The 50845-nt window shown below is 61.4% G+C and carries 49 protein-coding genes, 1 pseudogene and 1 riboswitch (1 of these 51 running past the window's edge); of the genes and pseudogenes, 12 read left to right on the top strand and 38 right to left on the bottom strand.

The features are described 5' to 3' along the window. Window positions 1-93: 93 nt before the first annotated feature. From FHT84_RS28980 to FHT84_RS28970, 3 genes are read right to left on the bottom strand one after another with little or no spacing between them, the layout of a single operon-like run. Window positions 94-720 (bottom strand): hypothetical protein, encoded by a 627-nt coding sequence (locus FHT84_RS28980; protein ID WP_183765526.1) that lies wholly within the window; start codon window positions 718-720, stop codon window positions 94-96. A gap of 34 nt (window positions 721-754) precedes the next feature. Beyond that, entirely contained in the window at window positions 755-1495 is a 741-nt protein-coding gene (locus FHT84_RS28975; RefSeq protein WP_183765523.1) for a CbtA family protein, read from the bottom strand. A 12-nt stretch (window positions 1496-1507) separates the two neighbouring features. Then, a complete protein-coding gene (locus FHT84_RS28970) occupies window positions 1508-1717 on the bottom strand; it encodes a CbtB-domain containing protein (protein WP_113250873.1) in 210 nt (69 codons plus the stop codon). A 58-nt stretch (window positions 1718-1775) separates the two neighbouring features. Continuing rightward, a riboswitch (cobalamin riboswitch) is annotated at window positions 1776-1850 on the bottom strand. Window positions 1851-1961: 111 nt separating this feature from the next. On the opposite strand from FHT84_RS28970, the gene FHT84_RS28965 reads away from it, so the two are divergent. Next, on the top strand, window positions 1962-2528 hold the full coding sequence (locus FHT84_RS28965) for a histidine phosphatase family protein (protein WP_112341795.1): 567 nt from the start codon (window positions 1962-1964) through the stop codon (window positions 2526-2528). Between the two features lie 62 nt (window positions 2529-2590). On the opposite strand, the gene FHT84_RS28960 is transcribed toward FHT84_RS28965, so the two are convergent. From FHT84_RS28960 to cyoA, 5 genes are all read right to left on the bottom strand, one after another. Continuing rightward, window positions 2591-3355 carry an SURF1 family protein gene (locus FHT84_RS28960; RefSeq protein ID WP_183765520.1) on the bottom strand — a complete coding sequence of 255 codons (765 nt, stop codon included), beginning with the start codon at window positions 3353-3355 and terminating at the stop codon, window positions 2591-2593. Between the two features lie 188 nt (window positions 3356-3543). After that, entirely contained in the window at window positions 3544-3948 is a 405-nt protein-coding gene (gene cyoD / locus FHT84_RS28955; RefSeq protein ID WP_112341797.1) for a cytochrome o ubiquinol oxidase subunit IV, read from the bottom strand. After that, complete coding sequence (cyoC, locus tag FHT84_RS28950) at window positions 3945-4574, bottom strand: cytochrome o ubiquinol oxidase subunit III (protein ID WP_113250875.1); 630 nt, start codon at window positions 4572-4574, stop codon at window positions 3945-3947. Before cyoC ends, cyoD begins: the two co-directional genes overlap by 4 nt. A 4-nt stretch (window positions 4575-4578) precedes the next feature. Next, window positions 4579-6582, bottom strand: coding sequence for a cytochrome o ubiquinol oxidase subunit I (gene cyoB, locus FHT84_RS28945; RefSeq protein WP_113250876.1), 2004 nt, complete (start codon window positions 6580-6582; stop codon window positions 4579-4581). A gap of 47 nt (window positions 6583-6629) precedes the next feature. Next, the gene (cyoA, locus tag FHT84_RS28940) at window positions 6630-7748 is read right to left on the bottom strand and encodes a ubiquinol oxidase subunit II (RefSeq protein WP_183765517.1); all 1119 of its coding nucleotides are present in this window, start codon (window positions 7746-7748) and stop codon (window positions 6630-6632) included. A 392-nt stretch (window positions 7749-8140) separates the two neighbouring features. Here cyoA and FHT84_RS28935 point away from each other — a divergent pair, with 392 nt between their 5' ends. Continuing rightward, a complete protein-coding gene (locus FHT84_RS28935; protein WP_112341802.1) occupies window positions 8141-9478 on the top strand; it encodes an MFS transporter in 1338 nt (445 codons plus the stop codon). A gap of 57 nt (window positions 9479-9535) precedes the next feature. Here the strand turns inward: FHT84_RS28935 and FHT84_RS28930 are convergent, their stop codons facing one another. Beyond that, window positions 9536-10240 carry an LrgB family protein gene (locus FHT84_RS28930; RefSeq protein ID WP_113250878.1) on the bottom strand — a complete coding sequence of 235 codons (705 nt, stop codon included), beginning with the start codon at window positions 10238-10240 and terminating at the stop codon, window positions 9536-9538. After that, window positions 10227-10634, bottom strand: a complete 408-nt coding sequence (locus FHT84_RS28925; protein ID WP_112341804.1) for a CidA/LrgA family protein — start codon at window positions 10632-10634, stop codon at window positions 10227-10229. The genes FHT84_RS28930 and FHT84_RS28925 overlap by 14 nt, the downstream gene beginning before the upstream one ends. A gap of 98 nt (window positions 10635-10732) precedes the next feature. Here FHT84_RS28925 and FHT84_RS28920 point away from each other — a divergent pair, with 98 nt between their 5' ends. The 5 genes from FHT84_RS28920 (at window position 10733) to FHT84_RS28900 (ending at window position 16790) form a co-directional block, all read left to right on the top strand. After that, complete coding sequence (locus FHT84_RS28920; protein WP_112341805.1) at window positions 10733-11617, top strand: LysR family transcriptional regulator; 885 nt, start codon at window positions 10733-10735, stop codon at window positions 11615-11617. A 119-nt stretch (window positions 11618-11736) separates the two neighbouring features. Then, a complete protein-coding gene (locus FHT84_RS28915; protein WP_112341896.1) occupies window positions 11737-12753 on the top strand; it encodes an iron ABC transporter substrate-binding protein in 1017 nt (338 codons plus the stop codon). A 217-nt stretch (window positions 12754-12970) separates the two neighbouring features. After that, window positions 12971-14524, top strand: a complete 1554-nt coding sequence (locus tag FHT84_RS28910; RefSeq protein WP_210260532.1) for an iron ABC transporter permease — start codon at window positions 12971-12973, stop codon at window positions 14522-14524. Continuing rightward, entirely contained in the window at window positions 14521-15582 is a 1062-nt protein-coding gene (locus FHT84_RS28905; protein WP_113250879.1) for an ABC transporter ATP-binding protein, read from the top strand. The genes FHT84_RS28910 and FHT84_RS28905 overlap by 4 nt, the downstream gene beginning before the upstream one ends. A 26-nt stretch (window positions 15583-15608) precedes the next feature. Beyond that, window positions 15609-16790: a M20 aminoacylase family protein gene (locus FHT84_RS28900; protein ID WP_112341808.1), complete on the top strand. Its 1182-nt coding sequence runs from the start codon at window positions 15609-15611 to the stop codon at window positions 16788-16790. Window positions 16791-16897: 107 nt separating this feature from the next. On the opposite strand, the gene FHT84_RS28895 is transcribed toward FHT84_RS28900, so the two are convergent. The 3 genes from FHT84_RS28895 to FHT84_RS28885 form a co-directional block, all read right to left on the bottom strand. Beyond that, window positions 16898-18682: an adenine deaminase gene (locus FHT84_RS28895; RefSeq protein ID WP_183765514.1), complete on the bottom strand. Its 1785-nt coding sequence runs from the start codon at window positions 18680-18682 to the stop codon at window positions 16898-16900. Then, window positions 18679-19602 (bottom strand): nucleoside hydrolase, encoded by a 924-nt coding sequence (locus FHT84_RS28890; RefSeq protein ID WP_113250881.1) that lies wholly within the window; start codon window positions 19600-19602, stop codon window positions 18679-18681. Before FHT84_RS28890 ends, FHT84_RS28895 begins: the two co-directional genes overlap by 4 nt. Before the next feature lie 132 nt (window positions 19603-19734). Then, on the bottom strand, window positions 19735-21123 hold the full coding sequence (locus FHT84_RS28885; protein ID WP_113250882.1) for a M20/M25/M40 family metallo-hydrolase: 1389 nt from the start codon (window positions 21121-21123) through the stop codon (window positions 19735-19737). A gap of 197 nt (window positions 21124-21320) precedes the next feature. Between FHT84_RS28885 and FHT84_RS28880 the strand changes: the two genes are divergently transcribed. Continuing rightward, window positions 21321-23663: an EAL domain-containing protein gene (locus FHT84_RS28880; RefSeq protein ID WP_112341812.1), complete on the top strand. Its 2343-nt coding sequence runs from the start codon at window positions 21321-21323 to the stop codon at window positions 23661-23663. An 89-nt stretch (window positions 23664-23752) separates the two neighbouring features. Here the strand turns inward: FHT84_RS28880 and FHT84_RS28875 are convergent, their stop codons facing one another. Then, the gene (locus tag FHT84_RS28875; protein ID WP_112341813.1) at window positions 23753-24169 is read right to left on the bottom strand and encodes a MarR family transcriptional regulator; all 417 of its coding nucleotides are present in this window, start codon (window positions 24167-24169) and stop codon (window positions 23753-23755) included. 439 nt (window positions 24170-24608) lie between these two features. Here FHT84_RS28875 and polA point away from each other — a divergent pair, with 439 nt between their 5' ends. After that, the gene (polA, locus tag FHT84_RS28870) at window positions 24609-27611 is read left to right on the top strand and encodes a DNA polymerase I (RefSeq protein WP_113250883.1); all 3003 of its coding nucleotides are present in this window, start codon (window positions 24609-24611) and stop codon (window positions 27609-27611) included. A gap of 237 nt (window positions 27612-27848) precedes the next feature. Here polA and phnN read toward each other — a convergent pair whose 3' ends face one another. From phnN to phnG, 15 genes are all read right to left on the bottom strand, one after another. Further along, window positions 27849-28454, bottom strand: coding sequence for a phosphonate metabolism protein/1,5-bisphosphokinase (PRPP-forming) PhnN (gene phnN, locus FHT84_RS28865; RefSeq protein ID WP_112341815.1), 606 nt, complete (start codon window positions 28452-28454; stop codon window positions 27849-27851). Next, window positions 28451-29590: an alpha-D-ribose 1-methylphosphonate 5-triphosphate diphosphatase gene (locus FHT84_RS28860; RefSeq protein WP_183765511.1), complete on the bottom strand. Its 1140-nt coding sequence runs from the start codon at window positions 29588-29590 to the stop codon at window positions 28451-28453. Before FHT84_RS28860 ends, phnN begins: the two co-directional genes overlap by 4 nt. Window positions 29591-29605: 15 nt before the next feature. Next, window positions 29606-30292, bottom strand: coding sequence for a DUF1045 domain-containing protein (locus tag FHT84_RS28855; RefSeq protein ID WP_113250885.1), 687 nt, complete (start codon window positions 30290-30292; stop codon window positions 29606-29608). Between the two features lie 188 nt (window positions 30293-30480). After that, on the bottom strand, window positions 30481-31827 hold the full coding sequence (gene phnE / locus FHT84_RS28850; protein WP_183765508.1) for a phosphonate ABC transporter, permease protein PhnE: 1347 nt from the start codon (window positions 31825-31827) through the stop codon (window positions 30481-30483). Window positions 31828-31835: 8 nt separating this feature from the next. Beyond that, window positions 31836-32816 carry a phosphonate ABC transporter, permease protein PhnE gene (gene phnE / locus FHT84_RS28845; protein ID WP_113250887.1) on the bottom strand — a complete coding sequence of 327 codons (981 nt, stop codon included), beginning with the start codon at window positions 32814-32816 and terminating at the stop codon, window positions 31836-31838. Window positions 32817-32899: 83 nt separating this feature from the next. Next, the gene (gene phnD, locus FHT84_RS28840; protein WP_112341820.1) at window positions 32900-33811 is read right to left on the bottom strand and encodes a phosphonate ABC transporter substrate-binding protein; all 912 of its coding nucleotides are present in this window, start codon (window positions 33809-33811) and stop codon (window positions 32900-32902) included. Between the two features lie 95 nt (window positions 33812-33906). Then, window positions 33907-34761 carry a phosphonate ABC transporter ATP-binding protein gene (gene phnC / locus FHT84_RS28835; protein WP_113250889.1) on the bottom strand — a complete coding sequence of 285 codons (855 nt, stop codon included), beginning with the start codon at window positions 34759-34761 and terminating at the stop codon, window positions 33907-33909. A gap of 223 nt (window positions 34762-34984) precedes the next feature. Further along, complete coding sequence (locus tag FHT84_RS28830) at window positions 34985-35539, bottom strand: pyridoxamine 5'-phosphate oxidase family protein (RefSeq protein ID WP_112341822.1); 555 nt, start codon at window positions 35537-35539, stop codon at window positions 34985-34987. A gap of 93 nt (window positions 35540-35632) precedes the next feature. Continuing rightward, the gene (locus tag FHT84_RS28825) at window positions 35633-36250 is read right to left on the bottom strand and encodes a DapH/DapD/GlmU-related protein (RefSeq protein WP_183765505.1); all 618 of its coding nucleotides are present in this window, start codon (window positions 36248-36250) and stop codon (window positions 35633-35635) included. Beyond that, window positions 36247-36954, bottom strand: a complete 708-nt coding sequence (gene phnL, locus FHT84_RS28820; RefSeq protein WP_113250892.1) for a phosphonate C-P lyase system protein PhnL — start codon at window positions 36952-36954, stop codon at window positions 36247-36249. Before phnL ends, FHT84_RS28825 begins: the two co-directional genes overlap by 4 nt. Before the next feature lie 9 nt (window positions 36955-36963). Then, complete coding sequence (gene phnK, locus FHT84_RS28815) at window positions 36964-37740, bottom strand: phosphonate C-P lyase system protein PhnK (RefSeq protein WP_015338361.1); 777 nt, start codon at window positions 37738-37740, stop codon at window positions 36964-36966. Then, complete coding sequence (locus FHT84_RS28810) at window positions 37737-38633, bottom strand: alpha-D-ribose 1-methylphosphonate 5-phosphate C-P-lyase PhnJ (RefSeq protein ID WP_112341825.1); 897 nt, start codon at window positions 38631-38633, stop codon at window positions 37737-37739. Before FHT84_RS28810 ends, phnK begins: the two co-directional genes overlap by 4 nt. After that, window positions 38630-39739 carry a carbon-phosphorus lyase complex subunit PhnI gene (locus FHT84_RS28805; RefSeq protein WP_183765502.1) on the bottom strand — a complete coding sequence of 370 codons (1110 nt, stop codon included), beginning with the start codon at window positions 39737-39739 and terminating at the stop codon, window positions 38630-38632. Before FHT84_RS28805 ends, FHT84_RS28810 begins: the two co-directional genes overlap by 4 nt. A gap of 3 nt (window positions 39740-39742) precedes the next feature. Further along, a complete protein-coding gene (gene phnH, locus FHT84_RS28800) occupies window positions 39743-40369 on the bottom strand; it encodes a phosphonate C-P lyase system protein PhnH (protein ID WP_183765499.1) in 627 nt (208 codons plus the stop codon). Beyond that, window positions 40369-40845: a phosphonate C-P lyase system protein PhnG gene (gene phnG / locus FHT84_RS28795; RefSeq protein ID WP_112341828.1), complete on the bottom strand. Its 477-nt coding sequence runs from the start codon at window positions 40843-40845 to the stop codon at window positions 40369-40371. The genes phnH and phnG overlap by 1 nt, the downstream gene beginning before the upstream one ends. A 101-nt stretch (window positions 40846-40946) precedes the next feature. Between phnG and phnF the strand changes: the two genes are divergently transcribed. After that, window positions 40947-41681, top strand: coding sequence for a phosphonate metabolism transcriptional regulator PhnF (gene phnF, locus FHT84_RS28790; protein ID WP_183765496.1), 735 nt, complete (start codon window positions 40947-40949; stop codon window positions 41679-41681). Between the two features lie 7 nt (window positions 41682-41688). Here phnF and FHT84_RS31590 read toward each other — a convergent pair. The 9 genes and pseudogenes from FHT84_RS31590 to FHT84_RS28745 form a co-directional block, all read right to left on the bottom strand. Further along, window positions 41689-41805 (bottom strand): annotated as a pseudogene (locus FHT84_RS31590) (hypothetical protein); the annotation flags it as partial. A gap of 176 nt (window positions 41806-41981) precedes the next feature. Beyond that, entirely contained in the window at window positions 41982-42272 is a 291-nt protein-coding gene (locus tag FHT84_RS28780) for a hypothetical protein (protein WP_112341830.1), read from the bottom strand. A 99-nt stretch (window positions 42273-42371) separates the two neighbouring features. Then, window positions 42372-43007, bottom strand: coding sequence for a 2,3-bisphosphoglycerate-dependent phosphoglycerate mutase (locus FHT84_RS28775; RefSeq protein WP_112341831.1), 636 nt, complete (start codon window positions 43005-43007; stop codon window positions 42372-42374). 121 nt (window positions 43008-43128) lie between these two features. Beyond that, window positions 43129-43953 carry a 4-hydroxy-tetrahydrodipicolinate reductase gene (gene dapB / locus FHT84_RS28770; protein WP_112341832.1) on the bottom strand — a complete coding sequence of 275 codons (825 nt, stop codon included), beginning with the start codon at window positions 43951-43953 and terminating at the stop codon, window positions 43129-43131. Between the two features lie 14 nt (window positions 43954-43967). Continuing rightward, a complete protein-coding gene (locus FHT84_RS28765) occupies window positions 43968-45761 on the bottom strand; it encodes an ABC transporter ATP-binding protein (protein ID WP_112341833.1) in 1794 nt (597 codons plus the stop codon). Window positions 45762-45971: 210 nt separating this feature from the next. After that, on the bottom strand, window positions 45972-46994 hold the full coding sequence (locus FHT84_RS28760) for a glucokinase (protein ID WP_183765493.1): 1023 nt from the start codon (window positions 46992-46994) through the stop codon (window positions 45972-45974). 33 nt (window positions 46995-47027) lie between these two features. Then, complete coding sequence (locus tag FHT84_RS28755; RefSeq protein ID WP_112341834.1) at window positions 47028-47408, bottom strand: methylglyoxal synthase; 381 nt, start codon at window positions 47406-47408, stop codon at window positions 47028-47030. 99 nt (window positions 47409-47507) lie between these two features. Further along, entirely contained in the window at window positions 47508-48566 is a 1059-nt protein-coding gene (mepA, locus tag FHT84_RS28750; RefSeq protein WP_183765489.1) for a penicillin-insensitive murein endopeptidase, read from the bottom strand. Between the two features lie 157 nt (window positions 48567-48723). After that, a complete protein-coding gene (locus tag FHT84_RS28745) occupies window positions 48724-49293 on the bottom strand; it encodes an isochorismatase family protein (protein ID WP_183765485.1) in 570 nt (189 codons plus the stop codon). Window positions 49294-49329: 36 nt separating this feature from the next. On the opposite strand from FHT84_RS28745, the gene FHT84_RS28740 reads away from it, so the two are divergent. Beyond that, the gene (locus FHT84_RS28740; protein WP_183765482.1) at window positions 49330-49965 is read left to right on the top strand and encodes a TetR/AcrR family transcriptional regulator; all 636 of its coding nucleotides are present in this window, start codon (window positions 49330-49332) and stop codon (window positions 49963-49965) included. Window positions 49966-50073: 108 nt separating this feature from the next. Continuing rightward, on the top strand, window positions 50074-50845 hold the beginning of the coding sequence (locus FHT84_RS28735) for an extracellular solute-binding protein (RefSeq protein WP_183765479.1). 1067 nt of this gene lie beyond the right edge of the window; 772 of the gene's 1839 nt are visible here — the first part of the coding sequence; it begins with the start codon at window positions 50074-50076; its stop codon lies off the right edge, out of view.

Raw genomic sequence — 50845 nt, 5'->3', positions numbered from 1 at the left:
CCTCTTCAATCGTAGCTACTAAGCGCTAACAATACCGCTTCTAGCGGTTCAAGCGCAGCGTTTCAAACCTCCACCTCTGGTGGAGGTCATGACTTATGGATACGGCTGAGGTCGCAATGCCCGTGCCGTGAGCCATAATGCTACGATAACGACGAGCACTGCGGCCACGATGGTCGCAAGGCTCCTGGCGTGCAGGATGATATCGGCGGGCTTCGGGCGGATGAGATCGGCCGTATTGAAGCTCTCGCCGCTGAATTTGCATAAGGTGAGCGAGAGATTGTTGCGCACCAGCGCCGTGTCGATATCCGAGACGATGTCGCCGACCGCTGCCTTTTCGTCCTTCATCGTGCGCATCTGGAGCAGCACCGCCTTCCCCGCTGCAAGATAGGCATGCGAACATTCGTTGAACGGGCTTTCTTCGTCGCTGACGCTGCCAGGCATCATGCCCCAGAGACAATAGGCCCGCTGGATCTGTGCGAAATTCAAGAGGCGCCGGAAGGTTTCGTCGGTGTCGGATGCGCTTTCGGCAAGCGAGATGATCCGCCCGTAATAGGGCGCGATCACAGCCATCTCACCATGGCTGAGGCTAGGTATCGGGATGCCGGCCTGGCGTCCGGAGGAGCCGCCACCATGCGCGGCGGCTGCAAGCGGCCAAGCCGAAATTATGAGACAAACAATTGCAAGCAGGGCGCCGTTTGAACGCCGGTGTTTCCCGCGCATGTTGTTATGCGCGGGATGCGAGCTACGTATAAGGCTAAGTCCGGCGCAGGGACGCATTGCGATAGCGCGGCTGCGGCAGCTGGTGTTCCGCCCAGGCTCCGAAGGCGAGCCCGAGTGTCGTCCAAAGGATGGCATGCATGCCGAGCGAAGTGATGCGGAAGCGCCAGAGCACGACGGCCGAGAATTGCTCGGGCACTTCGTTGATGGGAGGAAGCAGGTATTGGATCAGCGCAATGAAGACGATGTAGCCGATGCCGGCAATAATCACTCCGTTCCAGGAACCATATCGCGCCGCCAGCCGGCGACCGAAGCCCACGGCGATGATCATGCCGACGACGGAGGCGACGATCATGATGAAGAACAGCTCGGTTCTCGCGCCGATCGTATCGGGATTGCCGACCGCCGGCGGGTTCGCCGGATACTTGATGTCGGGCACGAGCGAAATCGTCACGAACGCGGCGAGCGCAAGCAGTGCTGCCGTGCCACGCGCGCCGAGAGGGCTGACGCGACCGTAGACGAAGGAAAAGACCAGCGCGAACAATCCGCCGATCGCCGTCGAAAAGATTACCGCGCCGATGAGAAGACCAGGACCAGCCTGTGTGGCGCGGCTGACGATTTCGGGCTCCGGCGCTTCGCCGGCGGCTTGGGCAGCCTTTTCCTCAAAGCCGATGGCCCAATCGACCAACGGTTCACCAAAGGTATGGGCAAAGGCAAAAACGAGAATACCGGCAAGAGCCCCGACGATCATGCCGCGGAGCAAAAGACGTCCAACCATGTGCTTGACCCCTTAGTGGCAGGGGAAGCCGAGAAGGTGACGGGCATCATGCACGAATTCATGTACATACGTGCCCGAGAAGAGCGAAGTCGCGCCTTCTTCCGCGCCGATGAAATAGATCGCAAGCAGCATCAGCAGGCCGGCAAAAATGGCCCAGGGCAGGATCTGGCCGAGCGGAATCGGCTGCGGAATTGCGGATGCGGCAAAAGTGGTGTCGGACATTGTATTTCCCTCTTTAAGAAAAGCGCGTTCCATTTGCGGAAGGGTTCTTGCGGGAAGGGTCTGGCTCTCGGAGATGGAACTTGTCCGCCTTCGATTACAGTGGCGCGACCGCGCCGGGATTACACCGGCTTCCACACCCGCAAGTGCAAGTTTATATCTATTTGCAAAGATGGTTGTCAATCAAGCGCCACCGCGATGTGAAATCGCGACAAGAGCGCGTCAGGGGATGGAGTTGGGGAGTCTCATGAAAACGCGTTTGAGTTGGATTTGCCATGGGGCGACGCAGGCCAATCGGAATGGCTGCTTTCCCGATGATGAACCGTTGGAGGTCAAGGCCACACAGCAGGCTCAGTCACTGTCCTTCGGCCTTGGTGCGATCGATCGAGTCTGGACGAGCCCGGCCTTGCGTGCTCGCCAGACAGCCAGCGTCCTCGGTCTCGACGCCATTCCGGACGTCGCCTTGCGCGAATGCGATTATGGCGACTGGCGCGGGCAGTCGCTTGCCGAATTGCATGAAAAGGATGCGGAATCTCTGACGTTGTGGATGGCGGACCCATCGGTTGCGCCGCATGGAGGCGAATCCCTGTCGGCGGTCATGAGGCGTGTCGGCGAATGGATGGGAAATCATATCGAGGATGCCGGCCATATCGTCGTCGTCACCCATGCGAGCGTCATCCGCGCTGCCGTTCAGCATGTGCTGCAGGCACCGGCAGCCGCATTCTGGGCAGTCGACGTCGAGCCGTTCGGCGTCGTCGAAATGACCAGCGACGGTCATCGCTGGCAGCTTCGCTTTCCGAAGATGGCGGCATAGAGGAATTCCCGCAAAGTGCGAAGCGGGCCTAATTCTGTTGAAAAACGAAAGTGCTCTGGCGATCAGCGGGTCGCCTTTGCCCGCCGCCGTTCGACATGGATGAGATAGGCGGCCATGCCGAAGGTCATCACGGCCAGTCCATACCAGGTGATGGCATAGACGAGATGGCTGTTATGGAAGGTGATCTGTGTCAGCCCTCCTACGGGCAGCCCGCCTGGATTTTTTGCATCGTCGGCATCGATGAAATAAGGCGCCACGTTCTCTAGGCCGCGGGCCTTTGCGATCGCAGTTACATCGCGTGAATACCAGCGCTCCTCCGCCGGCATGTTCGAACGAAGCAGCGTGCCCTTGGGCTCGTTTATCCGCAGCAGGCCGGTAATGGTGGTTTCACTCTCGATCTGGCCCTCGGGGCGCGTAACCGGACTGCGCTTCTCGGTCGGCACGAAGCCGCGATTGACGATGATGGTCGTGCCGTCGGCGAGCTTCAGCGGCGTCAAGATCCAATAGCCGGGACCGAGCGTGGTCGAGGCATAGACCTGCGCTTCCTTGTCATTGAGGAAAATGCCGCTCGCCTGGACGTGCCTGTATTCGGAGTTTTCGGCGTTGATACCAGCCCATTGCGCCGAACCGGGCGCCTGAACCGGCGGCGCATGCACGCGCGCATCGACCCTGGCGATCAGATCCAGCTTCCAGTGCAGCCGCTTCACCTGCCAGGTGCCGAGACCGATGAGGAGGCCGGTCAGAAGCAGAAGCAGCGATACCCAGACGACCAGCGTCAGCGTCGAGCGCGGTTTGCCCTGAGATGTGCTCGAGGAAATATCGGTCATGGCGCTGGTCTCCGGGGAGGCGCTGCCGCATGATGTCGAGCGGTTCAATTCTCTTCGCTGAAGATCATGCGCGGTCGGGAAGATTTGGCTGCGGCTCCTGGCATTTCAGGCATGCATCGGGCAGCATCCGGCGGAATTTTCGCGCCGGGAAGAGGGCGGGCCCTCGCTTGAAGGCCCGCCGCTTGGTCTTAAGGCATGTTGCGCATCATCTCGGGCGACATGGGCATCATGTTCGCGTTGAGGTGATGCATGACCCAGAGCGAGCCGGAAAGGGCGATGATGACGATCACGATCGTAAAGATCAGCGCCATCATGTTCCAGCCGCCTTCCGAGCGGGTGTTCATGTGCAGGAAGTAGATCATGTGCACGACGATCTGGATCGCGCCGAGGATCATGACGATCGCGCCGGTGACGGCCGGGTCGGGGATGACCTTGGCCATGACCAGCCAGAAGGGAATGGCGGTCAGGATGACGGAGAGGATGAACCCCGTCATGTAGCTCTTGAAGGTGCCGTGTGCCGCCTCGTGGCCGCCATGATGATCGTGGCCGTGGGCGTCGGCGGAATGATGCGAATGGTCTGCGTTCGAGCTCATCCGAGAACTCCCATGAGATAGACGAGGGAAAACACGCCGATCCAGACGACGTCGAGGAAGTGCCAGAACATCGAAAGGCACATCAGGCGGCGCTTGTTTTCCGTGATCAGGCCGTAGCGGCCAACCTGCACCATCAGCGTGATCAGCCAGACGATACCGGTGGTGACGTGCAGACCGTGCGTGCCGACCAGCGTGAAGAAGGCCGACAGGAAGGCGCTGCGCTGCGGGCCGGCACCGTCGAGGATCAGGTGATAGAACTCATAGAGTTCGAAGAAGATGAAGAGGGCGCCGAAGATGCCGGTGATCGTCAGCCAGATCAGCGTGCCCGACTTGTTGTCCTTCTCCATTGCCAGCATAGCGAAGCCATAGGTGATGGAGGAGAAGAGCAGCATCGCCGTGTTGAGGGCGACGAGCGGCAGCTCGAATAGATCGGCCGGCGACGGGCCGGCCGCATAGCTGTGGCCGAGCACGGCGAAGGTGGCGAAGAGGACTGCGAAGATCAGGCAGTCGCTCATGATGTAGATCCAGAAGCCCAGCATGGTGCTGCCTTCCGGATGATGCTCCTCCTTCAGATAGAAGGCGGGTGTTTCGCCGTCCATGGGAGCTTGTGCGGAGTGGGTCGTCATAGTCTTACACCTGTCCTGCGAGCTGCTTCGTACGCTCGTTCTCGGTCTTAACGACCTCGTCGGCGGGGATGTGGTAGTCGCGCTTGTAGTTGAAGGTATGGCCGATCGTGATGACGATCATCGCGACGAAGGTGATGGCTGCAAGCCACCACATGTACCAGATCATACCGAATGCGAAACCGATCGAGAGAACGCCGAGAATGATGCCGGTGCCGGTGTTCTTCGGCATGTGGATCGGAATGAAGCCTTCGGTCGGCCTGACGTAGCCGCGGTTCTTCATGTCCCACCACGCGTCGTGATCGTAGACGATCGGCGTGAAGGCGAAGTTGTAGGCCGGCGGCGGCGACGAAGTGGACCATTCCAGTGTGCGGCCGCCCCAGGGGTCGCCGGTATGGTCGCGAAGCTCTTCGCGCTTCATGAAGCTGACGGCGAGCTGGATGAGGAAGCAGGCGATGCCGATGGCGATGAGGCCGGCGCCGAAAGCGGCGATGATGAACCAGATCTGCAGCGACGGATCGTCGAACTGGCTGACGCGGCGCGTCACGCCCATCAGGCCGAGGATGTAGAGCGGCATGAAGGCGAACCAGAAGCCGATCTGCCAGAACCAGAAGCTCATCTTGCCCCAGAAAGGATCGAGCTTGAAGCCGAAGGCCTTCGGGAACCAATAGTTGACGCCCGCGAACATGCCGAAGAGCACGCCGCCGATGATCACGTTATGGAAGTGGGCGATCAGGAACAGCGAGTTGTGCAGCACGAAGTCGGCCGGCGGAACGGCGAGCATGACGCCGGTCATGCCACCGATGGTGAAGGTCACCATGAAGCCGACAGTCCACAGCATCGGCGGCTCGTAGCGGATACGACCGTGATACATTGTGAACAGCCAGTTGAAAAGCTTCGCACCCGTCGGGATCGAAATGATCATCGTCGTGATGCCGAAGAAGGAGTTGACGCTGGCGCCCGAGCCCATCGTGAAGAAGTGGTGCAGCCAGACGAGGTAGGAGAGGATCATGATCACGCAGGTGGCGTAAACCATCGAGGCGTAGCCGAAGAGGCGCTTGCCGCAGAAGGTGGCGACGACTTCCGAGAAGACGCCGAAGGCCGGCAGGATCAGGATGTAGACTTCCGGGTGGCCCCAAATCCAGATGAGGTTGACATACATCATCGGATTGCCGCCGAGGTCGTTCGTGAAGAAATTCGTGCCGGCGTAGCGATCGAGGGTCAGCAGGGCGAGCGTGGCGGTCAGGATCGGGAAGGACGCAACGATCAGGATGTTGGTGCAGAGCGAGGTCCAGGTGAAGACGGGCATTTTCATGAAGGTCATGCCCGGCGCGCGCATCTTGACGATGGTGGCGATCAGGTTGATGCCCGAAAGCGTCGTTCCGATACCCGCGACCTGCAGGCCCCAGATATAATAGTCGACGCCGACGTCAGGACTATAGGCGATGCCGGACAGCGGCGGATAGGCCAACCAGCCGGTCTTGGCGAATTCGCCGATGAAGAGCGAAATCATGATGACGATCGCGCCCGCCGTTGTCATCCAGAACGAGAAGTTGTTGAGGAACGGGAAGGAGACGTCGCGGGCGCCGATCTGCAGCGGCACGACGAGGTTCATCAAGCCGGTGACGAAGGGCATCGCCACGAAGAAGATCATGATCACGCCGTGGGCAGTGAAGATCTGGTCGTAGTGATGCGGCGGCAGGTAACCCTCGGATCCGTTGAAGGCGATCGCCTGCTGCAGTCGCATCAGCAGCGCGTCGGAAAAGCCGCGCAGCAGCATGATCAGCGCCAGCACGACATACATGATGCCGATCTTCTTGTGGTCGATGCTGGTGAACCATTCCTTCCAGAGATAGCCCCAGAGGCGGAAATAAGTCAGCAGGCCGAGAAGGGCGATACCGCCGATGGCGACGCCGATGAAGGTCACGACGAGGATCGGTTCGTGATACGGGATCGAGTCGAGCGTCAGCCGACCGAAGATGAATTTATAGAGGTCCGGGTTGGAAAACATGGATTGCCTCTGTCCCTTATGAATGTCTTGTTATTGAGCGCACCGGATCAGTGACCCTGATGCTGCGCCGAACCGGTCGACGAATCGGAAGAGGAGCCGTTGCCCATATCCATGCCCGGCATGGAGTTGTCTCCATGCTGCATGGTGTGGCCGGCGCCGCCGTCGGCCTTGACTGGCGTGACCTCGGTCGAGGCGCCATCGCGATTGTCGTAGATCAGGCGCTCGCGGTTTTCGTGGCTTTCCTTGCCGCCGCCGCCCTTGGCGTCGATATGCATCATCTCGCTCATGCACATTTTGCTCGGATCGGCGCACATGTTGAGGATGGCGTTGTAGAGACCATCGTCGACGGCGTTGAAGTACTGCACCGGGTTGCGCTCGCTCGGCTTGGCAAGCGTCAGGTATTCCTGGCGGCCGAGCGCCGTCCCCTGGCTCTGGGCCTTCTGGACCCATTGGTCGAAACCGGCCTGATCCAAACCGTGGAACTTGAAGCGCATGTTCGAGAAGCCGGCGCCGCTGTAGTTGGCGGACAGGCCCTGGAATTCGCCGGGATGATTGATGACGGCATGCAGCTTCGTCTCCATGCCCGGCATGGCGTAGATTTGGCCCGCCAGTGCCGGAATGAAGAAGGAGTTCATGACGGCCGAAGCCGTGATCTTGAAGTTGATGGGCCGGTCGACCGGAGCCGCCATCTCATTGACGGTCGCAATGCCGTATTCCGGATAGAAGAACAGCCATTTCCAGTCGAGCGCGACCACTTCCACCGTCAGCGGCTTGACATCGGCGCTGAGCGGCTTGTCGGCGGCAATGCGATCGAGCGGACGGTAGGGGTCGAGCTGGTGCGTGCTGATCCAGGTCACCGCGCCGAGCGCGATGATGATGGCAAGCGGAGCGGACCAGATGACCAGCTCCAGACGTGTCGAATGATGCCAATCCGGCTCGTAGGTCGCTTCGTTGTTTGACTGGCGGTATCTCCAGGCGAAGAACAGCGTCAGGAAGATCACCGGGATGATGATGATCAGCATCAGCACGACCGAGACGATGATGAGGTCTCGCTGCTGCATGGCGATATCGCCGGAGGGAGCCATCACCACCAGATTGCAGCCTGACAGCAGCAAAAACAAAGGAATGATGGATAAACGGCTGAGAATCTTCGATAGTCTTGGCACGTCTTAAAGCTCTTTTTGTTTCGACCCTACCGCGACTAAAGGACGGCGGTCATGAACGATATGAGGTGTTTCGTCGCACCGCAGCAAGCTCGGGTGCGTTGCGGTATGGAATGCTGTCCCACCTATCCGCAAAACCCTGAGAAATCCAGAAGGTTTCCGCGAGGCTCTTCGCTTTTGTCGCCGCCAATATACCCGGATCGGAACAAATGGCTATCGCCGCCGGTTTCTGCTTAGACGGAATAGGGCGGCAAAAGCGGAAAAGAACCCGATTTGATCGCTAATTTGCGAATTATTTCATGCTCGATACTTGATATGTTCGCAGGTTTGATCGACATTTTCATTACGCGCGAGTTCGTGGAGGAATTCGCGCTCGGAGAGGGAGGCTCCCGCGCATGGTCAGCGTTACGCATGAATCATTGAATCCCACATCTTCAACGCTTGAGAGCGATGCCCGCAGCATGCATGCGGGCGGCACCGTCGCTCCCGGCAATATCGCCATAGGCGTGATCATCGGTCGCACGTCCGAGTTCTTCGATTTCTTCGTCTATGCCATCGCATCAGTCCTGGTCTTCCCGAAGCTGATCTTCCCCTTCGCCGATCCGCTGCATGGCACGCTCCTTTCCTTCCTGGTTTTCTCACTCGCTTTCATCGCCCGTCCGATCGGTTCGTTCATCTTCATGGCGATCGACCGCACCTACGGTCGTGGCGTGAAGCTGACGATCGCGCTGTTCCTGCTTGGCGGCTCGACGGCGGCGATGAGCTTCCTGCCCGGCTATTCAGAAGTCGGCGTCTATGCGATCATCCTGCTTGCCATTTTCCGCATCGGCCAGGGCCTTGCGCTTGGCGGTGCATGGGACGGCTTGGCTTCGCTGCTGGCGCTCAACGCACCGACGAACCATCGCGGCTGGTATGCGATGATCCCGCAGCTCGGCGCCCCAATCGGCTTCATGCTGGCAAGCGCTCTGTTTGCCTATTTCGTCACGAGCCTCACGACGGCGGACTTCCTCGATTGGGGCTGGCGCTATCCCTTCTTCTGCGCCTTCGCCGTCAACGTCGTCGCACTCTTCGCCCGCTTGCGTCTGGTCGCCACCGAGGAGTTCGGCACGCTCTTGGAGCGTCATGAGCTCGAGCCGGTGAAGATGACGGAACTGCTGCGCGTGCATGGTCGCGACGTCCTGATCGGCGCCTTCGTGCCGCTGGCAAGCTTTGCGACCTTCCATCTGGTTACGGTCTTCCCGCTCGGCTGGGTCACCCTCTACAGCGAGCAGACCCCGGGTTCGTTCCTGCTGGTGGAGTTCCTCGGCGCGATCTGCGGCATTCTCGCCATCATCTGTTCCGGCATGCTCGCCGACCGGATCGGTCGCCGCAACCAGCTCGCTATCGGTGCCGTGCTGATCGCCTGCTTCGCTTTCGTCGCGCCATGGCTGCTCGATGGCGGGATCACGGGCCGTCACATCTACGTGGTTCTCGGCTTCACGTTGCTCGGTCTCTCCTTCGGCCAGGCAGCCGGCGCCAGTGCTTCCCGTTTCAGCCAGAACTACCGCTACAGCGGCTCGGCCCTCGTGTCGGATCTGTCCTGGCTGATCGGTGCCGGCTTCGCACCTTTCGTGGCGCTTGCCCTCTCCAGCCAGTTCGGCTTGGTCTATACGAGCCTGTATCTGCTGTCGGGTGTCGTCTGCACGCTGGTCGCGATCTTCTTCAGCAAGACGCTGGAGACGCGCGACAACTAGGTCAGATTCGCGAAATGAAACAAGGCTGCGGCATAAAAGTGCCGCAGCCTTTTTCGTTCAGGCTGAATGCAGGAGCCACGCGATCAGCGGTGCCGCCAGCACGTTCGTCAATCCCACCAGCACCATGACGAGACCGGCGATCGATCCTTCCTCGCGCCCGATCTCATGCGCCTTGGCGACACCGATGCCATGTGCCCCCATGCCGTAAAGTGCACCGCGGGCCATGCCGGACTTCAGCGGCAGCAGCTTCAGCAGTGCCTGGCCGGCGACGGCGCCGAACAGGCCGGTGATGACGACGAAGATGGCTGTCAGGTTGGGGACGCCGCCGATATCGCCTGAAACCACCATGGCGAACGGCGTGCTGATCGAGCGCGGCATCAGGCTGAGCCGCAGGTTCGCATCGAGGCCGAGAAGGCTTGCAAACCCCCAAGCCGAAACCATGGCCGTGGCACTGCCGACGATCACGCCGAACAGCAGGACTGGCCAATAGCGCTTGATGAGACCGCGCTGTTCGTAGATCGGTACGGCGAACGCGACGGTCGCAGGCCCGAGCAGGGCCAGCAGCCAACCGCTGTCATGCATATAATCCTGATAGTTCGCATGCAGCATGAGCGCGGTCGCAATCAAAGCCGCCGGTGCCGCCACCAGCGGTGACAGCCAGAGCGAAGGTCGACGCCGATAGAGCATCTTGGAAAGATAATAAAGTCCGATCGTCGCCAGCGGCCAGAACAGGCCGGCTGCCAGACTTTCAATGCTGGGCATGGCTGGGTGCTCCCTGGCGCATCATCAGCCGGTAGCCGAAATCGATCGCTATCGCGGTGACACCCATGACGATGATGGTGCCGGCGAAGATCACCGCAAGCACTTTAAGCCCGATGATGCCGATGAATTCGCCATGATCGAGCAAGGCCAGCACCGCCGGCACGAAGAACAACAGCATTTCGGCGAGAAACCACTCCGCGCCACGCTTCATACTCGCCAGTTTCACCTTGCCGCTCGCAAACAGTACCAGCACCAGCAGCATGCCGACGATGGCGCCGGGTATCGGCAGATGTGCCAGGCGGACGATGGCTTCGCCCGCTTGCCAGAAGGCAAGCAGCAGCAGGATCTGAGCGAGGCAGCTCAATTTCGGATGGTTCTTTGGGTCGATACGCATAGAAAGCTCGGGAAAATCTGTCGGCCCGACAATAGGCGTTTCTGCCCTATGAAGAAAATGAATTGATTTCATAAAATCCAGTCCTATAAGGAATAGTAATGGAACTTCGAACGCTAAAAGCCTTCGTCGAAGTGGTGCGCCAGGGCGGCTTTTCGGAAGCCGCCAAGGTGGTGTTCACAACGCAATCGGCCGTCAGCAAGGCCGTGCGCCAGCTGGAGGACGAGCTTGGCCTGCCGCTGCTGAACCGCATCGGCCATCGCACGACAATGACGGATGCTGGCGAGGTGGTTTATCGTCGGGCAATTGCGATCCTTGCCGGGCGCGACGATCTGCTGGCGGAATTGTCGGAGCTTCGTGGGCTCTCGCGCGGCGCCCTCCGGCTTGGTCTGCCGCCGATCGGCAATGATGCACTATTTGCGCCGGTCTTCGCCGTCTTCCGCAATCGTTATCCGGGCATAGAGATCAGGCTGGTAGAACAAGGCGCCAAGCGGCTGGAAGAAATGGTACTGGCCGATGAGGTCGATCTCGGAGCCTCGCTGCTGCCGATGCCCGATGTCTTCGAGTGGCAGACCGTGCGCTGCGAGCCGATGCATGTCCTCCTACCGTCGGCACATCCGCTCGCCGGGCAGCAAACGGTGCCGCTGGCGGGGCTCAAGGACAACCCCTTCCTCCTCTTCGAAACCGGCTTCGCGCTGAACGGCATCATTCTCGACGCCTGCCGCGCGGCCGGCTTTGCGCCTGACATCGCCGCGCGCTCGAGCCAGATCAATTTCATCATCGAACTGGTTGCTGCGGGCCTCGGTGTAGGCTTCCTTCCGCGGCTGATCGCTGAACAGCGCCAGCGTTCGGGCATCGCCCATGCGCTCGTCGTCGAACCGGGCATGGAGTGGAACATGGCCTGGATCTGGCGGCGCGGCGGATATCTGTCGCATGCCGGCCGTGCCTGGCTCGACCTCGCTGCTGAGATAGCGGCGAAATCTTGACTCTATTCTCAAACTTTTGTGATAAGCGGGAACGACCGTAAACTTGAAATAAACGGTCAGGAAAAATATAGGCTATTCCAATGCCGCTTCAGGCGGTGACTTTCAAGCGAGAGGACTTAATGACTTTTTCCTTTACTCATCTCACCAGTGCGCTGGCGCTGGCCGCAGGCCTTGCGGTTGCCCCGATGATGGCGAATGCCGCCGATTCCGAAGGCATCGTCGTCTACAATGCCCAGCATGAGACGCTGACGCAGGCCTGGGCTGATGGCTTCACCAAGGAAACGGGCATCAAGGTAACGATCCGCAACGGTAGCGACATGCAGTTCGCAAACCAGATCGTCCAGGAAGGCGCGGCTTCGCCTGCCGACGTCTATCTGACGGAAAATTCTCCGGGCATGGCGTTGGTCGATGCCAACAAGCTTTTTGCCCCGGTCAATGCCGATACGCTGGCGCAGGTGCCGGACACCTTCAAGGCCGCCGACGGCAATTGGATCGGCGTTGCCGCCCGTTCCACCGTCTTTGCCTATGACAAGACCAAGCTGAAAGAAGCCGATCTGCCGAAGTCGATGCTCGATCTCGCCGATCCCAAGTGGAAGGGCCGCTGGGGCGCTTCCCCGGCCGGTGCCGATTTCCAGGCGATCGTCAGCGCGCTGCTTGAGCTGAAGGGCGAGGACGCGACCCGCGCCTGGCTGAAGGCGATGAAGGAAAATGCCAGCTTCTACAAGGGCAACAGCGTCGCCATGAAGGCCGTCAATGCCGGCGAGGTCGAAGGCGCTGTGATCTATCACTATTACTGGTTCGGCGATCAGGCCAAGACCGGCGAAAACAGCAAGAATGTCTCGCTGCACTATTTCAAGAACCAGGATCCGGGTGCCTTCGTCAGCATTTCCGGTGGCGGCGTTCTCGCTTCCAGCCAGCATCAGAAGGAAGCCCAGGCATTCCTGAAGTGGATCACCGGCAAGGGCGGTCAGGCCGTCCTGCGCGATGGCAACTCCTATGAATATGCCGTCGGCAACGGCGAGGCTTCCAATCCGAAGCTCGTTCCACTCTCCGACCTGCAGGCACCGAAAGTCGAGCCTTCGAAGCTGAACAGCAAGAAGGTTACCGACCTGATGACGGAAGCAGGGCTTATCTAAGGCAAAGCCCTTGCCGCGGCGCCTTTAGGGCGCTTTCGGGCGGGCGTGGCTCTTGCATCACTATCCTGTGCCCTGCTAGGGGCATACGACATACGAATGGTCTCAAGGCCGATCGATCGGGCAACCGCCGCAAGCGGCGGTTGCCTTCCTATTTCAGGGCGTGAAAGGCAGCTCGGATTTGCTGCAGAAAAACACATATGCCGGCGAAGCTGCCGCCATGCGAATGCCCCAATTGACGGCCGCTCCCCGCGGGCGCGTTCGGCATGCCTCCGTCGTCGCCCTTGCCTCCATTGTTGCGCTTCTCAGTCTGGTACCGCTTGGCTTCATCATCTGGATCACGATCGACACCGGCTGGGCCGAAGTCATTGCCCTGATCTTCCGCAATCGTGTCGGCGAACTGCTCGTCAACACCGTCCTGCTTGAAGTCTGCACCATTCCGCTTTCCATCCTGCTGGCGGTCACGCTCGCCTGGCTGACGGAGCGCACCGATATCCCCGGCGCCCGCCTCTGGTCCTGGCTGGCGGCCGCACCGCTTGCCGTCCCCGCTTTCGTGCACAGCTACGCCTGGGTCAGTCTCGTGCCCGGCATGCGCGGGCTCTGGAGCGGCGTGCTGGTATCGGTGCTCGCCTATTTTCCCTTTCTCTACCTGCCGGTCGCGGCAGCGCTACGCCGGCTCGATCCGGCGATCGAGGATGCTGCCGCCTCACTTGGCCTCGGCCCCTGGCGTGTCTTCTTCCGGGCGATCCTGCCGCAGCTTCGCCTCGCCATCTGCGGCGGCTCGCTGCTGATCGGCCTGCATCTCCTGGCGGAATACGGTCTCTACGTGATGATCCGCTTCGACACGTTTTCGACAGCCATCGTCGATCAGTTCCAGTCGGCCTATAACAGCCCGGCCGCCAATATGCTCGGCGGCGTCCTCGTTATTTGCTGCCTTCTGCTGCTCGGCATCGAGGTATTGGTGCGCGGCAACGAGCGTTATGCGCGCATCGGTTCGGGTGCCGCCCGACCTGCCGACCGCCGCCGTCTCGGCTGGTTCGTCGTTCCCGCGGTCGCGCTGCCCGTCGTCACCGCCGCGTTGACGCTCGGTGTTCCCTTCGTCACCCTGGCGCGCTGGCTTTATCTTGGCGGTATAGATATCTGGCGGATCGAAACGGTCGGCTCCGCCCTGCTGCAGACCATTCTTCTCGCGATCGCCGGCGGCCTGCTCGCCACCATTGCGGCAACCCCCATGGCCTGGCTGTCGGTGCGTGCGCCGGGCCGGCTGCAGCGCATTCTCGAAGCATGCCACTATTATGTCGGCTCGCTGCCGGGCGTCGTCGTCGCCCTGGCCCTGGTGTCGATCACCGTGCGGCTAATCCTGCCGCTCTACCAGACCTTTGCGACGCTGCTGCTCGCCTATGTGCTGTTGTTCCTGCCGCGCGCCATGGTTGGCCTGCGTGCCAGCATCGCTCAGGCACCCGTCGAACTCGAACGTGCCGCCATGGCGCTCGGCCGCACGCCTGCGCAGGCCGTGCGGCAGATCACCATGCGTTTGGCGGCCCCCGGCTTTGCCGCCAGCGTCGCGCTTGTCGCGCTCGGTATCACCAACGAGCTGACGGCGACGCTGATGCTCTCTCCCAACGGCACGGAAACGCTGGCAACCAAATTCTGGTCGCTGACCAGCGAGATCGATTATGTTTCCGCAGCGCCCTACGCCTTCATGATGGTCGTCCTGTCGCTGCCGCTCACCCTCCTTCTTTATGTGCAATCCAAGCGGACGGCCGGACAATGACCTTTCTGGCGATCAAGAATATCAGCAAGCATTATGGCCCCGTGCATGCGCTTGATAATATCGACCTTACGGTCGCCGCTGGCAGCCGCACGGCGATCGTCGGCCCGTCCGGTTCGGGAAAGACGACGCTGCTGCGCATCATCGCCGGCTTCGAGGTCCCCGATGCGGGGCAGGTGGTGCTGGAAGGCGAAACCCTGGCGGATGGGGAGGCGATCGTGCCCGCACATCGCCGCGGCATAGGCATCGTCTCGCAGGATGGCGCCCTGTTTCCGCATCTCAGCGTATCGGAGAATATCGGCTTTGGCATGGAGCGCGGCGCGCGCGACCGTGAGCAACGCATAAACGCCCTTATCGACATGGTCGAGCTCGACCGCGGTATGCTTGATCGCCGCCCGCATCAGCTTTCGGGGGGCCAGCAGCAGCGCGTCGCACTTGCGCGGGCACTCGGGCGCAAGCCGAAGCTGATGCTGCTCGACGAGCCTTTTTCCGCTCTCGATACCGGCCTGCGCGAGAACATGCGAAAGGCGGTCGCTCGCGTGCTGCAGATTGCCGGCATCACCGCGGTTCTAGTGACGCATGATCAGGCGGAAGCCCTGTCCTTCGCGGATCAGGTCGCCGTCCTGCGCGAGGGCAGGCTCATACAGGCTGGGACGCCGCAGGCGCTCTATCTCAGCCCCAGGGATCGCGAGACCGCGCTCTTCCTCGGCGATGCCCTCGTGCTGCCGGCCGATCTCGACAATGGATCAGCCAAATGTGTTCTCGGGCACATACCGGTCGACGCCGGAAGCCAGCAGGGACGCACCGATATCATGCTGCGGCCCGAGCAATTGCGCCTGACCGCCCTTGATGACGCCGGTGCCAATGCAGCATGCATCGGCAAGGTGACTGAAGTCGAATTCGGCGGTGCCGTCTGCGTCGTGACGGTCGTCTTGTCTAATGCCAACGGTTCGGAGACATTGAATATCAAGAGCTCCGGCGTCGGCCTGCCCGAGATCGACAGCATGGTTTCGGTGACCGTCATCGGAAAGGCGCACGTCTTCAGCAAGCTCGGTGCCTGAGCATCATTTAAGCCGAAGGAATTTCCATGTCTTTTCCCGATGAGATCGAGCCGGATCTTCCTTTCCTCACCTCGCTTCGCCGCAACCTTCATGCCCATCCGGAGCTCGGTTTCGAGGAGGAGCGCACCAGCGGCATCGTTGCCACCCTGCTAGAAGAGGCCGGGCTGACAGTGCATCGTGGCCTCGGCAAAACCGGGGTTGTGGGAACGCTGCAGGTCGGCAACGGCACCCGCCGCATCGGACTTCGTGCCGATATGGATGCGCTCGCCATGCCGGAAAAGGCCAATCGCCCCTACAAATCCACCATTCCGGGCAAGATGCATGCCTGTGGACATGACGGCCATACGACGATGCTGCTCGGTGCCGCCCGACACCTTGCCGCCAAGCGCGGCTTTTCCGGCACGGTGCATTTCATCTTTCAGCCGGCGGAAGAAGGTCGCGGCGGCGCCAAGCGCATGGTGGAAGATGGTCTTTTCGAGCTGTTTCCCTGCGATGCCGTCTACGGGCTGCACAATATGCCCGGTCTCGCGGTCGATGAGATGGCCGTTGTGGAAGGGCCGCAGCTTGCCTCGTCGGACAGCTGGCGCATCACCTTCCGCGGCACCGGCACCCATGGCGCCAAGCCACATCTCGGCAAGGACCCGATCACCGCGGCAGCGACCTTCCTGTCTTCGCTGCAGACCATCGTCGGGCGCGTCGTCGATCCGCTGCAGCCGGCCGTCGTCAGCGCCTGCTCGCTGCAGGCAGGCGATCCCAAGGCGCTGAACGTCATCCCCGACATCGTCGAGATCGGCGGCACCGCGCGTGCCTATACGCCTGAGGTCCGCGATCAGCTTGAGGAGGAGATCGGACGTTTGGCGCATGGGACGGCCGCAATGTTCGGGATCGCCGTCGACTATCAGTTCGAGCGCCGCATTCCACCCGTCGTTAATGATGCCGATGCCACGGCGCGGGCGCTGAAGGCCGCGACGACAATCTTTGGCGAGAAGGTGCTGACCCGCTTCCCGCCTTCGACTGCCGGCGATGATTTTGCCTTTTTCGGCCAGAAGGCTCCCGGCTGCTACGTCTGGCTCGGCAACGGCCCGGCCGTCGACGGAGCTTTGCACCATAACACCGGCTATGACTTCAACGACGCTGCGATCGCCTCGGGCGTGGCCTTCTGGACGACACTGGTCGAGCAGGAGTTGGGGGGAGGCGAGCGGACTTAATCTTGGTTGAGACCGCGAGTTTGCCGCAGCTTCGATACCCCTTTGTCACGATAGTGACAGTAGGGGCGCACCATCCACGAACGCGCAGCCGATCGCAGGTGAAGAACTTACACCTCCCCAAGCACCGGCGTCTCCAACACCCTACCGATCGTAACATCGGCAATGCCGCGATCCGTCTGGTGCGGGCCGGCATTGCAGGCAAGCGTTGCGCCGAAGCAGGCCTTGAAGACGAGGTAGGGCGGGTTCCAGTCGACGATGGTATCGATCGCCTCACGGACGGCGCGGAAGGCATTGGCGGCTTCTGCGAGCGGCGCATCGCTGACCAGCCCGGAGAGCGGCAGCGGCAGCAGCGCCTCGATCCTGCCGTCGCGTGCCACCGCAAGTCCGCCGCCGGCCTTAATGACAGCGTTGGCGGCAATCGCCATATCGTCTGCATTGCCGCCGAAAACCGTCAGGTTGTGGCTGTCATGAGAAACCGTGGTGCAGAAGGCGCCGCGCCATTCGCCCCAGCCCGTCAGGAAGCCGACGCGCGGCCGGCCGTCCGCCTTGTCATGACGATGGGCGACGGCAATCATCGCCGTTCCCGCCGGCGGCACGACAAAGCCGTTTTCCACATCGGCTTGCGTTTCGCCCCATTGCGTGAAGCGCGGCCGATCTATGGTCGCAAGCCGGACGCGGTCGCCCGTCGCCGCCACACGGAAATCGTTGTCGCTGAACGATCTCAGCTTGATCGAGTTGCGGAGCGGTGCGGCATCGGCCAGTTCGATCGGACCGATCATCCGGCCGGCCTCGGCGACTGCCGCACCATTGACGATCACATGCCGCGCCTTGAAGCTCGACAAATCTTCGAAAAGCACGATGTCGGCGCGTCGTCCAGCCGCGATCAGGCCCAGATCGCTGCGCCCCAGCCGCATGGCTGCATTGAGGGTCGCTGCCCGCAAGGCCCATTCGGGCTTCAGTCCGTAGCGCACGAGGCGGCGCACCACATCATCGAGACCGCCGCCGTCATGAAGCTCGTCTGGAAAGACGTCGTCGGTGCAGAGCGTCACGGTCTGTGGCAGGAAGCCGAGATCGTTGATGACGTCGACGAATTGCGGCAGCAGATGGTCGTGCGAGCCGCGCAGCTCGATGGCAAGGCCCGCCGAAAGTTTTGCCAAAAGATCGGCGCCGGACGTCAGCTCATGGTCGGAGGAGATGCCGGCAGCCATGAAGGCGTTGAGATCGGCACCCTCGAGCCCGCGGGCATGGCCGCAAACCATCTTGCCCGAAAGCAATCCGGCATTGACGATACCGGTGGCGCGCGGATCGCCGTCGATGACGCCGCGCATGGTCATGACCTCGGCCACGCCGCCGATATCGGGCCATGTCAGCATCTCGGCCATTACTGCCGCGTCGAAATCGGCGCCTGCGATCTCCAGGCCCGGTGCGGAAGGCACACAGGACGGCGCCAGCGGTATCACGCGCAGCGGCAGTTGCCGTGTGGCCTCGATCGCCCAGCGCACGCCATCGAGGCCGTGGACGTTGCCGAACTCATGCGGATCCCAGACGATGGTCGTCACCCCGCGCGGCAGGACGGCTTCGGCATAGATCGCAGGCGCCACCATCGAGCTTTCGATATGCATATGCGTGTCGATCAGGCCGGGCGAAAGGAAGCAGCCCTCGGCATCGACCGTCCGCGTCGCGTCGGTACGGGTGCCGGGCGCATGCACGCTTGCGATCAATGGGCCGACGATGCCGATATCGGCGGCGCGGATCTGCCCGGTCACCATGTCGACAAGGCGGCCGCCGGCAATCAGTAGATCGAAGGCTTGATCGCCGCGTGCTGCGGCGACCGCGCGTAAACGCAGCTCCGGAACATTCAGGTCCGCCGGTTCGTCGCCATCCCTGTTCATCGGCCGGCCTCCCGAAGCAGCGCGTCGAATATGATTCCGCGTGCCTGCTCCGCATCGATTTCGGCGGCGAAATGGGCGTTGAACTCGGCATGCGAGGCGCGCATTTCGATGACGGTACGTCCGCGCGTATGCTGCCCGTATAGTTCCACGTCGATCCGGGCGTGCCGAAGCGTTGCGATCCCTGGTTCGACGAAGATGGCCGCTGCCGTCGGATCGTAGATCGCCATCGCCGGTCTGCCGCGGCTGATGGCGATGTTGACGTAGCCTTCCAGCAAATCGGCGAGCAGCTGCGCCTTTTCGCCGGCGATCTCGCGGATGCGGGCGACATCTTTGGGTGAAGCCAGCACCTTCCGGCAGATATCGAGATCAATCATGCGCAACGGCAGGGCATGCGCCAACACGATGGCGAGCGCTTCAGGGTCGGCAAAGGCGTTGAATTCCGCCGATGCCGTGTGGTTGCCGGATGTGACGCCGCCGCCCATCCAGGTCACCTCGTCGATGCGGGCGGCGAGATCCGGCCGTGCCAGTGCCAAGGCGGCGACATTGGTAAGCGGCCCGAGCGCCAGGATGCGCTTCGGCACGTCGCCGTCGGCCAGCCAGTTGCAGAGCGCCGTAAAAGCGTCGCTTGCCGGAAGCGCATCGGCTGGCGGCAGGCTTCGGCCTGTGCTGGGAATGCCGGTCTGGCCGAGAATGCCTTGCGCCGTTTCCAGCCTGCAGAGCACGGGCAGCTCGCGGCCGGTATGGATTGGAAAGGTCCAGTTGAAGACCGCGGCCGCGCTCGCCGCATTGGCCCGGACATGGGACAGGGGCGCGTTGCCGCTGACAAGCGAAACGCCGTCGATGACGAGATCCGAATGTGCCACCACCAGGATAGCGGCGATGTCATCGAACCCCATGTCGGTATCGATCCAGATTCCCATGTCCTATCTCATTGATCTCGGCCGGAAGACGCGAGGGCAGCCTCACCGCTCGGTCCGGCTGACGGCATGCCGTGCCGTCGAGGCGGGAACAGTGCGGGACGCGCGGAGAAGGCTGCGCGTCCCGCAAATTGCTTAGCCGGCGAGTGCGTCGAGGATGCGGATCCAGGAACGAATGCCCTTGTGATAGGAGCGCAGCTCGTATTTCTCGTTCGGTGAATGGATGCGGTCGTCGGAGAGGCCGAAACCGACGAGCAGCGACTCCATGCCAAGCATCCTCTGGAAGTCGCCGACGATCGGGATCGAGCCGCCTTCGCCGACAACGATGGCGGGGTTCGGCCACTCGTTGGAAAGTGCCATCTTCGCCTTGCTCAGTACGGGCGAGTCGTAGGAAAGCTGAATAGCCGGCGAGCCGCCGTGTTCATGGAATTCCACCGAGCAATCCCCAGGAACTTTCGAGCGCACATAGGCGCGGAAGCTCTCGCGGATCGCCGCCGGGTTCTGCCGGCCGACGAGACGGAAGGAGACCTTCGCCGATGCCTTGGCGGCGATCACGGTCTTGAAGCCGGCGCCGGTGTAGCCGCCGGTGATGCCGTTGACTTCCGCGGTCGGCCGCGCCCAGATCAGCTCCATCACCGAACGGCCCTTTTCGCCCGAGGGAATGGATAGGCCGACCTCGCCGAGGAATTTTTCCGTAGTCATCCCGAGCGTTTCCCAGGAGGCCTTGATATTGGCAGGCGTTTCCTCGACGCCGTCATAGAAGCCGTCGAGCGTTACGCGCCCGGTCTCGTCATGCAGGCCGGCGAGAATATCGGAGAGGATGTGGATCGGATTGGCAGCGGCACCGCCGAACATGCCCGAATGCAGGTCGCGGTCGGCAGCGTTGATGATGATCTCGTCGCCGACGAGGCCGCGCAGGCTGGCTGAAATCGACGGCGTTTCACCATCCCACATGCCGGTATCGCAGACGAGGGCAAAATCCGCCTTCAGCTCGGCGGCATTGGCCTCGAGGAACGGCTTGAGCGAGGGCGAGCCGGATTCCTCCTCGCCTTCGAAGAGGATGGTGATGCGCACCGGAAGCGCGCCCCTGGTTTCCTTATAGGCGCGCACCGCCTCCACGAAGGTCATCAGCTGCCCCTTGTCGTCGGACGTGCCGCGGCCGACCAGAACCTTGCGGTCGTTGCCCAGGTCTTTGATTGCGGGGGCGAAGGGATCGCTTTCCCAAAGCTCGATCGGATCGACTGGCTGCACGTCGTAGTGGCCGTAGAAGAGCACATGCGGCGCATCGGCACTGCCGGCATCGTGATGGGCGACCACCATTGGATGGCCGGGCGTGTCGCGCACGGAGGCTGTAAAGCCGAGCGAGTTCAGATAGGCGACCAGCCATTCCGCCGCCTTACGGCATTCCGCCTTATAGTCCGGATCCGTCGAAATGGACTTGATGCGCAGCAGTTCGAAGAGATTGTCGAGGCTGGAGGGGAGGTTCTGATCGGCGCGATCGAGAACGGGCGATAGATCGGTCATATCCGACTCCTTACATGAGATTTGGAGGGACGATAGACCAAAGCCCGGTTGGTTTCGAGGCGTTAAAATTGAAAATTTACCGCAGCTTGCCGGTTTGGGTTGAGCTCGATCTTATGTGATTAGTTGCGTATGTAGTTTACAAGTTTTTTAGAGTATTAGAAATAACGTGATCCAGAAGAATATTCTGGAGACGTGTAATGTTTTCAGTGATTGCATGCATTCGTGACGATCATGACTTCAGGCTCATTCTCGTTGCGGCAGTCATTTGCCTCATCGGCAGTCTTGCCACCATGCTTCTGTTCTCCCGTGCGCAGGAATGCCAGTCGCATCAGCGTCGCTATTGGATAGCCGCTGCAGCCTTTGCCAGCGGTATCGGCATCTGGGCGACGCATTTCATCGCCATGCTCGCCTATCAGAGCAGCCTTCCCATCTACTATGGTCTTTCGCTGACCGTGCTTTCGGTGGTTCTTGCCATCATAGGCTCCTGGCTTGCTGTTGCCATCGCCTTCGAGTGGGATAACGGCGTTTCCTTTGCTGTCGGTGGCATCCTGATGGCGTTTGGAATTGGCGCCATGCACTTCAGCGGCATGCAGGCCATCGAGGCCTCGGCAGAGCTTTCCTATGACTTGCAGCGCGTCGTCATTTCCATCGCCGTCGGTGCCGTCTTCTCCTCGCTGGCCTTCCTCGCATTTCGCAGCCTTCATGGCCTCAGGCGCATCATTGCCGGCGCCTTTCTCCTGCTGCTGGCAATTTGCTCGCTGCATTTCACCGCGATGAGCGGTGTGACGCTGACGCCGGAAGCGGATATATTCGCCACCATCGTCTCTATCGATCGTAGCATCCTTGCCGGCATCGTCATGGCTGCCGCGACGTGCCTTATTCTCATCGCTCTCGGAGCGATCTTCATCGATCGCCATCTGACCGATCTCCGCGGCTTCGTCAACGCTTCGCTCGAAGGACTGCTCATCGTCCGCGACGGCAGAATCATCGATGCGAACGAGCGCTTCTTTGCCATTTCCGGATGGTCCGCCCAGCAGGTGACGGGCGTCGCGCCCGAAGCCTTCCTGACGCTCGACATGGAGGCTCACGCCGATGCGGCCATTCCACTCGAGACGACGCTTTCGGGTTCAGACGGCAAATCGATCCCCGTCGAAACCGTGCGGCGTTCCATCACCTATCGCGGCCATGAATGCAGCGTACTGGTCGTGCGCGACCTGACGGAACGGCGCCAGGCACAGCAGATGATCGAGCATCTGGCCCATCATGATATTCTGACGGACCTGCCCAACCGCTCGCTATTCGACCAACGCATGCGGCAGGCGCTGCAGGTGGCCGACCGCAAAGGCGGCGAAGTCGCCGTCTTCTGCCTGGACCTGGACCGCTTCAAGGCGATCAACGACGTCTTCGGCCATGCCGAAGGAGATCGCATCCTTTGCAAGGTCGCCGGCATCCTGCAACACATCATCGAAGAGGGCGATACGGTGGCGAGGCTCGGCGGCGACGAATTCGCCATCATCCAGCCCAAGCGCCAGCAGCCCGCAGGCGCCACGCGTCTTGCTGAGCGCATTCTTGCCGAATTCGCCATGGAGATGGACATGGCGCGTGATCCGACGGCCGTCGGTGTCAGTCTCGGCATCGCCATCTATCCGCGTGACGGCGCCAGCGCCGAGCAGCTGTATGCCAATGCGGATACGGCGCTTTATCGCGCCAAGCGAGCTGGCCGGGGCCATGCCTGTTTCTTCGATGCCGAAATGGACAAGGCCGTGCGCATGCGCCGCCAGCTTGAGAACGACCTGCGCCAGGCCATTCTGCGCAGGCAGCTCTTTCTGGAATATCAGCCGATCTACGATGTCGGCAGCGACAGCGTCAGCGGCTACGAGGCACTGCTGCGCTGGGCGCACCCGGATCGGGGCTTGATCGATCCGGAAACCTTCATTCCCATTGCCGAGGAGAGCGGATCGATCGTCGCGATCGGTGAATGGGTGCTGCAGCAGGCATGCCAGGAAGCGATGCGCTGGAGCGAGCCTGCGAATGTCGCCGTCAACCTCTCGCCTCTGCAATTCATGATCCCCACCCTCTATGACCAGATCGAAGGCATTCTGCGAAGAACCGGTCTTGAGCCGCGGCGCCTCGAGCTGGAGATCACTGAAGCGGCCCTGATGCGCGAGCGGGCGGTTGTCATCGCGACATTGCAGCGGCTGCACCGCCTCGGTGTGCGCGTGGTCATGGATGATTTCGGCACCGGCTTTTCCTCGCTCAGCAACCTACGCGCCTTTCCCTTCGATAAGATCAAGGTCGATCGCAGCTTCACCGGCGCACTCGAACACGATCCCGCGGCGCGTTCGATCGTGCGCGCCATCATTGGCCTCGGGCATAGCCTGAACATGCCCGTCGTGACGGAAGGCGTGGAAACGGAAACCCAGCGCCGCATCGTCATCGAGGAGGGTTGCGCGCAGCTTCAAGGGATATTCTTCGGCAAGCCGGACGTCGGGCCCAGTCAGCATCACGCTGTCTTGGTCAAGGCGGTCGGGCAATCCTAGAGTCCCAGGAAACGTGCGGAGCGGTTTTCGTCCGGAATTGCGTGACAACAAAGAGATAGAGCGGCTCGGAGATTGAAAAGCTGAACCCACTAGAGCTGCTTGGCGTTGTCCAGGACGCGCCGGATATATTCCAGCAGAAGTTCGCGCTCGAAATGGCGGAAATCTTTCAGGAGGTCCGTATCCGCGGCCATCGCCGCTTCGATAGCCTCCGCCTCCATCGCCGCCGCCCGGCTCGTCAGGAAGATCAGTTGTGCCCGCTTGTCCGATGGATGCGGGCGGCGCTCCACCAGCCCATCGCGCTCCATGCGCGACAGCGTATTGGCCATCGTCGCCTGCTCGATATCGACCCGTTCCAGCAATTGTTTCTGGGTGAGGCCGTCTTCGGACCATAATTCCAGCAGGATCGGAAACTGACCGGGGGAAAAACCGAGTTTCGCCGCGCGTTGGTGTAACGAGCGAGCAAATCCCTTTGCCATTTGACTGGCAAGGTAGGCGGCGGAGTCCATCCGATTAAATCCCATGATTGCAAATATGCCGACAATTCAGAATCAAGACAATCGGCAATTTCTTGGGTAGAGCTACTCGAAAATCAGCAACTTCAGGCGCTTTTTTCACGTTTTTAGGTTGCATCTTTCGGCATGAAAAAGCCGCCATGGCCTGGAGGTTTGCCATGGCGGCTCGTAAAAGGGGGGACAAAGGCCCGGAGAGGGGATAGGCCTTTGTCCAAGTCTGACATGGCGGGGGACAGGCCGGTTGTCAGACCCTCGGCAAATCAATCGCCGGTGAATATGATTTGAGATTCCGAATGTGGTTTTTCAAGGGAATGCGCAGATTAGATTGATTAAAACTTAGTAACGTTTCGGTGAGAGATTTCGCTCTTTCCACAGGCTGCAAAAGCAGAAGTTTATATGGACGTTGGAAGTGCGCCACGCTATCCATGCTTCCATGAAAAAAGGTGATCATCTTTTCCTCGTCGACGGCTCCGGTTTCATTTTCCGGGCCTTTCACGCCCTGCCGCCGCTGACGCGCAAGTCCGACGGATTGCCTGTTGGCGCCGTCTCCGGTTTCTGCAATATGCTGTGGAAGCTGCTGACCTCGGCGCGCGATACCTCCGTGGGTGTGACGCCCACGCACTTCGCCGTGATCTTCGACTATTCTTCGAAGACCTTCCGCAAGGACATTTTCCCGGAATACAAGGCGAACCGTTCGGCGCCGCCGGAGGAGCTGATCCCGCAATTCGGCCTCATCCGTGAGGCGACCCGCGCCTTCAACCTGCCCTGCATCGAGACCGACGGCTTCGAGGCCGACGACATCATCGCCACCTACGCTCGTCAAGCGGAGGCAGCCGGCGCAGACGTGACGATCATCTCGTCCGACAAGGACCTGATGCAGCTCGTCACGCCGATGGTCCACATGTATGACAGCATGAAGGATAAGCAGATCGGCATTCCCGACGTCGTCGAGAAATGGGGCGTGCCGCCGGACAAGATGATCGACTTGCAGGCGATGACGGGTGACTCGATCGACAACGTCCCCGGCATTCCCGGCATCGGCCCGAAGACGGCCGCCCAGCTTCTGGAAGAGTTCGGCGATCTCGACACGCTGCTTGCCCGCGCCGACGAGATCAAGCAGCAGAAACGCCGCGAAAACATCATCGCCAATGCCGAGCTTGCCCGCATTTCCCGCCAGCTGGTGACGCTCAGGACCGATGTGCCGCTGGAGCTCGCGCTCGATGCGCTGGTGCTCGATCCGCAGGACGGCCCGAAGCTGATCGGCTTCCTGAAGGCGATGGAATTCACCACGCTCACGCGGCGTGTGGCGGAGGCCTGCGATTGTGATGCGGCGGCGATCGAGCCCGCCGTCGTCAAGATCGAATGGGGCGAGGGCGCTCATGGCCCCGATCTCGATGTCGGCGAGAATGTCGATCTCGTCGCCGGCAGCACCGTCGAAGCCGAGGGCGCGACCGTCCCGGCGCCATCGGCCAAGGCGCGCCTGGCTTTGGATGGCACTGCTGCGCCCGAGGATCTCGCCAAGGCCCGCGCCGCAAGTTTCGCAAGCGCGCCGATCGATCATTCGAAATATGTGACCATCCGCGATATCGCCACGCTCGACCGATGGATCGCGGATGCGCGCGAAACCGGCATCGTCGCCTTCGACACCGAAACGACCTCGCTCGATGCGATGCAGGCCGAAATCGTCGGCTTCTCGCTGGCGATCGCCGACAACCGCAACGATCCCTCGGGTTCTTCCATCCGCGCCGCCTATGTACCGCTCGGCCACAAGACCGGTGTCGGCGATCTGCTGGGCGGTGGCCTGGCCGACAATCAGATTCCGGTTCGCGATGCGCTGGCGCGCCTGAAGGATCTGCTTGAAGATGCCTCCATCCTGAAGATCGCGCAGAACCTGAAATACGACTACCTTTTGATGAAGCGCTACGGCATCGAGATGAAGTCGTTCGACGACACGATGCTGCTCTCCTACGTGCTCGACGGCGGCTCCAACGCCACGCACGGCATGGACAGCCTTTCGGAACGCTGGCTCGGCCATAAGCCGATCGCCTACAAGGATGTGGCCGGCAGCGGCAAGTCCAACGTCACCTTCGATCTCGTCGATATCGACCGCGCCACGGCCTATGCTGCCGAGGATGCCGATGTGACGCTGCGTCTTTGGCTGGTGCTGAAACCACGACTTGCGGCAGAAAAACTCTCTGTCGTCTATGAGCGGTTGGAACGGCCTCTGGTGCCGGTGCTTGCCCACATGGAAGAGCGCGGTATCACAATCGACCGGCAGATCCTCTCTCGCCTTTCCGGCGAGCTGGCGCAGGGCGCCGCCGCTCTCGAGGACGAGATCTACAATCTGGCTGGCGAACGCTTCAATATCGGCTCTCCGAAGCAGCTCGGCGACATCCTTTTCGGCAAGATGGGATTGGCCGGCGGCAGCAAGACTAAGACCGGGCAATGGTCCACCTCGGCGCAGGTGCTGGAGGATCTGGCGGCCGCCGGCTTCGAACTGCCGCGCAAGATCGTCGACTGGCGTCAGCTCACCAAGCTGAAATCCACCTATACGGATGCGCTGCCGAGCTATGTCCATCCCGAGACGAAGCGTGTTCACACCTCCTATTCGCTGGCCTCGACCACGACGGGGCGCCTGTCCTCCTCCGAGCCGAACCTGCAGAATATTCCGGTACGCACGGCGGAAGGCCGCAAGATCCGCACGGCCTTCATTTCGACACCGGGCCACAAGCTCGTCTCGGCAGACTACAGCCAGATCGAACTGCGCGTGCTGGCGCATGTCGCCAATATCCCACAGCTCAAGCAGGCCTTCGAGGACGGCATCGACATTCACGCCATGACGGCCTCCGAAATGTTCGGTGTGCCGGTGGACGGCATGCCGAGCGAAGTGCGCCGCCGCGCCAAGGCGATCAACTTCGGCATCATCTACGGCATCTCTGCCTTCGGCCTTGCCAACCAGCTCTCGATCGAGCGCTCGGAAGCCGGCGACTACATCAAGAGGTATTTCGAGCGCTTCCCGGGCATCCGCGATTACATGGAGGGCGCCAAGCAGGCGGCGCGCGACAAGGGCTATGTCGAGACCATCTTCGGCCGTCGCATCCATTTCCCCGAAATCCGCTCGTCCAATCCCTCCGTCCGCGCCTTCAACGAGCGCGCCTCGATCAATGCGCCGATCCAGGGATCAGCTGCCGACGTCATCCGTCGCGCCATGATCAAGATGGAGCCGGCACTGGCTTCGGCCGGCTTGGGCGATCGCGTCCGCATGCTGCTGCAGGTTCACGACGAACTGATCTTCGAAGTCGAGGACGCCGATGTCGAGCGCACCACGCCGATCATCGTCTCGGTCATGGAAAACGCCGCCATGCCAGCGGTCGATATGGCCGTGCCGCTGAAGGTCGACGCGCGCGCTGCCCATAATTGGGATGAGGCGCACTGAAGCTGCATTGGGTGCATCGAGGAGATCAGCCCTCATGGTGAGGTGCGGAGGCTCCTGAGCTTGTCGAAGGGCCGAAGCCTCAAACCACGGGGGCGGGTGAAGATACTCTACCGGGCCACCTCTTGTTTCGAGGCCTTGACGCTTGCGCGCCAAGGCACCTCAGCATGAGGTGGGGAGAGTTTCGCGACCCGACGTAGCTACGAATTCACTGCGATAATCCGGGCGTGACACAACCGCCTACTTCCCAACCAGCGCTTCCAGCACCGAAATAATGGCGCGTTCAGCTTCTTCGAGCGTCCCGCTATTGTCAATATCAACAACGTCGTAGCTGCCCTGGACGGTCAGCGCACTTCTTTCCAGGCGCTTCAGCACGTCTTCGCGGCTCTCGCGTCCGCGCGCCATCAGCCGTTCGGCCAGCACTTCGCGCGTAGCCGTGATGTTGATGACCTTGAGCCGCGGAAATGCGGCCTGGAAGCGGTGCAGCGCCGAGCGCGAGCCGTTGGCGATCACCAGATTGTCGCGCGCAAGTTCCTCGGCGACTTCGGCCGGGATGCCGTATTTCAGGCCGTGGGCTTCCCAGGAGACGGCAAAGGCGCCCGCCTGTTCCATCGCATCGAAATCCACTTCCGAAACGCTTCTATGGTCTTCGTTGCCGGCATCGCCATCGCGGGTGATCACGCGGCGCACGAAGTGGACATCGGGCCGGCCGGCAAAATGCCGGGCAGCCAGATTCATCAGCGTATCCTTGCCGGCGCCGCTCGGGCCGACGACGACAGCGAGCGTGCCTGCTGTCGCTTCCGTCAGGCCGAGATTAGCCGGCTTGATATTGGCGTCCGGGCTCATGCGACCCGGCGTCCTTCCCGCCAAACCGAGCGCGTGACCGGCACGCCGTGATCGCGCCGTACGCGCACGAGATCCGCCCGCAGCCCTTCGGCAATGCGGCCGCGGTCATTGAGGCTGACCGTCCTTGCCGGCGTCGCCGTCACCATGGCAATCGCCTGGGGCAGCGAAATGCCCTCGACTTCGTCCGCGAGGATGAAAGGCGCATGCAGCAGGCTGAGCGGCACGTAATCGGAGGAAAGCACATCCAGTACGCCAAGCTCGGCGAGATCGCGGGCCGCGATATTGCCCGAATGCGACTTGCCGCGCACGATGTTCGGCGCGCCCATCAGCACGCTCATGCCGGCGCCATGCGAAGCCTTGGCGGCGTCGATGCTGGTCGGGAATTCCGCAAGGCGAACGCCGTAGTTGATGGCCTCGTCGACATGGGCGAGCGTCGCGTCGTCGTGGCTTGCAACGGTGATGCCACGTTCGGCACAGACCTTGGAGATAGCGTCGCGGCTCGGCTTCGCGTACCTGGCCGATTCTTCCTGACGCTTGGCGATGAACTTGGCAAAGGCCTCGTCGCTGAGCCCGCGCTTCTTCTGATAGTAGAAGATGTACTGATCCATGGTCTGGAACTGGCGCTGGCCCGGAGCATGGTCCATCAGCGAGACCAGGCGGACGTAAGGATCTTTCTCGAAATCTTCGAAATGGTCGAGAACATTGTCGGAGGAGACTTCGCAGCGCAGATGGATCAGGTGATCGGCGCGCAGGCGGTCTTCACGCTGGGCCGCCTGGATGGCGTCTGCCATGTCGCGCATCTCGCCCTTTTCAAATCCGTCATCGGCGTCCGAGCCCATGCGCAGGCAGTCGAATACTGTCGTGATGCCCGAGGTGACGATCTGGGCGTCATGCGCCTGGATCGCCGCCGTCTTGTTCCAGCGCACGCCCGGACGCGGCGAGTAATGGGCTTCCAGATGGTCGGTGTGCAGCTCGACCAGACCGGGGATCAGATAATCGCCCTCGAAATCCTCGCCCATATTGGACTTGCCCTCGGAAATGGCGGCAATGCGACCGTCGCGGATCAGCACGGAGCCCTCGATGATCTTGTCTTCAAGGACGATGCGGGCGTTGGAAAGGACGGTTTCTTTGGTCATATCGGCTCTTTCATTTTAGGCGCCGGCAAGCGGCAGCCATGAACGGACGGTAAAGGGAGCACCCCGCTCTTCTTCGATAAAGACGGCGAGGCCGGAAATGTCGAGCGGTTTGCCGGTATGGTCGGCGAAGCGCTCGCGCAGAACGTCGTGCATCTCGGCCTGGCGCTCGGCAGGGACGCGTCCCGTCAAGGTCATATGGAAACGGAACTCGTCATTGACATAAGGATAGCCCCAACGCAGCAGATTGGCACGCTGCTGCTCGGTCAGGCCCTCCGGCTTACGCCGGGCGATGTCATGGTCCGAAAGCGGTGCGCGAAACGGCTCGAAGGTTTTTACCACACGGGAGGCGAAATCCTGCAGCGGCTGGTAAGCGGAACCGGGAACGAGCGCGAAGAAATGGCCGAGTTGGCCGAGTACGAGCTCCGGAATGGTGAAAGCCTTGGCCTGCGAGGCGAATTCGGCAGCGACCTCGAGAAGATCGCGCTCGGTCACCGAAGCGGCAAGCTCGAATGGTGCCTTCAGCGTGGCGTGAAAGCCATAGCGGCGCGGATCGGCCGTCAGTTCGGCATGGCCTGCTGGCACGGGGCCGATGGCCTTGTCGGAAAAAATCTCGTCGGAAAATGCATCGCGTCCCAGCCAGCGGGCGGCGAGAGATGTCAACGGATCGTTTTTGGGCGGCGTGAAATAGAGAGCATAGCGCAAGGCTGCATTCCTTGGAAAAATCGGCTGCGCGAGACACTGTTGGGTGATTTGCGACAAACCGCAAGAGCAGCAAGGCAGTAACGGTTCGAATCCGGCTAAAGCCGGTTTGAGCGCTACGGTCTTGCCGGCCTGCGCTACCGGATTCCCGTGACAGAATGATGATGGGAAACGATTTTTTACCGATCTTTTTAATTCACCCGCGCGCCCATCAGCCGCGAGCGCAAGGCGTTGGATGCGGCATCGAACAGGAAGACGACGATCAGGATCAACAGCACCATGTAGGCGACGTTTTCCCAGTTGGCATTGGTGCGCATCGCTTCCCAAAGCTTGAGGCCGATACCGCCGGCGCCGACGGCGCCGATGATGGTCGCGCCGCGCACATTCGATTCCCACTGGTAGAGCGTCTGACTGACGATGACGGGCACGATCTGCGGCATGATGCCGTAGCGATGCACGAGGATCGTCGACGAACCGGTGGACTTCACGCCTTCGCGCGGCTTGTTGTCGATGTTCTCCAAGCCTTCGGAATAGAGCTTGCCGAGCGTGCCCGTCTCCGTGAGGAAGATGGCGCCGCTGCCCGCAAGCGGGCCGGGGCCAAAGGCGCGTGTCAGGAACAGCGCCCAGATCAGCATGTCCACCGAGCGCAAGAAGTCGAAGAAGCGCTTCAGTACCTGGTTGAGCAACCGGTTCGGCGTGATGTTGCGGGCCGCCATGAAGGCAAGCGGGAAGGCGGCGAGCGAGCCGAGCAGCGTGCCGAGGAAGGCCATGACGATCGTCTGGAACAGCTTGGTCCAGACGTCGCCATGCTGCCAGGCGCCATTGTTCCAGATATTGTCGAATGCCAGCGAGAGATTGGACTGTGCAGGATCGAGCCGCGGGCCCGAAACGATCAGGCTGATGACTTCGCTTACCGGCTTGTCGAAGAAGGGCGAATGCGTATCGAAGACGAAGTTGGCCCAGCCTAGAAAGCGCTTGCGGATCTTCACGCGGTCGGTGGAAATGCTGGCATCGCCAGCAAAGCCGAGATCGACCAGGATATTGTCGTCATAGACGGTCATCCAGCTGGGAACAGGCTCTGAGCCGACGATTTTCGGTACATCGCCGGTAATATCGATCGGAATCGTGATGCCGTGCGCGGTCACGATCGCCTGCGTCTTGGTGACGGTTACCATGCGGCGTGAGCCGCTGACGGAAACGGTCATGCTACCATCGGGGTTGGTCTTCACCCAGTCCGGGTTCGGATTGTCGCCCAGCGGCGAAAAGCGCGGATACTTGATGCTGATCTTGTCGCCGGAGATGCGGAATTCCGGCTGCACGTCATAGCTCACCCATTCGCTGAGATAGATGCCGACGCGCTCCCAACGTGCTTCTGAAATGACTTTCGGCAGATCGAAGAACCAGACTGCATAGATGCCGTAGAGGATGATGCCGATGAAAATCATCAGGGCACCGAAGCGCTGGCGGAAGGACCGGTGAAGGATTTCCGGGTAACGCGCTTCGATTTCCTGCATGCGGCCGGCGTCGATGATGGACATGGTCAACCTCAATGCTGCAAAAGGAAGGCATGTTCGCCGATCAGACGGCGGCGGAGCCATGCGGAAAACTGGTCGACGGCGATGATCGTCAGGAAGAGAAGTAGCACCAGCGCCAATGTCTTGGCGCCGAAACCGCGCGAAATCGCAAGTTTCAGCTCCTCGCCGATGCCGCCGCCGCCGACGGCGCCGATGATCGTGGAGGCACGAACGTTGATCTCCAGACGCAGCAGTGCGTAGGACATGAAATTCGGCAGCACCTGCGGCAGGGCGGCGAAGCGGACGCGCTCGCTCCAGCTCGCGCCGACGGCGCGCATGCCCTCGTCGGGCTTCATGTCGATATTCTCTACGACTTCGTAGAAGAGCTTGCCGAGCGCGCCGATCGTATGCAGGCCGACGGCGATGATCGCGGCGATGGGACCGATCGACAGGATCGCGGAAAATAGGCCGGCGATGACGATTTCCGGGAAGGCGCGCAGAAGCTCCATGATGCGCTTCGTTACCAGCCGGATCGGATTGGATGGCGACATGTTGCGGGCGGCGAAGAAGCTCAAGGGCACGGCGAAGACGACGCCGATGATGGTCGATACCAGGGCGACATTGATCGTGATGATCATCAGCTCGAAATATTCGGGGATGTAGAAATCGCCCCAGACATAGACGCGGCCAAGCGGGAAATTGAACTCCTCGCCGCCGGTGCCATTGGCCCCGTTCGGGCTCGGCAGGTCGAAGAGCGCGCGGTAGACGTCAGCCCAGTCCTTTGGAATGAGCCAGCTCAGGAAATCGAAGAGATGCGGCAGGCGGTCAAAGAAATGCCCGGCGTTGTTTTCATCGGCGAAGCGCACCGAGCTGACGAAGGCAACGAGCAGGATCACCAGACCGATGCCGGTGTAAAGACGGCGGCGAGCCACCATTTTGCTCCAGGCGTCGCCGATCTCCTTGGCGCTCTGCGGTGCGCTTTGCATGTTCGGGTGCGTATCGGCGATCGTCATGAAGTCCTGCCCTTGTGAATCGCAAAGGGGTGTGAATAGCAAAAGGGCGGCCGTTGCCGGCCGCCCCATTATCGGGATGCAGATCAGCCGCCGATGGCAGCCTTACGGACTTCGATAACGGCGTTGTAGAAATCCGGGGTAACCTTGACGTAGCCCTTGAAGTCGCCGCCTTCGATGGCGTTGAAGCACTTGGCGTCGGTGGTCGGCAGCTTCAAGAAGAAGTCGGCCAGCTTGGTCTGCCATTCTGTGCCGAGAGCGTTGCGAACGACGAGCGGGCCGTTCGGGATCAGCGGCGAGCGCCAGACTTCGACGAGCTTGTTCGGGTCGACGGTGCCCTTGTCGACGGCCTTGCGGAAGGTACCGGAGGTGAAGCCATCCTTGAAATTGCCGATGCCCGAGGAGTCGTCGACTGCAACGTCGACCTTGCCGTCGTAAGCGGCAAGCAAGTTGTTCTCATGGCCGCCGTTGAACTGGGTCGAGGCGAAGAACTTGTCGTTCGGGGCGCCGGTGGTCTTCGGAATCTGCGTCAGCGGAACGAGGTAGCCCGAGGTGGAGTCCGGATCGGCATAGCCGAGCTTTTTGCCCTTGGCGTCGGTGATCGTCTTGATGCCCGAGGACTTGAGAGCGAGGCCGATGGAGTAGTAGCCGGTCGCACCGTCGGTCTGCTGCGTGGTCAGGATCGGGGTAACGGCCTTCGGGTCCTTGATGGCGACGGCTGCATAGCCGGAAGCGCCGAGTTCTGCGAAGTCGAGCGTGCCGCCGAGCAGGCCCTGGATCACGCCGTTATAGTCTGCGGCTGGGAACAGCGAAACCTTCTCGAAGCCGAATTCCTTCTTCAGGTGGTCGGAAAGGCAGGCGTAGTTGCGCAGGCGGTCGGCTTCGTTTTCGCCGCCGAGAATGCCGACGCGGAATTCCTTGAGATCAGCTGCGTTGGCAGCAGCGCCGACTGCGAGCGCAACGAGCGCCGTAGCGGCAAAGAGTGCTTTCTTCAACATGGGTTCGTCTCCTGATTAACCGGTGTCCCCGGATGTCTTCGGTCTGATAGAAGAAATGCGCCCTTGACGCGGGCATTCGATCCCGGCCGTCCCCCTCAGAGACCGGCCAGCGCCAGCGGTTGCGGGCCGGCAGATTCTGTCGCCGCGGCTTGCACGGCCGGATCGGCAATGTTGATTGATGTCGACGTCATGGTCTCATCGATGCCAGCGCCGTCCTTGTCGGTGCCGTAGATTTCCTTGACGGCTGCTGCCGTCAGATCGCTCGGCTTGCCGTCGAAGACGACCTTGCCGCCTGCCATGCCGACGATGCGTTCGCAGTAGTTGCGCGCCGTATCCAGCGTGTGCAGGTTGGTGATGACGGTGATGCCTTCGCGCTCGTTGATATCTCGCAGCGCATCCATGACGATCTTGGCGTTCAGCGGATCGAGCGAGGCGATTGGCTCGTCGGCCAGCATCATCTTCGGCTGCTGCATCAGGGCGCGGGCGATGGCGACGCGTTGCTGCTGGCCGCCGGAAAGCGTGCCGGCCATCTGCAGGGCCGTCTGCTCGATGCCGAGGCGCTCCAGCGCCGCAATAGCTTGGATGCGCTCCTCGCGGGTGAAGACGGAGAGAAGGCTCAGCACCGTCGAACGATGGTTGAGGCGGCCGAGCATGACATTGGTGAGCACGTCGAGGCGCGGCACGAGGTTGAACTGCTGGAAGATCATGGCGCAGTCGCGGTGCCAGCTGCGCAATGCACGGCCGCTGAGCTTTGAGACCTCGGTACCGGCGAAATGGATGGAACCGGAGCTGGGATCGGAGAGGCGATTGATCATGCGCAGCAGCGTCGACTTGCCGGCGCCGGAACGGCCGATGACGCCGACCATCTGTCCCTGCGGAATGTCCAAAGTCACGGAATCGACAGCGAGCTTGTTGCCAAACCGGCGCGAGACATTCCTGAGTTCGAACATAGTGCTTCCCTTTCGCGGCTGCCGGGCTGCAGAAATTTCAGCGGTACCGGTGCTAAGAATGGGCGCGTGCCTCTGTCTCCAAAGGAGTTCGAAGGGGCTGGCGCCGACCACAAGGCAACCGATTAGTCCCGCTTCATGAAGCTCCAATGTCAGTTTTATGTAACTGCTGTTACAATTCCCGGCGATTTTGCAAAATTAGCCGGCTGAGGGCTTTCCTTGGAGTTTAGCCGTCAAACATACCTGTCGGCAGGCCGTCCATGCTGAAGCTGTTCTTCTCGCGCCGGTATTCCTCAATGCCGTCGGTACCCTTGGCTTTCGCCCATTGATCAAGGCTCGGCCTCTCGCCTTCATAGGTGAAAAGCGGCACGCCGAAACCGCAGGACGTTTGTACGAGATCGAAGTCCAGCCATACGATCTGCCGCGCCCCGAGCGGCTCTTCGTCCGCATAGTGAGCGTGCAGCAATTCCCGATATTCGGCGGACGAGCGATGGATGATCCGGCCGCGGCCATAGAGGCGCAGGATCATCGGCGGCCCTTCGACGGCGCAGAACATGATGGTCAGCCGCCCGTCGGCCTTCATATGCGCCGCGGTCTCGTTGCCGCTGCCGGTGCGGTCGAGATAGATAGCCGTGTTAGGGGATATGATGCGCAGGCACAGCGTCTCGCGGGGCGAAACATTGACACGGGACTCCGATGTCGCGGACGCCGTGAAGAATATATGTTGCCGCGCGATGAAATCGCGCAGCCGGTCGTCGATGCTGGAAAATTGCTTCGCCATGGAAACTCCTCTCGATCCCGTCCTTGCAAGGATCATCTGAAAGCTGGATCGCTTGTCACCGCCTCGCAAGCCCGATGAGGGTCGAAAGCGTCCTCAGGCGGCGTAGCGATCCAGGAAATCTTCCGCAGACAGGGCGCGGAAGTCGGCAAGCGCTGTGCGCAGGCGGTCGTGATCCCAATCCCACCAGGCAAGCCTATCCATGCGCGCGCCGACCTCGGGCGTGAAGCGCTCGCGGATCAGCTTGGCCGGCACGCCGCCGACGATCGTATAGGGCGCGACATCCTTGGAGACGACCGCGCCGGCCCCGATCACGGCACCATTGCCGACCGTCACACCCGGCAAGATGGTGGTGCCATGGCCGATCCACACGTCATGGCCGATGACGACCCGGTTGTCGCGCCGCCAGGTGAAGAAATCCGTCTCCATATCGGCGTCAGGCCAGTAATCGGCGGCGCGATAGGTGAAGTGATGCAGCGTGGCGCGCCATGTCGGATGGTTTGTGGCATTGATGCGCACGGCGGCGGCGATGTTGACGAACTTGCCGATCGTCGCGCACCAGACCGCGCCATCCTGCATGATATAGGAATAGTCGCCCATCTCGACTTCATCGATGCGGCAGCGGTCGGAGACTTCGGTATAGCGGCCGAGCGTCGAATTGTTGACGCTCGCCGAAGGGCTGATGAAGGGCGTCTCGCCCAATTTGCGGCTCATGCGGCGGCCTTCCGCGGCGAGAATTGCGAGACGTCGAGAACGCGGCTGCCGACGGCCTCGCGCACTTCTTCATCGTGGAAGATGCCGAGAAGGGCGACGCCGGCCTGCTTCTTCTGTTCGATCATATCGACGACGACGGCCCGGTTGCGGGCATCGAGCGATGCCGTGGGCTCATCGAGCAGCAGGATGGCGTGATCGGTGATGAAGCCGCGCGCAATGTTGACGCGCTGCTGCTCGCCGCCGGAGAAGGTGGCAGGCGGCAACTGCCAGAGTTCCTTCGGCAGGTTCAGCTGCGCCAGGAGCTCGGCTGCCCTATCCCGGGCCTCGCTCACGGTCACGCCGCGTGCCAGCAATGGCTCGGCGACGACGTCGATGGCAGCAACGCGCGGCACGGTGCGCAGGAACTGGCTGACATAGCCCATGGTCTGGCGGCGGACGTCGAGCACGGTGCGCGGATCGGCGGTGGCGAGATCGACGATCCTGTCCCGGTGAGTGACCAGGATCTGGCCGCTGTCGACGGCATAGTTGCCATAGATCATCTTCAGCAACGAGCTCTTGCCGATGCCGGACGGTCCGCCGAGCACGACGCATTCGCCCGCGGCGACGGAGAAGGAGACATCGGCAACGACCGGCAGGCGAATGCCGTCGCGCAGATGCATGGTGAAGCTTTTGAAGACTTCGGAAACGACGAGTGGGGTTGCCATGTTTCTTCCTCAGACCTGCAGGATCGAAGAGACCAGCAGTTGCGTATAGGGTTCGCGCGGATCGTCGAGAACGCGGTCGGTGAGACCGTGCTCGATCACCTGGCCGTCCTTCATCACCATCATGCGATGCGACAGGAGGCGGGCGACGGCAAGATCGTGGGTTACGATGATTGCCGAAAGCCCGAGATCGTTGACGAGACCACGGACCAGGTCGAGCAGACGGGCCTGCACGGACACGTCGAGGCCGCCGGTCGGTTCGTCCATGAAGACGAGGCGGGGACCGGTTACAAGGTTGCGGGCGATCTGCAGGCGCTGGCGCATACCGCCGGAGAAGGCGCGCGGCTGGTCGTCGATGCGGTCGGCATCGATCTCGACCCGCTCCAGCCAGTCGATAGCCGTGTTGCGGATGTTGCCGTAGTGACGGTTGCCGATCGCCATCAGCCGCTCGCCGACATTGGCACCGGCCGAAACCGTCATGCGCAAGCCATCGGCCGGGTTCTGATGCACGAAGCCCCAGTCGGTGCGCATCAGGAAGCGGCGCTCGGCCTCGTTCATGCGGAAGAGATCGCGATAGGTCTCGTCGCGCATGTGGTATTCGACACTGCCCGTCGTCGGCAGTAGCCGCGTCGAGATGCAGTTGAGCAGCGTCGTCTTGCCGGAGCCGGATTCGCCGACGATGGCGAGCACTTCGCCGGGCCAGAGTTCGAAGGACACATCGCGGCAACCGATGCGGCTGCCGTAGAATTTCGAGACGTCCTTGACCTTGAGAAGGGGTGAGTCACTCATTCGGCAGCCTCCTTGCTAGCCGGCAATCCATCGGGCGCAAGCATAGACCCGGCATGGCCGTGGGCGCGGCGATCCTCGCAGAAATCGGTATCCGAGCAGACGAACATGCGCCCACCCTTGTCGTCGAGGATCACCTCGTCGAGATAGACCTGCTCCGCCCCGCAAAGCGCGCAGGGCTTGTCGAAGCGCTGCACTTCGAAGGGATGGTCCTCGAAATCCAGGCTGACGACTTCGGTATAGGGCGGCACGGCATAGATGCGCTTTTCGCGGCCGGCGCCAAACAGCTGCAGCGCGTCCGACAGATGCATTTTCGGATTGTCGAACTTCGGCGTCGGCGATGGGTCCATGACGTAGCGGCCGGCGACCTTGACCGGATAGGCGTAGGTCGTGGCAATGCGTCCGTTGCGGGCGATATCCTCATAGAGCTTCACGTGCATGAGGCCGTATTCCTCGAGCGCATGCATCTTACGCGTCTCGGTCTCGCGCGGCTCCAGGAAGCGTAAGGGTTCCGGGATCGGCACCTGGTAAACCAGCACCTGGTTCGGCCCGAGCTTGGCTTCCGGAATGCGGTGGCGCGTCTGGATGATGGTCGCCTCTTCCGTGCGGGTTGTCACGGCGACATTGGCGACCTTCTGGAAGAAGGCGCGGATGGAGACGGCGTTCGTCGTGTCGTCGGCCCCCTGGTCGATGACCTTCAGAACATCCTGCGGGCCGATGATCGCCGCCGTCAGCTGCACGCCACCGGTGCCCCAGCCATAGGGCATCGGCATTTCGCGCGAGGCGAAGGGCACCTGATAGCCAGGAATGGCGATCGCCTTCAGGATGGCGCGGCGGATCATCCGCTTGGTCTGCTCGTCGAGATAGGCGAAATTGTAGGTGGCGAGTTCGGTCATTCGGCTGCCTCCGTCATGGGTTCCATGCCGCGGTCGCGAGCCGCTTCGAAGTCGCGGCGCATGCGCCGCACCAGGTCGAGCTCGGCCTGGAAGTCGACATAATGCGGCAGCTTCAGATGTTCGACGAAGCCCGTCGCCTGCACATTGTCGGAGTGGGAAATGACGAATTCCTCGTCCTGAGCCGGCGCAACGATGTCTTCGCCGAGTTCCTCTGCCCGCAGGGCGCGATCGACCAGCGACATGGCCATCGCCTTGCGCTCGCTCTGGCCGAAGACCAGGCCGTAGCCGCGGGTAAACTGCGGCGGTGCCTTGGCCGAACCCCTGAACTGGTTGACCATCTGGCATTCGGTCACCTGGATGCGGCCGAGCGAGACGGCAAAGCCGAGTTCCGGCACCTCGAATTCCACTTCCACTTCGCCGATGCGGATTTCGCCGGTGAAGGGGTGGGTGCGGCCATAACCGCGCTGCGTCGAATAGCCGAGCGCCAGCAGAAAGCCTTCGTCGCCGCGGGCGAGCGCCTGCAGGCGAAGGTCGCGGGTCATCGGGAACTCTAGCGGCTCGCGCGTCAGGTCGCCGATCTCGTGATCGATGGGCATGGTGCCGTCGCCTTCGATCAGCCCCTCCTGGCCGAGGATTTCCGAGACGCGCATCACGCGGCCATCTTCCGCCGGCCGCTGCATCGGCTCGTCGACAGGTTCGTCGGTCAAAAGGCTCGGGTCGAGCAGGCGATGCGTATAATCGAAAGTCGGGCCGAGAAGCTGGCCGCCCGGCAAGTCCTTGTAGGTCGCGGAGATGCGGCGCTCGATCTTCATTGCTGATGTGTCGAGCGGCTGGGAATAACCGAAGCGCGGCAGAGTGGTGCGGTAGGCTCTGAGCAGGAAGATCGCCTCGATCATGTCGCCCCGCGCCTGGCGAACGGCAAGCGCGGCCAGCGTGCGGTCATAAAGCGAGCCCTCGGCCATGACGCGATCGACGGCGAGCCCCAGCTGCGCCACGATCTGGTCGATGCCGACTGCCGGCAGCGAGCGGTCGCCGCGGCGACGGTCGGCCAGCAGCCGGTGAGCATTGGCGATGGCGGCTTCGCCGCCCTTAACGGCAACATACATATGTCACAACTCCGTTGCGGTGATCTTGGTGGTGCGCGGCAGGCAGAGGAATTGCCGGTCCGCCGTCAGGATGAGATCGACGCCGCGCGGGAAGAGCGCGCGATTGTCGTTCCAGATGCGCAGCAACGCGTCCGGCAGCCCAACCGGGCCGATCATGGTCACATCCTTGATGCCAGGCCCCGAAAGCGCCAGTTCCTTGCCGCCCTCCAGGCTTTGGACTTCCAGAACGATCGTGGTCGACCGATCGGGATATTCCTGGGTGCCGATGCCGAACTGGCTGAAGGAGGAAAGCGCCATGCCGGCTTCGATGAAGGCGAACTGCGCCTCCAGCCGATCCGAAATGACGGGCGCTCCGGTGTGGAAGCCGAGCCATTCCGGCAGGCTTGATCTTGCCAGGCTGTTGGAGAGCCAGACAGACGTGTCGTGATCACAAAGGGTGAGGCCGATGGCGCCAGCGGCAACACCGAGTGGAGCGGGCGGCGCGACGTCAGCCTCAACGGTCTGCAGGGTGCCCGGACGTGCCATGGCGTCCATTGCCTTCTTGAAGACACTCTGGGCATCGAAAACCGGATCGATGAAGCCGCCGGTCAGGGCTTCGTTGCCGAAGGTTGGGGTGCTGGAAAGGCTCATCAATCTTCTCCGCGAACCATGGTGAAGAAATCGACGCGGGTTGCCGCCGTCTCTTCCGCGCGCTTGCGATCATAGTTTTCGATACGTTCGGTCACGGGCTGCAGAATTGCCCTTTCGACGAACTCCTTCGTGGCCGACTGCTGCCAGAGGGCATCGAAGATGGCCGAAAGCCGGACCTTTTCCCGATCCGTGCCGAGCGCGTGAGCGTGCCCGATTGTATTGGATGCCAGCCTGACGGTGGCGCGTGTCACCGTGACTTCACCGAGGTTAAAGGGGGAGCCACCGCCGCCGATGCGGCCGCGCACCATGACGAGCCCTGTCTCCGGTCCGCGCACCGGCTGTACCGTCGGCTTGCTCGGCAATGCTTCCCAGGCCGCCTCGAGCTCGTCGCGCTCGGCCTGCGCCAAGAGATCGGCGACGCGCTTGCGTTCCCGACGCTCCTGAGCGGCCGCTTCCTGCCTTTGTGCTGAATTCATCGCGCCTTCCTCTAAATGTCTATTGATATAGACAACCATACAAGATAGTTTTATATCTATTAGCGAGTCGTGACAAGCGTGTGACAGGGCGAGTGGGCGAAATGGCAGGGCAGAAGATCCAGAGGCAAACGGGCGTGGCGCTCTGGCGGCAGATCGCCGACCGGATTCGGACCTCGATCAACCACGGCGACTTCGACCAGACGGGTATGGTGCCGCCGGAAACGGTGCTGGCACTGCAGTTCGGCGTCAACAGGCACACGATCAGGAGCGCGCTCGCGGCACTAGCGCAGGAAGGGATTGTCCGCGCCGTGCAAGGACGCGGCACGCTGATTGAGCGCAAGGAGCGACTAAGCTTCCCGATTTCAAGGCGCACGCGATTTTCGCAAGGGATCGGCGACCAGGTACGTGAGACCCGCAGCGTGCTGCTTGCATCGGGCGAAGAGGCCGCGAGTATCGAATTGGCCCGGCAGCTCAAGATCAAGACGGGTACGCCGCTGATCCGGCTGGAAACGCTCGGCCAGGCGGATCATCGTCCGGTATCGCGCGCCACCAGCTGGTTCCCGGCGGATCGTTTTGGCGATATCGCTGAGATCTATCGGGCGACGGGATCGATCACCAAGGCATTCAAGGAGCTTGGCGTGCCCGATTACGTTCGCGTCGTCACCGAGATCACCGCAACGCATGCCGATGAAGGCGATCTCACCGATCTGCAATTATCCCCCGGCGCCATCGTATTGGTTGCCCAGGCGCTCAATGCGGATCTCGACAATATCCCCGTGCAATATTCGATTTCCCGCTTCGCCGCCGACAGGGTGCGCTTCACCGTCGAGAACTGATGCCGCACTAGGGAATCGGCTGAAAATCGTTCGGCGGCCATTGCTGTGCGGCATGCAGGATGCGGATTATGCGCACCGTTTCATCAGCAAGATCATAAACCAGCAGATAGTTTCTGTGCACGACGAGTTCGCGTGTCCTGGATACGCGGCCGGGTCAGACCGTCATTGGATGGGTCATGAGTTGTTTCGACCGTTTGGCGAAGAGTTCGTCCAGCGCGATTGCCGCAGAGGCGTTCTCAGCCTCGATATAAATATAGATGGCGCGTCGATCAGCCCGTGCTTCGGGAGTCCACGCAAGTTTCACGAAGAACGCCCGCTGAGTTTGCGGCGTGTTTCTTCTCGCAAGGCGGCAAATTCAGCATCTATATTGTCGTCAGGAATGAGATTGCCGGCGTTGGCTGAAGCAAGACCGGCCTGAACCTGCTGGCGAAACCATGTGTCATATTCAGCGGCATCTTGCTGGCGCCGCACATAATCGCGCATGAAAGCCCGAAGCAACTGCGCACCGGTTTGATCATGCGCTTTCGCAGCCTCGCTGAAAGCCGCCTTCAACTCTTCTTCAACTCGGAAGGTAAATGTCGCGTCGGTCATGTCAGTCCATGTGTTACATACGCAGTGCAGTGTAACACTTATTGCGGCATTTCCCACCCCTCATCTCAGGCATATGAGGGGTGGTTTCCGTTCAACAGCTCAATGCGCGCCGGACATGTCGCCGAGGACTTCCTTCGAGGCGACGGTGGAATCGGCCTTGAGCTTGTAGACCATGGGTACGCCGGTCGCGAGGTTCAGCTCCAGGATCTGCGCCTTGCTCAGGCGGTCGAGAACCATGACGAGCGAGCGCAGCGAGTTGCCGTGAGCGGCCACCAGCACGTTCTGGCCGGCGAGCACGCGCGGCAGGATTTCTGTGAGGTAATAGGGCCAGACGCGTGCACCGGTATCGCGCAGGCTTTCGCCGCCGGGCGGCGGAACGTCGTAGGAGCGGCGCCAGATGTGAACCTGCTCTTCGCCCCACTTGGCGCGGGCGTCGTCCTTGTTGAGACCGGAGAGATCGCCGTAGTCGCGCTCGTTCAGCGCCTGATCCTTGATGGTTTCGAGGCCGGGCTGGCCGATTTCATCGAGGATGATCTTCAGCGTGTGCTGGGCGCGCGTCAGCGCGGAGGTAAAGGCGATGTCGTACTTGATGCCGTAGTCGGCCAAAGCCTTGCCGCCGGTCTTGGCCTCTTCGATGCCAAGCGCGGTCAGATCCGGGTCCTTCCAGCCGGTAAAGAGATTCTTCAGATTCCAGTCGCTCTGGCCGTGGCGAACGAGAACGAGAGTGCCGCTCATAAATTTCTCCTTAATGAAGCAATTCCAGGAAAAGTGTGTAGCGGTTTTCCGTCCGGAATTGCGAGACAACAAAAGGCTGGAGCGGATCGGCAGTTCCATGCCGATCCGCTCCAGGATCGGATCAACGTGTGGAAAGCCCGAGAACATCGAGCATGGAATAGAAGCCGGGTTTCTTGTCGCGTGCCCAGAGTGCTGCCTGCAGCGCCCCGCGCGCAAACAGCGAGCGGTCGCCGGCATTGTGCGACAGCGTCAGCCGCTCCCCCTCGCTGGCGAAGATGACGGAGTGATCGCCGACCACGCCGCCGCCACGCAAGGTCGCAAAGCCGATCGAGCCTGCCGGGCGCGGCCCGGTATGGCCGTCGCGCACGCGAACGGAATTGTCGTTGAGATCGACGCCACGGCCCTTCGCCGCTGCCTGGCCGAGCAGGAGTGCCGTGCCTGAGGGCGCATCGACCTTGTGGCGGTGATGCATCTCCAGCACTTCGATATCCCAATCGTTCGAAGGCAGCGCCCGCGCCGCCTGCTCGACAAGCACACTCAAAAGGTTGATGCCGAGGCCCATATTGCCCGACTTGACGATGCGGGCATGCCGTGCGGCAGCCTTGAACTTCGACTCGTCTTCGTCCGAACATCCGGTCGTGCCGATGATGTGCACGATGCGCGCCTGGGCGGCGAGACCGGCGAAGGTGATGCTGGTTGCCGGCGTCGTGAAATCGATGACGCCTTCGGCATGCAGAAAGGCGGCAAGCGGATCGTCGGTGACGGGAACGCCGATCGGCCCGAGCCCGGCGATCTCGCCGGCATCCTTGCCGATGAAGGCGGAGCCGGGGCGGGCGACGGCGGCGTGCAGGGTTACGCCCTCGGTTGCGTGGATGATCCGGATGAGAGCCTGTCCCATGCGGCCCGCCGCGCCCACCACCACCAGCTTCATCGCATCGTCGCTCATGTCGTCTCTATCGTCTATTTGCGGGAACTGCTCGAAATCGCCGGTAGCTGCAGGTTGTTGAGCCGAGCGTAGAGGCCATTGTCTGATGTCGCAAGCGTCTCATGGTTGCCCTCTTCGACAACCCGGCCGTTCTGCATGACGACGATCTTCTCGGCGCGGACAACCGTCGACAGGCGGTGCGCGATGACGACGACCGTACGGCCGCTCATCGCTTCTTCCAGCGCCTTCTGGACAGCTGCTTCGGATTCCGTGTCGAGCGCCGAGGTCGCTTCGTCCAAAAGCAGGATCGGCGCGTTGCGCACCAGCGCGCGGGCGATCGACAAGCGCTGGCGCTGGCCGCCGGACAGCGTCACACCATTTTCGCCGACCGGTGTGTCATAGCCCATCGGCTGCGCCTCGATGAAATCATGGGCATAGGCAAGGCGCGCTGCTTCCTCGATCTCGGCATCCGTCGCGTTCGGACGGCCGTAGCGGATATTGTCGCGGATCGTGCCTTCGAAGAGATAGGGCTGCTGCGAAACATAGGCGAGCTGTTCCCGCAGCGACTGTTTCGTTACATGCGCGATATCCTGCCCGTCGATGAAGATGCTGCCGGCCTTCGGATCATAGAAGCGCGGGATGAGATTGATGACGGTGGACTTGCCGGCGCCGGAAGGGCCGACCAGCGCCGTCGTCTGTCCGCCCTCGGCCGTGAAGTTGACACCGGAAAGCACGGATTCGTCGCCATAGGCAAAATGAACGTCGCGGAACTCGATGCGAGCCTCGGTCACGCTGAGCGGCTTGGCATCCGGCAGGTCGCGTTGGCGCGGCTCCATGTCGAGCAGCTCGTAGATCATCCGCGCATTGACGACCGCGCGCTCCAGCTGCACCTGCAGCTTGGCGAGGCGGCGGGCCGGATCATAGGCGAGCAGCAGCGAAGTGGCGAAGGAGAAGAATACGCCCGGCGAAACATTGTCGTAGATCGACCGGTAGGCGGCATAGGCGAAAAGACTGGCGATCGCGAAGCCGGCGACTGTTTCGATCAGCGGTCCGTTGCGCTCCGAAAGACGGGCGATGCGGTTCTGCCGGTGCTCGGCGGCGGTGATCAGCTTGTTGATCTTGCGCTCGAGCTCTTCTTCCATCGTGAAGGCCTTGACAATGGAAACGCCTTGAATGGTCTCCTGCATCGCACCGAGCACATGGCTGTTCAGGACCACCGCATCGCGTGTGGCCGCGCGCAGGCGCTTGGAAATATAGCGCAGCGCGAAGAAGAGCGGCGGCGCGATGACGACGAACGCAATGCTAAGCACCGGATCCTGGAAGACCATGACGCAGAGCAGGGCGACGAAGGTCAGAAGGTCGCGCGCCGTCGACGTGATCGTCAGGTTCATGACATCACGGATGCCCGAGACGTTCTGGCTGATGCGGGCAGCGAGCTGCGCGGAGCGGGCTTCGCTGAAGAAGCCGACCGACAGCGTCATCAGATGCGAATAAAGGCGGCGCTGATAGCGGGCGATGATGTTGTTGCCGATCTTCGACAGGATGACCGACTGAAAATATCCCGCAAAACCGCGCACCACGAAAACGAGGAAGATGCTGAAGCAGATTTTCCAGGCATCGACGATATCGCGGGCGATAAAGGCGCTGTCGATGACCGATTTGACGATGTAACCGATGTAAGCGGTCGAAAGCGCAACGAGGGTAAGACAGGTAATCGCGATGGCGTAGCCGCGAATGTGATCGCGGCCGTTCTCGGCGATAATACGCTTCAGCATGCCGGTAATGGCTTCGCTGTCGACGCTTTTGCTTTTCGGGTCAGGCAATTTCAATAATCGGCTTCCTGTCTTGAACCAAGCGAGCCGCATCTGGCACGTGCTTCCGCGGCTCTATTAAAGAGTTAGCACGGCTTTGGCTAGACATGGTCTGCCGGGCTGGTTAAGGCCGATCACGGAGCCGGGCCCATTATAGAGAAAGCCGGCGCCTTCAAAAAGGCATGGCACACAGGGTTTCAGCGCGCCATGCTCTACCTGGCAATCCGGTTAACGCCGCCAGCGACGGCCTTCCGTGGCAAGGCCGAAGCTCTTGGGCTTGCGGGCGTAGGTCGCAAGGCCCGAAAGCGCCGCCAGCGGATTGATGACCACATGGGTCGGAATCGTCTTCATCATTTCCGTGTGTGGCGCCTTGTCTTCGAAGGCGGCGCGGAACTCCGGCTTCTGCAGCGCCGGCAGGATCTTTTGCGGAATGCCGCCGGAGAGATAGACGCCGCCGCGCGCCATGAAGACCATGGCGATATCGCCGGCGACGCGTCCGAGATAGGTGACGAACAGCGTCAGCGTCTCCTCCGCCTGCGCATTGGTGCCGGCAAGGGCGTGGTTGGTGATGTCGGCCGGTTCCTTCAGGCTCGGCGCGATGCCGTCAGCTGCGCAGATGGCATGATAAAGGTTCTGCAGGCCGCGGCCGCAGATCACCTGCTCGGCCGAGATGCGGCCTTCGATGGGCTCCAGATGCGGCCAGATCTGCAGGTCGCGTTCCGTGCGCGGCCCGAGATCGATATGGCCGCCTTCGCCCGGCACAGGCACCCATTGATGCTGGGTATGGACCAGGGCGCCCACGCCAAGCCCGGTGCCCGGTCCGAGTACGACACGCGATGCGATCTTGGTTCCGGATGCTTCGCCGATGGTCTGGCGATGCTCGTCGGAAATCTCGGCGATCGCCAGCGCCTGCGCCTCGAAATCGTTGATGACGAGCACGTCCTCGATGCCGAGATTGGCGATCATCGTCTTCGGACGGATCACCCAGTCGCAATTTGTGAGTGGAATTTCATCGCCTTGGACAGGGCCGGCCATGGCGAGGATTGCGGCGCGGGGCCGTGTCTTCGTCTTTTCGAGGATCAGCTTGATCGCATCGTCGATTGTCTCGAAATTCGCCGTCTGCACGACCGGAAAATGCTCCGGTTCGGAGCCTGCATCGACAAGGATCGAGAAACGCGCATTGGTCCCACCGATATCGCCGATCAGAATGGGAAACGGCGGGGGGGCATCGCTGTGATTGAGCTCGGGCATGGACAGGTCCGTGTCTGCCGCCGGCAAGGCGGATTAATGGTTCAGTGTTTTGATCAGCCGCTCGGCGGTGGATTCGTTGAGTGCCATCGGAATGTCGTAGAGAACGGCAAGCCGCGTCAATGCCTTCACATCGACGTCGTGCGGCAGGGGCGTGAGGGGATCGATGAAGAAGATGAGCATGTCGATCTCGCCGGTGGCGATGAGAGCGCCGATCTGCTGATCGCCGCCAAGCGGCCCGCTTTTCAGGCGGGTGACCTTGAGGTCGGGGCAGGCATCAAGCACTCGGCCGCCCGTCGTGCCGGTCGCAACGATCTTCCAATCGGCAAGAGCTGCCTGGTTGCGCCGTGCGAACTCCGCCATCGCATCTTTTTTCTGATCATGCGCGATCAAGGCGATGCATTTGCTGCCGGCCATGAAATCCTTGCTCCACCCAGTGCTTTCAATCGATTTATCCGCCTTCTATACCAAGGAGACCTGTTTTAAAAGGCTGAACCGGCAAGGAGGTTTCCGGCCTCATTGCTGCGGGATTTGGCCGGGCGGCGTGTCGCCGGAAACAGATCCGGAGGCAGGCCCAGAGACAGGTAACGCGTTCGTTTCCGCCGCTGCATCGGCAGCTTTGGCGCCAAAGGTTGCGGCGCGAGCCGATGCGACCGATGGTGCCGCCACTATGGCCTGGCAGGCTTTGGGCAGATCGGAAACCATGACCTCGCGCGGCTTGACCGGAGGTTTCGTGCTCGGCTTCGGCTTCGCCCACGGCTCGGGACCGAACCACCAGGCGAGCGGCTTGTCGCAGCCGTCGCCCGCGGCGACCGGCGCCTGCCCTGTGCAGCCGACGGAGCCGGCTGGGCAACGGAGGCGGATATGGAAATGCGAGTCATGCCCGTATTCCGGCCGCAGCTTGCTGAGATTAGTGCGATCGCCCGTCCAGGTCTCGCACATCTTCTTCTTGATCGCCGGGTTGACGAAGATGCGCTCGACTTCGGGATAGCTTGCCGCCCGCATGAGCAGGCGGGCATGCGCCTGCGTCCAGACCTTGTCGTTGATCGTCAGGAACTTGTCCTTGGCGAGCATCGTGGTGAAGGGCAGGGTTTCGCGCTCTTCCGCCGTCATCTTGTGCCGTGGCATCGGCGTCAGCCAGACGTCGGCATCGAGGCCGATCTGATGCGAGGCATGGCCGTTTGCCATCGGGCCGCCGCGCGGCTGCGAGATATCGCCGACGAGCAGGCCCGGCCAGCCGTCATTCCTGGCCGCATCGCGCGACAGCCGCTCGAGCAGACCGATCATTTCAGGCCGGCCCCAGCGGCGATTGCGCGACAGGCGCATCGCCTGCCAGGTCGGACCGTCCGCGGGCAGGGCGACCGCGCCGGCAAGGCAGCCCTTGGCATAGAAACCGATCGATTGCGGCGGTCCCTGCGTCGGCAGTGTCGCGGCTCCGAAGACGGCCTTGGCGCTGCCGGGCGAGGGGGGTGCCTGCTGCGCCAGCGCATCGCCGGCGATAAGACCCATTCCAATCATTGTCGCGAAAGAGACTTTGCCGATTGTTGGAAGGGAGCGAGCCAGAAGTGAAATCATGCATATCCTTGAGCGGCGGTCGGCGTTATCCAAAGTGATTTGGGCCGAAGTGATTTGCCCCGAGATTATCCTGAAAAGCAATGGAAGTTAATCCGCGGCATGGCCGGCGGCCGACAAGCGACCGCCTTCTCATGACTGCACTAAGGCTTCGGACCGATCAGTTCGCCAGGATTTCCGCCGTCTTGCGGATGCGCGACAGCCGCGGCAGCACTTTCGTGCAGGCGAAATCCTGCATCTCCTGCGAAAGGGTCGTTACGGCATCTTCCGCGACGATCACGGCATAATTTGCGGCATAGCCGTCGCGTACGGTCGCTTCCACGCCGAAATTGGTGGCGACTCCCGTCACGATCAAAGTGTTGATGCCGCGGCGGCGAAGCTGCAGATCGAGTTCCGTGCCGTAGAAGGCGCTCCATTGACGCTTGACGATGGCCACATCCGGCGTCAGCGCCGCCATCTCGACAGGCGCTTCCAACGCGGCCGGCGGCAAACCTCCTGGGGGAAGCGTGAAGCTTTCGTCAGTCGGCTGATTGACAGCGTCGGCATAGTCTGCGGAAAATCCGACCGTTACGAAAACGGTCGTTCCGCCATCGGCTTTCAGCCTGTTTGCGATGGCAACCGTATTGGCGACGATCTGCTGGGCAGGATGGGGCGCGAGCGGTCTGGTAAGAACGAGGCCCTGCAAGTCGATGGAAATAAGAGCGGTGGTCTTGGGATCGTAAAGCGGCATCTGGAGCTCCGAAAGAAATATGAGGCTATCCTCACAATGAAAAATATGAGGGAAGCCTCACAAAAATCAAGTGAAGCATTGAAGACACGAACGCCGAAGCGGCAGCGCGGCCATGAGCGCGTCGTCATATTGCTGGAGGCGGCCGCAAAGGTTTTCGCGCGTAAGGGCTACGACGCAGCAACGATGACGGAGATTGCGGCCGAGGCGCATTCTTCCATAGGCTCGCTCTATCAGTTCTTTCCGACCAAGCCCTTGCTGGCCGAAGCGCTGCATATCGAACGCCTGGAGCGATTGAAAGCCGGGCTTCGGGACATGGCGGAACGGAGCACCGGCCTTTCCGCAGCCGATAGCGGCGAGGCGATCTTCGATGCGCTCAGCGCCTTCATGGATGAATATCCGGAGTTTTCGGTGCTGGCGGGTCGCCGCGATATTCCGAAGGAGCGCAAGGCGCGCTCACGGGCGGAGCTGAAGGAACTGATCGCCGGCGTTCTGCGGCGGGCGCAGCCGCCGATATCGGACGATATCGCGCTGATGTCGGGCATCGTACTCGAACTGCTGCGCATCGTCGTTGCCATCGCCGCCGAGCCTGATGCCGCCGAGGACCGCCGCGTCGCCGGCGAATTGCGGCTGATGCTGCGCAAACGTCTTGAAGAAGCTGCGGCAAAGGGCTGATTCCTGGAGATGGTCTTCGGCGTCTTTGCAAAGAGATGAGTTGTTGCGTCCTGCTTTTTGCCCTCATTTGCCTTATGCTGATTCTCGGAAAACATCAGGAGATCATGAATGGCATTGTCGCGGTTGAAAGCAGGCTTGGTCGTTTCTCTTTTTTGCCTGCTGGCAATGCCTCTATCCTCGCAAGCCGAAGAGCCGCAATTCCGCATCGGTACGGCCATTCTCGGCGACCTGAAATATCAGCCCGGCTTCAAGCATTTCGACTATGTCAATCCGGATGCGCCGAAGGGCGGTGAGGTGAAGCTGTCTGCCAGCGGCACGTTCGATACCCTCAATCCGGTGCTATCGAAGGGCAATATCGTCGATGGTACCGAACTGATCTACGATACGCTGCTGAAGAAGGCCGATGATGAGGCCAATTCCTCCTACGGCCTGCTTGCCGAGGGCGTTTCCTATCCCGATGACGTCTCGAGCGCCACCTTCCGGCTGCGTGCCGAGGCAAAGTGGGCCGATGGAACACCGGTGACGCCCGAGGATGTCATCTTCAGCTTCGAGAAAACCAAAGAACTCAATCTGTTGGTGACAGGATATTACACCCATGTCGTGAGCGCCGAAAAGACAGGCGAGCGCGACGTTACCTTCCACTTCGATGAGAAAGGTAACCGCGAGCTGCCCTCGATCCTGGGTCAGCTTACGATCCTGCCAAAACATTGGTGGGAAGCAAATGGCCCTGATGGCAAGCCCCGCGATATCTCGCGCACCACACTTGAGCCGGTCATGGGATCAGGTCCCTACAAGATCGCATCAATGCAACCGGGGTCCTCGATCCGCTATGAACTGCGTGATGATTACTGGGGCAAAAACCTGCCGGTCAATATCGGCG

Source organism: Rhizobium sp. BK289 (assembly GCF_014193575.1).
GTDB classification, from domain to species: domain Bacteria; phylum Pseudomonadota; class Alphaproteobacteria; order Rhizobiales; family Rhizobiaceae; genus Rhizobium; species Rhizobium tropici_C.
Note: the sequence above shows the minus strand (reverse complement) of the source record. Positions and strands in the feature narration are given on the sequence as shown.

Bases quoted from the DNA above. Each gene is read 5' to 3' on its own strand.
- phnN (WP_112341815.1), bottom strand. From the start codon at position 28,454: ATGAGCCCGGACGCCAATATCAAGCCGGCTAATCTCGGCCTGACGGAA.
- FHT84_RS28880 (WP_112341812.1), top strand. From the start codon at position 21,321: ATGTTTTCAGTGATTGCATGCATTCGTGACGATCATGACTTCAGGCTC.
- phnL (WP_113250892.1), bottom strand. From the start codon at position 36,954: ATGGCAACCCCACTCGTCGTTTCCGAAGTCTTCAAAAGCTTCACCATG.
- FHT84_RS28760 (WP_183765493.1), bottom strand. From the start codon at position 46,994: ATGCCCGAGCTCAATCACAGCGATGCCCCCCCGCCGTTTCCCATTCTG.
- FHT84_RS28805 (WP_183765502.1), bottom strand. From the start codon at position 39,739: ATGTATGTTGCCGTTAAGGGCGGCGAAGCCGCCATCGCCAATGCTCAC.
- FHT84_RS28740 (WP_183765482.1), top strand. From the start codon at position 49,330: ATGAAAAATATGAGGGAAGCCTCACAAAAATCAAGTGAAGCATTGAAG.
- FHT84_RS28915 (WP_112341896.1), top strand. From the start codon at position 11,737: ATGACTTTTTCCTTTACTCATCTCACCAGTGCGCTGGCGCTGGCCGCA.
- phnK (WP_015338361.1), bottom strand. From the start codon at position 37,740: ATGAGTGACTCACCCCTTCTCAAGGTCAAGGACGTCTCGAAATTCTAC.
- FHT84_RS28885 (WP_113250882.1), bottom strand. From the start codon at position 21,123: ATGACCGATCTATCGCCCGTTCTCGATCGCGCCGATCAGAACCTCCCC.
- FHT84_RS28810 (WP_112341825.1), bottom strand. From the start codon at position 38,633: ATGACCGAACTCGCCACCTACAATTTCGCCTATCTCGACGAGCAGACC.
- mepA (WP_183765489.1), bottom strand. From the start codon at position 48,566: ATGATTTCACTTCTGGCTCGCTCCCTTCCAACAATCGGCAAAGTCTCT.
- phnG (WP_112341828.1), bottom strand. From the start codon at position 40,845: ATGAATTCAGCACAAAGGCAGGAAGCGGCCGCTCAGGAGCGTCGGGAA.
- FHT84_RS28905 (WP_113250879.1), top strand. From the start codon at position 14,521: ATGACCTTTCTGGCGATCAAGAATATCAGCAAGCATTATGGCCCCGTG.
- FHT84_RS28935 (WP_112341802.1), top strand. From the start codon at position 8,141: ATGGTCAGCGTTACGCATGAATCATTGAATCCCACATCTTCAACGCTT.
- cyoD (WP_112341797.1), bottom strand. From the start codon at position 3,948: ATGAGCTCGAACGCAGACCATTCGCATCATTCCGCCGACGCCCACGGC.
- phnF (WP_183765496.1), top strand. From the start codon at position 40,947: ATGGCAGGGCAGAAGATCCAGAGGCAAACGGGCGTGGCGCTCTGGCGG.
- FHT84_RS28970 (WP_113250873.1), bottom strand. From the start codon at position 1,717: ATGTCCGACACCACTTTTGCCGCATCCGCAATTCCGCAGCCGATTCCG.
- FHT84_RS28930 (WP_113250878.1), bottom strand. From the start codon at position 10,240: ATGCCCAGCATTGAAAGTCTGGCAGCCGGCCTGTTCTGGCCGCTGGCG.
- FHT84_RS28755 (WP_112341834.1), bottom strand. From the start codon at position 47,408: ATGGCCGGCAGCAAATGCATCGCCTTGATCGCGCATGATCAGAAAAAA.
- FHT84_RS28965 (WP_112341795.1), top strand. From the start codon at position 1,962: ATGAAAACGCGTTTGAGTTGGATTTGCCATGGGGCGACGCAGGCCAAT.
- FHT84_RS28745 (WP_183765485.1), bottom strand. From the start codon at position 49,293: ATGCCGCTTTACGATCCCAAGACCACCGCTCTTATTTCCATCGACTTG.
- phnD (WP_112341820.1), bottom strand. From the start codon at position 33,811: ATGTTGAAGAAAGCACTCTTTGCCGCTACGGCGCTCGTTGCGCTCGCA.
- FHT84_RS28960 (WP_183765520.1), bottom strand. From the start codon at position 3,355: ATGACCGATATTTCCTCGAGCACATCTCAGGGCAAACCGCGCTCGACG.
- FHT84_RS28895 (WP_183765514.1), bottom strand. From the start codon at position 18,682: ATGAACAGGGATGGCGACGAACCGGCGGACCTGAATGTTCCGGAGCTG.
- FHT84_RS28910 (WP_210260532.1), top strand. From the start codon at position 12,971: ATGCGAATGCCCCAATTGACGGCCGCTCCCCGCGGGCGCGTTCGGCAT.
- FHT84_RS28830 (WP_112341822.1), bottom strand. From the start codon at position 35,539: ATGGCGAAGCAATTTTCCAGCATCGACGACCGGCTGCGCGATTTCATC.
- FHT84_RS28980 (WP_183765526.1), bottom strand. From the start codon at position 720: ATGCGCGGGAAACACCGGCGTTCAAACGGCGCCCTGCTTGCAATTGTT.
- FHT84_RS28780 (WP_112341830.1), bottom strand. From the start codon at position 42,272: ATGACCGACGCGACATTTACCTTCCGAGTTGAAGAAGAGTTGAAGGCG.
- phnE (WP_113250887.1), bottom strand. From the start codon at position 32,816: ATGACGATCGCCGATACGCACCCGAACATGCAAAGCGCACCGCAGAGC.
- FHT84_RS28900 (WP_112341808.1), top strand. From the start codon at position 15,609: ATGTCTTTTCCCGATGAGATCGAGCCGGATCTTCCTTTCCTCACCTCG.
- dapB (WP_112341832.1), bottom strand. From the start codon at position 43,953: ATGAGCGACGATGCGATGAAGCTGGTGGTGGTGGGCGCGGCGGGCCGC.
- FHT84_RS28890 (WP_113250881.1), bottom strand. From the start codon at position 19,602: ATGGGAATCTGGATCGATACCGACATGGGGTTCGATGACATCGCCGCT.
- phnH (WP_183765499.1), bottom strand. From the start codon at position 40,369: ATGAGCCTTTCCAGCACCCCAACCTTCGGCAACGAAGCCCTGACCGGC.
- FHT84_RS28775 (WP_112341831.1), bottom strand. From the start codon at position 43,007: ATGAGCGGCACTCTCGTTCTCGTTCGCCACGGCCAGAGCGACTGGAAT.
- polA (WP_113250883.1), top strand. From the start codon at position 24,609: ATGAAAAAAGGTGATCATCTTTTCCTCGTCGACGGCTCCGGTTTCATT.
- FHT84_RS28920 (WP_112341805.1), top strand. From the start codon at position 10,733: ATGGAACTTCGAACGCTAAAAGCCTTCGTCGAAGTGGTGCGCCAGGGC.
- FHT84_RS28925 (WP_112341804.1), bottom strand. From the start codon at position 10,634: ATGCGTATCGACCCAAAGAACCATCCGAAATTGAGCTGCCTCGCTCAG.
- FHT84_RS28875 (WP_112341813.1), bottom strand. From the start codon at position 24,169: ATGGACTCCGCCGCCTACCTTGCCAGTCAAATGGCAAAGGGATTTGCT.
- phnE (WP_183765508.1), bottom strand. From the start codon at position 31,827: ATGTCCATCATCGACGCCGGCCGCATGCAGGAAATCGAAGCGCGTTAC.
- FHT84_RS28860 (WP_183765511.1), bottom strand. From the start codon at position 29,590: ATGACCAAAGAAACCGTCCTTTCCAACGCCCGCATCGTCCTTGAAGAC.
- FHT84_RS28825 (WP_183765505.1), bottom strand. From the start codon at position 36,250: ATGAGCCGCAAATTGGGCGAGACGCCCTTCATCAGCCCTTCGGCGAGC.
- phnC (WP_113250889.1), bottom strand. From the start codon at position 34,761: ATGTTCGAACTCAGGAATGTCTCGCGCCGGTTTGGCAACAAGCTCGCT.
- cyoB (WP_113250876.1), bottom strand. From the start codon at position 6,582: ATGTTTTCCAACCCGGACCTCTATAAATTCATCTTCGGTCGGCTGACG.
- cyoC (WP_113250875.1), bottom strand. From the start codon at position 4,574: ATGACGACCCACTCCGCACAAGCTCCCATGGACGGCGAAACACCCGCC.
- FHT84_RS28975 (WP_183765523.1), bottom strand. From the start codon at position 1,495: ATGGTTGGACGTCTTTTGCTCCGCGGCATGATCGTCGGGGCTCTTGCC.